The organism is Micromonospora sp. NPDC049529 (assembly GCF_055586685.1).
On the sequence record NZ_JBVJHT010000005.1, the window covers coordinates 92649 to 150319 of the forward strand.

General features: G+C 71.7%; 43 protein-coding genes and 1 pseudogene (1 of these 44 only partly in view). 28 read left to right on the plus strand and 16 right to left on the minus strand.

Annotation, left to right across the window (positions count from 1 at the left end):
- Positions 1-135: 135 nt before the first annotated feature.
- The gene (locus ACZ6QQ_RS10055; RefSeq protein ID WP_465875596.1) at positions 136-606 is read right to left on the minus strand and encodes an Hsp20/alpha crystallin family protein; all 471 of its coding nucleotides are present in this window, start codon (positions 604-606) and stop codon (positions 136-138) included.
- 519 nt (positions 607-1125) lie between these two features.
- On the opposite strand from ACZ6QQ_RS10055, the gene ACZ6QQ_RS10060 reads away from it, so the two are divergent.
- From ACZ6QQ_RS10060 to ACZ6QQ_RS10075, 4 genes are all read left to right on the plus strand, one after another.
- Complete coding sequence (locus tag ACZ6QQ_RS10060) at positions 1126-2655, plus strand: glycosyltransferase family 39 protein (RefSeq protein WP_465875597.1); 1530 nt, start codon at positions 1126-1128, stop codon at positions 2653-2655.
- Between the two features lie 148 nt (positions 2656-2803).
- Positions 2804-4828: a glycosyltransferase family 2 protein gene (locus ACZ6QQ_RS10065; protein ID WP_465875598.1), complete on the plus strand. Its 2025-nt coding sequence runs from the start codon at positions 2804-2806 to the stop codon at positions 4826-4828.
- 10 nt (positions 4829-4838) lie between these two features.
- Complete coding sequence (locus ACZ6QQ_RS10070; protein ID WP_465875599.1) at positions 4839-5978, plus strand: glycoside hydrolase family 26 protein; 1140 nt, start codon at positions 4839-4841, stop codon at positions 5976-5978.
- Between the two features lie 69 nt (positions 5979-6047).
- Positions 6048-8282 (plus strand): hypothetical protein, encoded by a 2235-nt coding sequence (locus ACZ6QQ_RS10075; protein ID WP_465875600.1) that lies wholly within the window; start codon positions 6048-6050, stop codon positions 8280-8282.
- Here the strand turns inward: ACZ6QQ_RS10075 and ACZ6QQ_RS10080 are convergent.
- The gene (locus ACZ6QQ_RS10080; protein WP_465875601.1) at positions 8256-9389 is read right to left on the minus strand and encodes a MinD/ParA family ATP-binding protein; all 1134 of its coding nucleotides are present in this window, start codon (positions 9387-9389) and stop codon (positions 8256-8258) included. The genes ACZ6QQ_RS10075 and ACZ6QQ_RS10080 overlap by 27 nt on opposite strands.
- A 275-nt stretch (positions 9390-9664) precedes the next feature.
- Here ACZ6QQ_RS10080 and ACZ6QQ_RS10085 point away from each other — a divergent pair, with 275 nt between their 5' ends.
- From ACZ6QQ_RS10085 to ACZ6QQ_RS10105, 5 genes are all read left to right on the plus strand, one after another.
- On the plus strand, positions 9665-10759 hold the full coding sequence (locus tag ACZ6QQ_RS10085) for a hypothetical protein (protein ID WP_465875602.1): 1095 nt from the start codon (positions 9665-9667) through the stop codon (positions 10757-10759).
- Between the two features lie 69 nt (positions 10760-10828).
- A complete protein-coding gene (locus ACZ6QQ_RS10090; protein ID WP_465875603.1) occupies positions 10829-11461 on the plus strand; it encodes an alpha-ketoglutarate-dependent dioxygenase AlkB in 633 nt (210 codons plus the stop codon).
- Positions 11462-11656: 195 nt separating this feature from the next.
- The gene (locus tag ACZ6QQ_RS10095) at positions 11657-13807 is read left to right on the plus strand and encodes a M14 family zinc carboxypeptidase (RefSeq protein WP_465875604.1); all 2151 of its coding nucleotides are present in this window, start codon (positions 11657-11659) and stop codon (positions 13805-13807) included.
- Positions 13808-13909: 102 nt separating this feature from the next.
- Positions 13910-14605, plus strand: a complete 696-nt coding sequence (locus tag ACZ6QQ_RS10100; RefSeq protein ID WP_465875605.1) for a fasciclin domain-containing protein — start codon at positions 13910-13912, stop codon at positions 14603-14605.
- 60 nt (positions 14606-14665) lie between these two features.
- Positions 14666-14971, plus strand: a complete 306-nt coding sequence (locus tag ACZ6QQ_RS10105) for a DUF6582 domain-containing protein (RefSeq protein ID WP_465875606.1) — start codon at positions 14666-14668, stop codon at positions 14969-14971.
- Between the two features lie 85 nt (positions 14972-15056).
- Here ACZ6QQ_RS10105 and ACZ6QQ_RS10110 read toward each other — a convergent pair whose 3' ends face one another.
- Together ACZ6QQ_RS10110 and ACZ6QQ_RS10115 are read right to left on the minus strand one after the other, a co-directional pair.
- Positions 15057-15845: a CbtA family protein gene (locus tag ACZ6QQ_RS10110; protein WP_465875607.1), complete on the minus strand. Its 789-nt coding sequence runs from the start codon at positions 15843-15845 to the stop codon at positions 15057-15059.
- A gap of 18 nt (positions 15846-15863) precedes the next feature.
- Positions 15864-16085 (minus strand): CbtB domain-containing protein, encoded by a 222-nt coding sequence (locus ACZ6QQ_RS10115; RefSeq protein WP_465875608.1) that lies wholly within the window; start codon positions 16083-16085, stop codon positions 15864-15866.
- A gap of 247 nt (positions 16086-16332) precedes the next feature.
- On the opposite strand from ACZ6QQ_RS10115, the gene ACZ6QQ_RS10120 reads away from it, so the two are divergent.
- Positions 16333-16914 (plus strand): histidine phosphatase family protein, encoded by a 582-nt coding sequence (locus ACZ6QQ_RS10120; protein WP_465875609.1) that lies wholly within the window; start codon positions 16333-16335, stop codon positions 16912-16914.
- A 9-nt stretch (positions 16915-16923) separates the two neighbouring features.
- Here the strand turns inward: ACZ6QQ_RS10120 and recQ are convergent, their stop codons facing one another.
- A complete protein-coding gene (gene recQ / locus ACZ6QQ_RS10125) occupies positions 16924-18759 on the minus strand; it encodes a DNA helicase RecQ (protein WP_465875610.1) in 1836 nt (611 codons plus the stop codon).
- A gap of 9 nt (positions 18760-18768) precedes the next feature.
- Entirely contained in the window at positions 18769-20418 is a 1650-nt protein-coding gene (locus tag ACZ6QQ_RS10130) for a RecQ family ATP-dependent DNA helicase (RefSeq protein ID WP_465875611.1), read from the minus strand.
- 305 nt (positions 20419-20723) lie between these two features.
- On the opposite strand from ACZ6QQ_RS10130, the gene ACZ6QQ_RS10135 reads away from it, so the two are divergent.
- Entirely contained in the window at positions 20724-21299 is a 576-nt protein-coding gene (locus ACZ6QQ_RS10135; protein ID WP_465875612.1) for a LemA family protein, read from the plus strand.
- Positions 21300-21318: 19 nt separating this feature from the next.
- Positions 21319-22218, plus strand: a complete 900-nt coding sequence (locus ACZ6QQ_RS10140) for a DUF2207 family protein (RefSeq protein ID WP_465875613.1) — start codon at positions 21319-21321, stop codon at positions 22216-22218.
- 30 nt (positions 22219-22248) lie between these two features.
- On the opposite strand, the gene ACZ6QQ_RS10145 is transcribed toward ACZ6QQ_RS10140, so the two are convergent.
- The 3 genes from ACZ6QQ_RS10145 to ACZ6QQ_RS10155 form a co-directional block, all read right to left on the minus strand.
- Complete coding sequence (locus tag ACZ6QQ_RS10145; RefSeq protein ID WP_465875614.1) at positions 22249-23499, minus strand: hypothetical protein; 1251 nt, start codon at positions 23497-23499, stop codon at positions 22249-22251.
- Positions 23500-23516: 17 nt separating this feature from the next.
- Positions 23517-25043 carry an alkaline phosphatase D family protein gene (locus ACZ6QQ_RS10150; protein WP_465875615.1) on the minus strand — a complete coding sequence of 509 codons (1527 nt, stop codon included), beginning with the start codon at positions 25041-25043 and terminating at the stop codon, positions 23517-23519.
- A gap of 123 nt (positions 25044-25166) precedes the next feature.
- Positions 25167-25292, minus strand: coding sequence for a hypothetical protein (locus ACZ6QQ_RS10155; RefSeq protein ID WP_465875616.1), 126 nt, complete (start codon positions 25290-25292; stop codon positions 25167-25169).
- A 101-nt stretch (positions 25293-25393) separates the two neighbouring features.
- On the opposite strand from ACZ6QQ_RS10155, the gene ACZ6QQ_RS10160 reads away from it, so the two are divergent.
- The gene (locus tag ACZ6QQ_RS10160) at positions 25394-25555 is read left to right on the plus strand and encodes a hypothetical protein (protein WP_465875617.1); all 162 of its coding nucleotides are present in this window, start codon (positions 25394-25396) and stop codon (positions 25553-25555) included.
- A gap of 34 nt (positions 25556-25589) precedes the next feature.
- Here the strand turns inward: ACZ6QQ_RS10160 and ACZ6QQ_RS10165 are convergent, their stop codons facing one another.
- Positions 25590-26735, minus strand: coding sequence for an FAD-dependent oxidoreductase (locus ACZ6QQ_RS10165; RefSeq protein ID WP_465875618.1), 1146 nt, complete (start codon positions 26733-26735; stop codon positions 25590-25592).
- 108 nt (positions 26736-26843) lie between these two features.
- Between ACZ6QQ_RS10165 and ACZ6QQ_RS10170 the strand changes: the two genes are divergently transcribed.
- Positions 26844-27515, plus strand: a complete 672-nt coding sequence (locus ACZ6QQ_RS10170) for a TetR/AcrR family transcriptional regulator (RefSeq protein WP_465875619.1) — start codon at positions 26844-26846, stop codon at positions 27513-27515.
- A 174-nt stretch (positions 27516-27689) separates the two neighbouring features.
- Here the strand turns inward: ACZ6QQ_RS10170 and ACZ6QQ_RS10175 are convergent.
- Positions 27690-28841: pseudogene (locus tag ACZ6QQ_RS10175) on the minus strand (GMC oxidoreductase); the annotation flags it as partial.
- 128 nt (positions 28842-28969) lie between these two features.
- Between ACZ6QQ_RS10175 and ACZ6QQ_RS10180 the strand changes: the two are divergent.
- Positions 28970-30067, plus strand: coding sequence for a DNA alkylation repair protein (locus tag ACZ6QQ_RS10180; RefSeq protein WP_465875620.1), 1098 nt, complete (start codon positions 28970-28972; stop codon positions 30065-30067).
- 16 nt (positions 30068-30083) lie between these two features.
- Here the strand turns inward: ACZ6QQ_RS10180 and ACZ6QQ_RS10185 are convergent, their stop codons facing one another.
- Both ACZ6QQ_RS10185 and ACZ6QQ_RS10190 read right to left on the minus strand, forming a co-directional pair.
- Positions 30084-31412: a hemolysin family protein gene (locus ACZ6QQ_RS10185; protein WP_465875621.1), complete on the minus strand. Its 1329-nt coding sequence runs from the start codon at positions 31410-31412 to the stop codon at positions 30084-30086.
- Positions 31413-31695: 283 nt separating this feature from the next.
- Positions 31696-33033 (minus strand): FAD-dependent oxidoreductase, encoded by a 1338-nt coding sequence (locus ACZ6QQ_RS10190; protein ID WP_465875622.1) that lies wholly within the window; start codon positions 33031-33033, stop codon positions 31696-31698.
- Between the two features lie 409 nt (positions 33034-33442).
- On the opposite strand from ACZ6QQ_RS10190, the gene ACZ6QQ_RS10195 reads away from it, so the two are divergent.
- The 3 genes from ACZ6QQ_RS10195 to ACZ6QQ_RS10205 all read left to right on the plus strand — a co-directional run bounded on the left by ACZ6QQ_RS10195 (position 33443) and on the right by ACZ6QQ_RS10205 (position 37236).
- Positions 33443-34744: a D-alanyl-D-alanine carboxypeptidase family protein gene (locus ACZ6QQ_RS10195; RefSeq protein WP_465875623.1), complete on the plus strand. Its 1302-nt coding sequence runs from the start codon at positions 33443-33445 to the stop codon at positions 34742-34744.
- A 114-nt stretch (positions 34745-34858) separates the two neighbouring features.
- Positions 34859-36157 (plus strand): cytochrome P450, encoded by a 1299-nt coding sequence (locus ACZ6QQ_RS10200; protein ID WP_465875624.1) that lies wholly within the window; start codon positions 34859-34861, stop codon positions 36155-36157.
- 161 nt (positions 36158-36318) lie between these two features.
- A complete protein-coding gene (locus tag ACZ6QQ_RS10205; protein WP_465875625.1) occupies positions 36319-37236 on the plus strand; it encodes a pentapeptide repeat-containing protein in 918 nt (305 codons plus the stop codon).
- An 82-nt stretch (positions 37237-37318) separates the two neighbouring features.
- Here the strand turns inward: ACZ6QQ_RS10205 and fmdA are convergent, their stop codons facing one another.
- Complete coding sequence (gene fmdA / locus ACZ6QQ_RS10210; RefSeq protein ID WP_465875626.1) at positions 37319-38572, minus strand: formamidase; 1254 nt, start codon at positions 38570-38572, stop codon at positions 37319-37321.
- A gap of 555 nt (positions 38573-39127) precedes the next feature.
- On the opposite strand from fmdA, the gene ACZ6QQ_RS10215 reads away from it, so the two are divergent.
- Both ACZ6QQ_RS10215 and ACZ6QQ_RS10220 read left to right on the plus strand, forming a co-directional pair.
- Complete coding sequence (locus ACZ6QQ_RS10215; RefSeq protein WP_465875627.1) at positions 39128-39454, plus strand: hypothetical protein; 327 nt, start codon at positions 39128-39130, stop codon at positions 39452-39454.
- Between the two features lie 345 nt (positions 39455-39799).
- Complete coding sequence (locus ACZ6QQ_RS10220; protein ID WP_465875628.1) at positions 39800-45787, plus strand: ThuA domain-containing protein; 5988 nt, start codon at positions 39800-39802, stop codon at positions 45785-45787.
- 123 nt (positions 45788-45910) lie between these two features.
- Here ACZ6QQ_RS10220 and ACZ6QQ_RS10225 read toward each other — a convergent pair whose 3' ends face one another.
- The gene (locus ACZ6QQ_RS10225) at positions 45911-46438 is read right to left on the minus strand and encodes a MarR family winged helix-turn-helix transcriptional regulator (protein ID WP_465875629.1); all 528 of its coding nucleotides are present in this window, start codon (positions 46436-46438) and stop codon (positions 45911-45913) included.
- 75 nt (positions 46439-46513) lie between these two features.
- Between ACZ6QQ_RS10225 and ACZ6QQ_RS10230 the strand changes: the two genes are divergently transcribed.
- The 5 genes from ACZ6QQ_RS10230 to ACZ6QQ_RS10250 all read left to right on the plus strand — a co-directional run bounded on the left by ACZ6QQ_RS10230 (position 46514) and on the right by ACZ6QQ_RS10250 (position 50406).
- Positions 46514-47152 (plus strand): NAD(P)-dependent oxidoreductase, encoded by a 639-nt coding sequence (locus ACZ6QQ_RS10230; protein WP_465875630.1) that lies wholly within the window; start codon positions 46514-46516, stop codon positions 47150-47152.
- A 34-nt stretch (positions 47153-47186) separates the two neighbouring features.
- The gene (locus ACZ6QQ_RS10235; RefSeq protein ID WP_465875631.1) at positions 47187-47900 is read left to right on the plus strand and encodes a hypothetical protein; all 714 of its coding nucleotides are present in this window, start codon (positions 47187-47189) and stop codon (positions 47898-47900) included.
- A 30-nt stretch (positions 47901-47930) separates the two neighbouring features.
- Positions 47931-48644 (plus strand): hypothetical protein, encoded by a 714-nt coding sequence (locus ACZ6QQ_RS10240; protein ID WP_465875632.1) that lies wholly within the window; start codon positions 47931-47933, stop codon positions 48642-48644.
- A gap of 213 nt (positions 48645-48857) precedes the next feature.
- On the plus strand, positions 48858-49217 hold the full coding sequence (locus ACZ6QQ_RS10245; protein ID WP_465875633.1) for a MerR family transcriptional regulator: 360 nt from the start codon (positions 48858-48860) through the stop codon (positions 49215-49217).
- 64 nt (positions 49218-49281) lie between these two features.
- A complete protein-coding gene (locus ACZ6QQ_RS10250; protein WP_465875634.1) occupies positions 49282-50406 on the plus strand; it encodes a serine hydrolase domain-containing protein in 1125 nt (374 codons plus the stop codon).
- 51 nt (positions 50407-50457) lie between these two features.
- Here the strand turns inward: ACZ6QQ_RS10250 and ACZ6QQ_RS10255 are convergent, their stop codons facing one another.
- A complete protein-coding gene (locus ACZ6QQ_RS10255; RefSeq protein WP_465875635.1) occupies positions 50458-53241 on the minus strand; it encodes an alpha-amylase family glycosyl hydrolase in 2784 nt (927 codons plus the stop codon).
- Between the two features lie 185 nt (positions 53242-53426).
- Here ACZ6QQ_RS10255 and ACZ6QQ_RS10260 point away from each other — a divergent pair, with 185 nt between their 5' ends.
- From ACZ6QQ_RS10260 to ACZ6QQ_RS10270, 3 genes are all read left to right on the plus strand, one after another.
- Positions 53427-53732, plus strand: coding sequence for a hypothetical protein (locus tag ACZ6QQ_RS10260; protein WP_465875637.1), 306 nt, complete (start codon positions 53427-53429; stop codon positions 53730-53732).
- A gap of 70 nt (positions 53733-53802) precedes the next feature.
- The gene (fdh, locus tag ACZ6QQ_RS10265) at positions 53803-57057 is read left to right on the plus strand and encodes a formate dehydrogenase (protein ID WP_465875638.1); all 3255 of its coding nucleotides are present in this window, start codon (positions 53803-53805) and stop codon (positions 57055-57057) included.
- A 3-nt stretch (positions 57058-57060) separates the two neighbouring features.
- Positions 57061-57671 carry the 5' portion of a 4Fe-4S dicluster domain-containing protein gene (locus tag ACZ6QQ_RS10270; protein WP_465875640.1) on the plus strand. 379 nt of this gene lie beyond the right edge of the window, so the window shows 611 of its 990 coding nt (coding positions 1-611); the start codon lies at positions 57061-57063; its stop codon lies beyond the right edge, outside the window.

Sequence of the window (57671 nt, forward strand, 5' to 3'; positions counted from 1 at the left end):
CCCCCCCACACCACCCCCCCCCCCCCCGCCCCCCACCCCCCCCCCCCCCTCCGCCCCCCCCCCCCCCCCCCCCCCCCCCCCCCCCGACTGTCGTGCCGTCGCGGCACGTGAGGCCTGTCTGTCCGTCCGGTCGGATCAGGACCGGTCGAGGGCGACCGTGTCCGTCTCCGTGGCGGACCCCGTCACCGCCTGGCTGCTGCCGGCCGTGCCGATCGGAATCCGGCGGGGCCTGGCCTGCTCGGCGACCGGAATGGTCAGGGTCAGCACCCCGTCCTGCCAGGTCGCGCTGATCCGGTCGAGATCGAGGCCGTCGCCCAGGGTGAGCCGCCGTTCGAACGTACCGGTGGCGCGCTCCCGCCGGACCCACTGCACGTCGGCGTCGGTGCGGGCGCTGCGCTCGGCCCGGATGGCCAGGTTGCGGCCGTCGACGTTCACCTCGACCGAGCCGGGGTCGATTCCGGCGAGATCGCAGTGCAGCACGAAATGGTCACCGGACCGGTACAGGTCCATCGGCATCGCCATGGTCGCGGCACCGCCACCGGCGGTGCCGAACACCTGACCGGCCAGACGGTCGAAATCACGGAAGGGATCGAAAGTCAGCACCACGCCAACCACCTCCTCAGGACTGCCCACCGGCGGATCCGGTGGGCGTGTGGCGCTCGGATTCCGAGGTCGCTCCTGCCCTGCCATGCGGTGGTCGGTCACCGCACTGGTCAGGTGCGACACTTCATTTTTTAGCACTCCCCACCGGTGAGTGCCAAGTGTTTCGGTCAAGCTTTTCCGGCCGTCCGACGCGAGTTGTCGCAGCCGTCGTCGGCGGGGCCGGCGGTGACCGGTACGGCCACCATGGACGGTCGGTCCGGGTCGGTCGGCCCCGTTCCGGCGTCACCCGTTCGTGCGAAAGCGTGCCGGCAACGCCCGTACGGTCCTGGTAAGCCAGCATTCATGGTGTTTCGCCGTACCCGTCTCACTAGCATCCAGGTGACAGCCAGGGCCGGACCCGCACCGCCCGGTGTGGGGCGTCCGCCCCGGCCCGACACGTTCGCAAACCCTGTCCCGGCACCGCTTCGCCGGCGGCCTCGCCGTGGCCTTGACCGCCCGATCCGTAGGGAAGCGTGAGGCACGATGAAGGATGCGGAAACCGTGGTGATGCCCCGGCTCGGGGCCACGAACGGCATCGAGGATCCCTGGGGCGAGGACCGCGACGAGCGGGCCGACCGGAACGGGCCCGGCCGCGCGACCCGGCTCAGGCTCGCCCGGCGGGTCACGCCCTGGCTCGTACCGGCGTTGCTGATGGGCACGCTCGGGGTACGCGGGGCCGCCGCACCCGGCCTCTGGCGGGACGAACTCGCCACCTGGGGCATGGCCACGTCGACCTGGCGGGAGAACTGGTCCCCGCAGCGCTGGGTCGATGTCACCGACACCCCGTACCACCTGCTCATGCGGGCCTGGGCGGAGTACGCCGGCACCTCCGACCTGGCCCTGCGGGCGCCCTCGATCCTGGCCATGACCCTCACCGCGGCCCTCGTCGGGGCGCTGGGCAGCCGGCTGTTCACCCCTCGGGTCGGCCTGTTCGCCGGTGTGATCTTCGCGCTGCTGCCCACCTCGACCAGGTACGCACAGGAGGCCCGCCCGCACGCGTTCGCGCTGCTCGCCGCCGTACTCGCCACGCTGTTCCTGGTGCTCGGTATCGACCGGCCGAAGCGCTGGCGGTTCGTCGCGTACGCGGTCGCGGTCGCGCTGCTCGGGCTCTCCCATGTCGTCGCGCTGGTCCTGCTCGCCGGGCACGGGTGGGCCGTGATCGCCTTCGGGCGCAACGTCGTTCGCCGGTGGCTGGTGGCCGCGTCCGCCGGTGTGCTCCCGGTGGTCGGGCTGTTCTGGCTCGGCTCCCGGTACACGACCGGGATCGGTCGGTTCGCCGACCCCGGCGGTCAGTTGTTCGCCGCGACCCCGAGGGAGCTGTTCGGCGCCACCGCCCTGGGCCTGGTGCTGCTCGGGTTGGCCCTGTTCAGCCTCCCGCTGCGGCGCCGCGCGGCGATCTACACCGCGTGGGCGCTCGTGCCGCTGCTCGTCCTGCTGCTCGTCGGGCTGGTGACCCCGTTGGGGCTGTCGCAGAGCCTGCTCTTCACCCTGCCGGCCTGGGCGACGCTCGGCGCGGCAGCCCTGGGCCGGGTACCCGCCCGGTGGGGCGTGGCGGTGCTGGTCGCGATCGGGTTGATCGGCCTGCCGGTGCACACGGCCCTCCGGGCCTCCGACGGTCACCGGCAGGCCACCCGTCACCTCGCGGTGATCGTCGAGTCCGGGATGCGTACCGGCGACGGAGTCGTCTACGGCCCGGTCGGCGGCGCCGGCGGGTGGGACGGCCGGGGCGTGCTCGCGCGTTACCTGCCGGACGACCGCCAACCGGCGGACCTGCTCGCCGCCCGCCCGGTACGCGTCGGGCAGCCGGTGACCGGGGAGTGCGCCGACGTCGCCCGGTGTCTCGGTAACGCCCACCGGCTCTGGGTGATCCGGCCCGGCACCCAGACCGACCCGATCCACGGCCTCGGTGAGCGCAAGGAGCAGGTGCTGCGTACGCGCTACGAGATCGCGCAGGTGTGGCGGCTGACCGGGTTCACGCTGGCCCTGCTGGTCGACGAGCGCACGGGCGTCTGACGGTTCGAGCCCTGTGCCGGGCGGGATTTCGCCTGGTAGCCAGGCTTTCGGGTGACTGATTCGCATCACCCGGTATGTCAGCCCCAGGCGCTTAGGATCTGGTCTAGCAGGGTTTGTCGCGAGCAGAGTTCAGGTTCTTGGGGGGATTGTGAGCGTCTCCGGCAAGACATACCCGTCCCACCCCGCCACCTCACCGGCATCCGGGCTTCCCGCACCATCCCGGTCCGGTGCGGCGGACCGGCACCCCGGTCGCCGGCAGCGCAACATCGACGCCCGGGTCGCGTACGCGGGCTGCGGGGCCACCACCGGCCCGCTGCACGCGCCCGGCCGGGCGCACCCCTCGGTCGAGTTCCGCCACGTCGCCTCACCCGCGTCGCGAGCGGTGCTGACCATCCTGGTGCTCGTCAACGCCGCCGCCGGGCTGGTCTTCGTCGGCTGGCTGCTGCTGCCCGCACACGTACCCGGTGCGGGGGTCTTCGGACCGGGAAACTGGCAGACGGTGCTGGCCCGGATCGGCTTCTGCGTGGTCGTCGCCGTCGAACTGATCCGCATCGCGCAGAACGTGTCCGTCTGGGTCTTCGCCTTCAACGCCAAGGACCCGGTCCCGGTCGACCCGCCGATCGGCCTGCGGGTCGCCTTGCTCACCACCATCGTGCCCAGCAAGGAACCGATCGAGGTCGCCGAGCGGACCCTGCGCCGGATGCGCCAGATCGTCTACTGCGGGCCGGTCGACGTCTGGATCCTCGACGAGGGCGACGACCCTGCCGTACGGGAGATGGCCGCGCGGCTCGGCGTACGCCACTTCAGCCGCCGGGGTCGGCCGGAGTACAACCAGCCCGGCGGCGAGTTCCGGGCCAGGACCAAGTCCGGCAACCACAACGCCTGGCGGGCCGAGCACGAGCACCGCTACGACGTGGTCGCGAACGTCGACCCGGACCACGTGCCGCTGCCCGGCTTCCTCGAACGGACCCTCGGCTACTTCCGTGACCCGGACGTCGCCTTCGTGGTCACACCGCAGGTCTACGGCAACATGCACGAGAACTGGGTCGCCCACGGCGCCTCGGTCCAGCAGTACCTCTACAACGGACTGATCGCGCGCGGCGGCAACGGGCTGGACGCGCCGCTGCTCACCGGCACCGGTCACCTCTACCGGCCGTCGGCCTGGGCGACCATCGGCGGCTACCAGGACTCGATCATCGAGGACCACCTGACCAGCATCCGGATCCACGCCGCCACCAACCCGGCGACCGAAAACCGGTGGAAGGGCGTCTACACCCCGGACGTGGTGGCGATCGGGGAGGGCCCCACCTCCTGGGCGGACTACATGAACCAGCAGAAGCGCTGGGCCGCCGGCATCTGGGAGATCCTGGTCCGCCCCGACCTGCGTGCCCCGCGCGCCCTCGGCTCGCGGCGGCGCTGGCAGTACCGGCTGCTCCAGTTCTACTACCCGAGCGTGGCGGTGAGCCTGTTGCTGGGCAACCTGGCCACCGCCCTCTACATGCTCACCGGCGTGACCACGGTCCAACTCGACACCAGGGTCTGGGCGGTGCTGTGGGGCTCGACCATCGTCACCTGGTTCATGCTCTGGCTCTGGCTGCGTCGCTACAACATCGCCGCGCACGAGCGCGAGGAGATTGGCGTGGTGGGGATGGCGCTGGCCCTGTTCGTCGGGCCGGTCTACGTGGCCGCCGGCATCGCCGCGCTCCTGCGCCGCCGGCTCGCCTTCGTGGTGACCGCCAAGGGAAAGATGCGGACCACCGAGTCGCTCGCCACCTTCCGGCTGCACTTCCTGTGGGCCGGCTTCGCCGCCGCCATGCTCGCGGTGAGCTACCTCCTCGACCACGGCTATCCGCTGCTGCGGGTGTGGCCGGCGCTGACGCTGGCGGCGAGCCTGGCCCCGCCCGTGATCGCGATCGTGACGGGTCTGCTGGCCCGCACCGGGCAACGGCACCGGGTCGGCACGACCGCCGCCGCCGACCCCGTGCCGCCCGCCGACCGCGACACCGCCCGCTGGGCCGTCTACCGGGTCGACGGCGACCGCCCGCACGAATGGGCCCCGCCGGCAGCGGTACGGGTCGAGGCCGGCGTCCACGACCGGCCGGATCCGGGCGGGTTCGCACACCTGGAGGCGGGCGCGTACGCCCGACCGGCGCACACACCACGGAACGGTTGAGGGGCGGGCCATGCTGAGGTTGACGCTGCCGCGCGTACTGGTCGCGGCGGTTGCCGTACTCCTGCTGACGTACGCGTTCGCGCTCGCGCCGCGTACCGCGCAGCGGCCCGGTGCTGCGCCCGGCTCCGGGGTCGCGGCGACGACCGGGCCGAGCGCGCGGGCGCTCCCGCCGAAGGAGCCGGAGGTGTTCCCACCCGCCGGCAAGGCGTTCATCGGCGTCACCACCCACGAGGGCGCGTACGACTTCACCGCCGTGGACGCGTTCACCAGGGCCGCCGGGCGCCAGCCGCAGGTGATGCTCTTCAGCGCGGACTGGGCCTCCGGCCGGTTCGACCGGTCGCTGTTCGACCGGGTCAGCGATCGCGGCATGATGCCGATGCTGGCCTGGGAGCCGTGGGACTACCGGATCGACGAGAAGGCCCGCGAGCAGGGCCTCCGGTTGCGGGAAATCGACGAGATCCGGTCCGACCAGCCCGGCTACCGGTTGGCCCGGATCGCCTCCGGCGACCTCGACGACTACGTGCTCTCCTGGGCCGAGGGAATCAAATCTCTCGGTTACCCGGTGGCCATCCGCTTCGGGCACGAGATGAACGGCGACTGGTACCCGTGGTCGGAGGCGACCAACGGCAACCGGGCGGGCGACTACGTCCGGGCCTGGCGGCACGTGCACGACCTGTTCCGCACGGCCGGGGCCACCAACGTGACCTGGGTGTGGAGTCCGAACGTGCAGTGGGACGACTCGACGACCCCGCTGGAGTCGCTCTATCCCGGTGACGCCTATGTGGACTGGCTGGGGCTGTCCGGTTACTACGGCACCGGCTACTTCTCCGACTACCGTTCCTTCGACGAGATCTTCGGCGAGACCATCGACGAGATGCGTACCTTCACCGAGCGGCCGCTGGTCATCACCGAGACGGCGGCGGCCGACGACAACGGCCGCAAGGTCGAATGGATCGAGGAGACGTTCCGGCAACTGCCCCGGCACAGGGACATCATCGGCGTCATCTGGTTCGAGGTGGACAAGGAACTGGACTGGCGGATCGTCAGCTCGCGGGCGTCGGCCGAGGCGTTCGCCCGGGCCGTCGCCGCACCCCGGTACGACCTGCGCTGGTCGCCGGAGATGGTGCCGCGCAGCAGGGTCGAGGACTGACCGGTTCCGCCGGCCCGTCCGGGCCGCCCCACCCGGAGCCGGCGGTGCGGGGTGGGTGAGGATGGCGCCATGACCATCCCGATCGACCATCCGCGGGTGCACGGGTACGACCGGACCATCGTCATCGTGCGCGGCGACACCCTGCCGCCCGAGTTGGCCCCGGCGCGGCTGCCGAGGGAGCCCGACCGGCACACCGTGATCGTGGCCGCCGACCCGCCGGTCGAGCTGGCCGGCCTGATCGAGTTGCTCGGCCGGCACCTCCCGGTGCGCTGCGAGTCGATCCGGCTGGTGCTCTCCGATGCCGGACAGCCCGGTGTCGCCCAGGTCGTCGCGGACCAGTTGCGGATCGAGGTGCTCGCGCCGACCGGCCCGGTGATGCTGCTCCGTACCGGCATGCTGTTCGTGGTCGAGGGGACGTGGTGGTGTTTCCGGCCCGGTGAGCCGGCGCAGCGGGAGGGCGCCCGGCACCCGGCACCCGACTGGCAGCGACTGCTGCCGCCGGCCCTGCGGTCCGTGCCGTCCGGACTGCGGGTCACCGCCATTCCCGCCGGCCTCTGGGTGGACCACGCGGACCCGTCCGCGCCGGAGCTGACCGGGGCGATCCTGTCCGTGTTCGTGGACAACGAGCAGCCGACCGTGGTGATCGGCCGTCCGGACACCCCGGCACTGCCCCCGGAATCCGTGTACGACCTGCTGGAGTCGCTGCCCCGGCAGCTGCGGCGGCGGCTGGTCCTGGTCCCGTACGGGTCGGAGAGCGCGACCGCCGACACGGTCGGTGAATGGTTGGCGGCGCGTACCGGCGGCACCGTCGAGGTGATGAGCGGGGTGGTCGACACCGACTCCGACGGGGCCACGGTCCGGACCACGATCGACGCGAACGGCGAGCGGGGCTGGCGCCCGTTCGTGCAGCGGCTGGTGTATCGGGCCGGAGCGCCGCCGCAGGTGACGGAGTGGCGCCGGCCGCTGCCGGACGTCGCGGGCACCGGTGGGATCCAGCGGATCGACGAGCGCTGGGCGATCGAGGTGGTCCGGTGCGGGCTGTGGCTGCGTTCGGCGCAACCGGATCCGGAGCAGGACCTGGTCCGGCGCCTGCCGATCGACGCCAACCACCCGCTGCTGGTGCTCGGTGCCGGTGCGGTCGCGGCGCCGACGCGGGCGCTGCCGGCCATCGACACGGTGGTCCGGGCGCTGCCGCCGACGGCCGCCGGCACGCTGCGGCTGGCCGTGACGCGTCCGCCGGACACCGGTACGCCGACCTGGACCTCGTTGGTCGCCCGCTTCGGCCCGCTGCTGGCGGTGGTGGGACCGGGTCACCTGGTCGAACTGCCCGCCCCGGACGCCGTGGCGCCCGTGGACCAGCAGCCGCAGCCGGCGTCGGACGCACCGGAACCGGCCCACGAGCAGCCCGAGCCGGGCCCGCGACCCGCCCCGAAAACGGACCCGGAGCCGGAGGCGAAGCCGGCACCGGAGCCCGAGCCGGAGCGGGAAGGGAAGCCGGCATTGGCGGGTGCGGGACCCGGCCCGTGGTCGGGGCAGCTGGTGGCGGCGGACGAGGCCGGACCGTCGCCGGTGCCGGACCACCGGAGCGATCCGTGGGAGCGGCAGGCACTGCGGGAACAGTTCGGTGACCGCTACCCGGGCTACGCCGCGATGGTGACCCGCTCGGCCGGGGGCCGGGCGGACGGCCGGGACGGTGACGCCGTACTGACCGACCTGGCCTCGGTGGTCGCCTTCGTGGCCGGCGACGAGGTGTTCGACGCCGACGCAGGCACCGACCGTGACAGGGCCACCGGCACCGGCACAGGCGGATCGGCGCACCGGGCGGCGGCGTCCTGCCTGGCGAGCGGTCTGCTGCGGCTGCCCGTACATCCCGGACCGGTCTTCGCGTCGTGGGCGGTGCGGTCGGGGGCGGTCGAGGGCGGGGTGCTCGGCGCCGCCGACGTACTCGCCGCCGAGGTGTCGCCGTACCGGTGGGAGCCGGACCGTCCGGTGCTCGCGGTCTGGTCGACCACCGGGCGGCAGACGGCCGGGGTGACGCCGGCCGGGCGTGAGTGCGTGCTGTTTCCGGCCGGCACCCGGTTCCGGGTGGTCGGGACCGATCATCTCGGCCGCCCGGAGCCCGCGCTGGTGCTGCTGCGCGAGCTGGGTGCCGGGTCCGACGAACCGGCCGAGGGGACGGGTACGCCGGACGTCGCGGCGGCGGACCGGCGGGCCCGCGAAGGGCTCCGGCGGGCGGTCGAGGCGGTACGCCGGTCCGGTGCGGGTGCGGGGTGGCCGTCAGCTCTGGTCGCGGATGGCGAGTGAGTCGACGATCGAGCTGCACGCCATCAGCCAGGCCCGACGGGTGGGGATGGCGAGCGCGTCGAACTCGATCCGCCCGCCGGACCGGATGAGCCGGTCGTACGGGATCACGACGACGTCCCGGACCACCTTGCGGTACCGCTCGACGATCTCGTCGAGCAGTTCGGTGTCCGGTTTGGGGTCGGCGCAGGAAACCACGGCCACGGCGTTCTCGGCCAGGTCCGCCCGGCCGGTCCGGATCAGGTGGTCGAGCATCCACAGTCCACTGTCGGCGACGTCGCGCTGCACCGTGGTGGGCACGATCAGGCAGTCCGCGACGGCGGTGGCGGACTGCCAGTTGGCCGAGCGGATGTTGTTCCCGGTGTCGACCACGATCAGCCGGTAGAACCGGCACAGCGCGGTCCAGAGCTTGGTGAACGCCTCGTCGTCGATGATCTCCATGCTGCCGGCGGCGTCGTCCGAGGCGAGCACGTCGAACCGGGCACTCTGCGGCCGCAGGTACGCCGACAGCCGACCGACGCTCGCCGTGGTGGCGAGGAACTCGTCGATGTTGTGCAGCAGGTTGATCACGGTCTGTTCGTGGGTGGCGGACTCGGCCCGCATCCCGAGGGTGCCCCGGGTCTCGTTGTTGTCCCAGGCCAGCGTGTAACCGCCACGGTGGAAGCCGAGGGTGGCGGCGGCGAGCAGCGCGGTCGGCGTCTTCGCCGCCCCGCCCTTCGGGTTGGCCACCACGATCGACATGGTCCGGCTGAACGGGCGGAGCAACCGGCGGCGGGCGGCCCGGTGTACCAGTTCGTCCTTTGTCGCCACCAGGTTCAGGGTTCCGCCGGTGAACCGGTTCGCCCGCCCGCGCCAGCCCCATTCCGCGCGCGGCTGTGCCGGTTGACCGACCGCGATGCCCTCCACCGGGGCGGCCGGTGTGCCGGCGCCGTCCGGCGCGGTGCGGGGTTGGCGGGGCGCCTGCCAGGCGAGGCCGGCCGTTGCGGCCGCCGGCTGTGCCGGACCTGCTGCGGTCGGACCGGGCGGGGTCGGACCGGCCGGGTCCGTCGGGGCACCGGCGGCGGGAGCGGGCTCCGGGGTGCCGGGCTTGTGCGCTGCGGACGCGGTCATCGCGGATCTCCCTGTCGATCAGCCGGCGCACGGTGCTGCCGCCGTCCGAGAAGCGGTCGAATGGCGGGACTGTACGTGAGCCGGGCGGCAGATCCTACGGTGCGAAAAACGATCCGACCGGCTCCGGCGGTCATCCCGCAGGTGGCCGGGGGCGGCCGGCTCGACTTGGGAAATCTCACCTGAACCGGAGGGGCCCGCGCCGCGTAGTCGCTTCGTACGTTCGCCCGGCGCGGGCATGGCGAGGGTGGGGGACGGTCGTGGCAGCAGGTTCGGACGTGGGCACGCGGATTCCGGTACGGATCGACGAACTGCACGCACTGCTGCTCCGGCTGGCCGGTCGGCTGCCCAACGGACTGGTCGCGCGGGCCCGGCAGTGGCTGGCCGAGGGACGCTCGGTCGAGGTGGCGCAGGCGGTGGTGTTCGGCGCGACCGCCGGTCGGGTGGCGGTCGCCGAGGCGGACGCCGCCCTGCTCGCCCGGGTGCTCGCCGAGGCCGGGGAGGAGACCGACGCGGTCGACGACCTGCCACGGGGCGGGCCGGTGCCGGTGCCGTACTTCCGGCTGGCGCCGTCGCACCCGGCGGCGCCGGCCGAGCCGGGGGACCGGGTGCCGTACCCGCCGGACCTGACCGGGCGGTACGACGGCCCCGGCGGGCCCGACCGGGTGGACCTCGCGCTCACCGGCGCCGTACCCGGCCGGGTGGCCGGGCTGTGCGCGCTCTGGCGGGTCTGGTCGTTCCCGGACCGGGCCACCCGGTGGCCGCCGCCGCGCCGGATGTACCTGGTGCAGGTGCTCGGGGAGCCGGGGGCCGACCCGCCGACGGTGGCCGCCGAGGTGCAGGGGGTGCTGCTCGCGGCGGGTGAGCGCGACCCGCGCGTCGAGGTCTTCGTCGAGCCGGGTGAGCTGCCCGAGCACCAGCGCGCGGCACTGGGTCGGGCCGCGCTGCTCTGGGCCGCCGCACCGGCCCGGCCGATCCGGTTCGCCCGCGACCCGCACACCGGCACCGGCCCGGATCCGGCCGAGGGTCGGGGGCGGCTCGACCCGGCCGAGCGGGACCGGGTGCTGGCCTATCTCGACGCGGGTACGCCGCTGCTGCTCACCCCGACCCGGACCGCCGACGTCCTCGACCCGGACCGGGGCGCGGTGGTGCCGACGAACGTGCGTACGGACGGGGCGTGGATCTGGTCCGACGGGGTCTCGTACCGGTTGCGCGAGCACGGCCTGGCACCCGAGCCGGACCTGCTCGACCACGTCCGGCGCAACGCGCACGTGGCGCCCGAGGTCGGTGCCGTGCACCTGCACCGGGCGCTGACCGCGCTCGACGCGTTTCTCGCCGGGCATCCGACACCGGACGGCGACGACGCCGGGTGACCGATCGGCTACCGTCGATCGTGGCGGGGCAGGTTAGTACGCCTGTTCGATCAGGCGTACGCTGACGGCATGGCGCACGGCGTTTACCAGCCATCGATGCTGGACACGGCACCCGAGCCGAGCCTCGGCCGGCTGACCGGCGCGCTCCGGCGGCACGAGTTGGGCCGGGGCGCCTGGGTCGACCACCTGCCCGGCTGGGTGCACGGGTCCGACCTGGTGCTCGGCACACTGTTGGACGACGTCGACTGGCGGGCCGAGCGCCGCCGGATGTACGACGGGCAGGTCGACGTTCCCCGTCTGCTGCGCTGGTACGCCGGCCACGAGACGCTGCCGCACCCGCTGCTGACGCAGGCGCGTCACCGGCTCACCGCGCACTACGCCCCGGAGTTGGGGGAGCCGTTCGTCACCGCCGGCATGTGCCTCTACCGGGACGGTCGGGACAGCGTGGCGTGGCACGGCGACACCACCGGGCGCTCGTCGCACCTCGACACCATGGTCGCGATCGTCTCGTTCGGCACGCCCCGCCCGCTGCTGCTGCGACCGAGGGGTGGCGGGGCCAGCCTGCGCTTCCCGCTGGGGCACGGCGACCTGGTGGTGATGGGTGGTTCCTGCCAGCGGACCTGGGAGCACGCGATCCCGAAGACCGCCCGTCCGGTCGGGCCGAGGGTGAGTGTGCAGTTCCGCCCCGAGGGCGTCGCCTGATCCGTTGTGGACGTCCGCGAACGGCTCGGCGGTGCGACGCCGGGTCACGGACGCCGCCGGGTGCGCGTGGCGGTCCGGTCAGGGACGATCGAACCTCAAGAATTGCTCAAGATCTTGCTTCACCCAGTGAAGTCGATCATGATGACCTGCACTGATGTCCCTGATCAACTGCGCCTTCAACACCCTGGAGGTTCTATGCGATACAGACGACCAACGGTAGCCGTCCTGTCCGGCCTGCTCGTCGCCACCCTCGGAACGGTCACCGCCCCGAGCGCCGCGCTTGCCTCGCCGAACTCGACCCGGCTCACCGCCCTCGCCGCCCAGCAGGCGGCCGAACCGAACCAGGTACAGGGCCTCGCCGTCAGCCAGGCCGACGGGTTCGCCACGCTGACCTGGACCCCGGTCGCCGGTGCGACCGACTACCAGATCGAGCGCACCCTGGTCGACGGCGGCGACACCGCCACCGGCCCGTCCACCGTGGTCGGGGTCTGGCGCCCCAACCGTCAGATCAACAACGAGAAGCCGACCTTCGCCGACGCCGGCTTCAACCCCGGCGACCGGTTCCAGTGGCGGGTACGGGCCCGGTTCGGCACCACCGAACAGCCGTACTCGCTGCCGGTCTCCGGCACCACCACCGCGCCCTGGGGCGACCCCGGCGTACCGGGCGAGAACCTGCGTACGCAGTGGGAGACCACCAAGGCCGCGCAGTACACCAGCGACGTCAACGAGTACGCCTACACCGCGGCCGTCGACGAGCTGAGCGAGCGGGTCCGGACGGTCGAGATCGGGCGTACCGTGCTCGGCCGACCGATCAACATGCTGGTCATCGGTTACCCGACCCCGCCGGCCACCGCCGCCGCCGTGGCGGCGACCTCGCCCCTGTCGATCAACTGCAACGTGCACGGCGGCGAGCCGGGCGACCGCGAAGCCTGCCTGATCATGGCGCGCAAGCTCGCCTTCGGCAAGGACGCCCGCACGCTCGACCTGCTGTCGCACACCACCGTGCTGATCGTCCCCACGATCAACGGCGACGGCCGGGCGGCCAACACCCGGGGCAACTCCACCGGGCAGGACCTCAACCGCGACTACTCGCTGGTCCGCCAGCCGGAGACCTTCGCCTTCGTGCAGATGCTGCGCGAGTACCGGCCGGTGGCCGGATACGACGGTCACGAGTTCGGCAACTCCAGCGCGGGTGACCTGCCGATGCTGCCGCCACGGCACCAGAACGTGGCGACCTCGATCTTCGACGAGTCGCAGCGCATGATCGAGGGCCACATGTACGAACAGGGCGCCAAGGACGGCTGGTGGGCCTGCCCGTACGGGTGCGCCAACGGCGGCAACGTGGGCCTGGGCGAGGAGACCATCCTGCGCAACACCCTGGGCCTGAAGAACGTGGTGAACTCGCTGCTCGAACTGCGCAGCTCTGGTGGCGCCACCCGGCCCGACGAGGGCAACTCGGCGAACAACCGGCGACGCAAGTCGTACTCGGCGATGTGGACGTTCAACCAGTTCCTCGACTACCACCGGGCCAACCTGCCGGCGATCAAGCAGGCGCGGACCGAGGCGATCAAGTTCCAGACCTCGAACAGCAGCCGGATCGTGTTCCGGGGATCGCACCTGATCCCGGCGCACCCGGCACCGCACCCGGGGGAGAGCCCGCCGCCGGCGGACGCGCCCGCCCCGGAGCAGATCCTGGACAACGCGCCGTGTGCGTACAAGCTCACCGAGGAGCAGTACAACGGTGCCCGTACCGACGGTCCGGGCGGGGTCGGCACCACCGTGGCCCAGCGCATCCGGGCCCACGGCTGGAAGGTCGTCAAGAGCGGTGACGCGTACTTCGTACCGCTGAACCAGCCGGAGCGGGGTCTGATCCCGCTGCTGCTCGACGCGCAGGGCACCGAGGAGTTCGTCGGCGGCGAGCGGGTCTACCCGACCGGCTCGGGCCGGCACAACGGACCCCTGGTCGTCTCGGGCTTCACCTGCCTGGCCGACGGCACGGTGAATGGCCCGGTCACGGTCCGGCCCGGTGCGACCCTCGTCGCCACCGGGACCACCATCAACGGCCCGGTCAGCGCCGCCGGTGCGGCCGGGGTGTTCCTGACCGACAGCACGGTGCGCGGTCCGGTGTCGATCTCGGGCACCAGCGCCGCGGTGGCCGTGGTCAACGTCAAGGTCTCCGGCCCGGTCGACCTGTCGGTCAACCGCACCGGCGTCGACGTGCCGCTGCTCGCCGGTAACACCGTGAACGGTCCGTTGAGCTGCGCCGGCAACACCCCGGCGCCGATCAACCTGAACATCGCGAACACCGTGCAGGGGCCCCGGTCGGGTCAGTGCGCGGGGCTGTGACCGAGCACCCGGTAGCAAGCTGAACCGGTGATACTCGTGCCGGCGGGTCGGGACCCACGCCCGGCCCGCCGGCACGACCGGTCCGAGAGGCAGGAGATCAGCGTGTCCGAGCCAACCATCCCGTCGCGTACCCGTGGCCGTGCCGCCCGGCGTACCGCCGGTCCGCGCCCGGCCGCCGTCGCCGGCCTGGTCCTGCTGCTGGCGCTCGCCACCGCCGGCTGCACGAGCGCCGACCCCGGCACCGGCGGGGACGCAGCGGCCGGCACCGACGGTACCGCGGTCGCCGTGACCGGGCCGCTCTGCGACGTGCTGCCCGCCGGCAGCGATCCGGGTAACCCCACCTCGCTGGTCGGTGAGCCGGTCGACGTGGCACTGACGTGGATCCCGGTGCTCACCACGTTCGAGTCCGCGCTGCGGGCGTCGGGACTGGCCCCGGAACTGCGTGGCATGACCGGTCTGACCATCCTCGCGCCGACCGACGACGCGTTCATCGCCAAGTTCAACGAGGACACGCTCGACGCCCTGTTCCTCGACCGCAAGGACGACCTGCGGGCACTGCTCAAGGCGCACATCGTCGACGGCTCCCGCTCGCTGTCGGAGCTGCTGGCCGCCGGCACGGTGACCACACTCGACGGCGCGTCGGTCGAGGTCAGCGCGTCCGGGACGATGGCCCGCGTCGCCGGCCAGGCGGACACCCTCTGCACCGACTACCGGGCCGGCAACGCCCGGATCCACATCGTCAACCAGGTCCTCGGCAAGCTGCCCACGGACACCGGCGGTCGGGGACATCGGGGCTGACCAGGGGTTTTGTCCGGCCCCGACCGGTGTAGTCGCACTCCCGGCGGGTAGGGGGAGAGCATGAAAACCACCTGGAAGCCGCACGAGGAGCACGGCACGCTGTCCAGCAAGACGAAGCGGGAGCTACCGGACTCGGTCTTCGCGTTTCCCGGCAAGCGCAAGGAGCCGCTGGTCGACGCCGGTCACGTGCGCAACGCGATAGCCCGGTTCGACCAGGTCCAGGGCGTCACCGACGCCGAGCGGGAACAGGCGTTCGAAAACATCCGGTCGGCCGCGAAACACTACGGTGTCGAGATGGCCGAGACCGAATGGCGCCAGCTCGGGAAGTTGCCGCACACCCCGAACCCGGTCCACAGCCGGCGCTGACCACCCGGTACGGCCCGTGCACCGCCGTACCGGTCTCCGCTCGACGGGCCGAAGCCCGCCGAGCGGAGACGAGCGTGTTACCGGTTCAGACCGTGACCGGCTCGGCCGCGCCGCGCCGGGCGGCGCCGGCGCGGACCCGACGTTCGGTCAGGGCGCCGAAGAGCAGGCCGAGCGTGGCCCAGGTGACGAACTGGGTGCCGAGCGAGGCGAGCCGGAACTCCCACAGCACCAGGGCGGGGAAGCCGTCGGGCACCTCGTTGATCGACGGCAGGGCGAGCTGCACGACGGTGATGAACACCGCGTACGCGCCGACGGCCAGCAGGGTCGCGTTCCAGGCCCCGTAGCGTGGGTGCAGCCATCGGCCGAGGTAGAGGGCGAGCAGCCCGGTGGCGACCGCGATCACGATCATGAGGAAGTACAGGACGGTCCGTTGGCCGAGGGTGTCCGGGTTACCGGTGGCCGGCGGGTTCGCCGGGTACTTGAGGAACGGCACCAGCGCCACCGTCACGAAGCCGGCGAGACCGACCAGGGCGGCGGTGGCCCGGGGCGAGAACCGTCCGATCCGGCCGTACGCGACCGCGAAGGCGAGCGCGAACAGGCCGCCCAGCGCCACCCCGTACACCAGAGCGGCGGTGGCCAGCCCGATCGTGCTCTGCACGGTCCGGCTGACCAGTTCGGGTTCGGCCGCGTCGGTGTGCGCGGCATCGGCGGCGCCGTGCGACGCCGCGTGGGCGGCGGCACCGGCGGCGGACTCGAAGTCGATGGCCTGCCCGACCGGACCCTCACCGAACAGGGTGGCGAACAGGTACGCGGCGACACCGGCGGCCAGGCCGACCAGCATCCCCCGGATCAGTAGCGAGCGAGCGGAGAGCACCTGGTTGTCCCGGCCGGCTCAGTGGCAGGGGAAACCGAGCAGATGCCGCCCGTCGTGGACGAACTCGTGCACCGTCTCACCGGAGATGAGCGAGGTCACACCCTGTTCGGCGCCGACGAAGTAGAGCAGCACGACGGCCAGCACCGCGCCGAAGATCGCCCAGGGCAGGATCTGACGCAGCGGGATCGGTGCCGGCACCGGCACGGCGGTCGGCGTCGGCAGTGCGGAAACGTTTGCCATGGCAAACCTCCTCGGGATCACGCGTCCCATAGTGGTATCCGTGACGGTGGAGGGTCTGACTTCCGGACTGCCGCAGGGCGGAGAACGGTTACAGTGGCGCGACCGTGCCGGGATCTCACCGGCTTCCTCCCACCATCACGCTGTGGACCGGACGCTACGGGCGGCGGCGCCGGGGTGTCAACCTGCACCCGATGCGGCGACGACGCACGTGGGGCGCCCTTTTGTCGTTTGGAGGTCGAGCCCGGCGGTGACGAACCGACTGATCCTCCTGTCGCACGCGCCGACGGCGGCGGTGCGGCGGGCCGCGTTCCCGCTCGACGAGTCACTGGATCCGCATGGGCTGGCCGACGCCACCCGGGCCGCCGGCCGGCTGCCCCGCCACGACGTGGTGCTCTGCGCCCCGTCCCGGCGGTGTGTCGAGACGGCCGTCGCGTTGGGCCTCACCCCGACCGTCGACGAGGGACTGCGCGACGGTGACCTGGGGCGTTGGGCCGGGCTCACGCTCGACCGGGTCGCCGCCGACGAGCCGGACGCGGTGGCCGCGTGGCTGACCGACCCGGCCGCCGCCCCGCACGGCGGGGAGAGCCTGCACGACCTGCTCGCCCGGACCGGTAGCTGGCTGCGGGATCTGCCGACGGCCACCCGTACGGTGCTCGCGGTCACCCATCCGATGGTGATCCGCGCGCTCGTGGTCAACGCGATCGTGGCCACTCCCGCCTCGTTCTGGCGGATCGACATTCCCCCGCTGACCCGGACCGTGCTGCGCGGCGGGGCCGACCGGTGGACGTTGCGCGGTTCGTCGGAGTCGTTGGACACCGCCGGGGACTGACCCCGGCCGTTATCCGGCGAGGGTGTCGAGGATCTGCTGGCCGTACTTCGCCAGCTTGTTCTCCCCGACGCCGCTGACCCGGCCGAGGTCGGCCAGGGTGGCCGGGACCTCGGTGGCGATCTGGCGCAGCGTCGCGTCGTGGAAGATGACGTACGCCGGCACGCCCTGCTCCTTGGCGGTCGCCCCGCGCCAGGCCCGGAGCCGTTCGAACAGTCCGGCGGCCTCCGGCGACAGGTCGGCGGCCGCAGCGGCGGCACCGCGCGGCTTCGAACCGCGCGAGGCGGCGGCCCGTTCCGGCTCGCGGCGCATCATCACCGTACGTCGCCGACCCAGCACCTCCGCGCTGGCCTCGGTGAGCACCAGCGTGCCGTACTCGCCCTCGACCGCCAGCAGGCCCTGGGCCAGCAGGGCGCGGACCACCCCGCGCCACTCGGCCTCGCGCAACTCCTCACCGATGCCGAACACGGTCAGCGTGTCGTGGCCGTGCTGGGCGACCTTCTCGGTCTTGCGGCCGAGCAGGATGTCGATCGACTGGCCGGCACCGAACTTCTGGTTCCGTTCGCGGTGCAGCCGCAGCACGGTGGAGAGCAGCTTCTGGGCCGGGATGGTGGCGTCCCAGGACTGCGGCGGGGTCAGACAGGTGTCGCAGTTGCCGCACGGCTCACTGGACTGGCCGAAGTAGGCGAGAATCCGGACCCGCCGGCACTCCACCGTCTCGCAGAGGGCGAGCATGGCGTCGAGGTGCCCGGCGAGCATCCGTCGGTGGGCGAGGTCCCCCTCGGAGCCGTCGATCATCTTGCGCTGCTGCACCACGTCCTGGAGCCCGTACGCGAGCCAGGCGGTCGACGGCAGGCCGTCCCGGCCGGCGCGGCCGGTCTCCTGGTAGTAGCCCTCGACCGACTTCGGCAGGTCGAGGTGGGCGACGAAGCGGACGTCGGGCTTGTCGATGCCCATGCCGAAGGCGATCGTGGCGACCATGACCAGCCCGTCCTCGCGCAGGAAGCGCTTCTGGTTCGCGGCCCTGGTCGAGGCGTCCAGCCCGGCGTGGTACGGCAGCGCGGCGATGCCGTTGGCGACCAGGAAGTCGGCGGTCTTCTCTACCGAGGCCCGGGAGAGGCAGTAGACGATGCCGGCGTCGCCGGGGTGTTCGGTGCGGAGCAGGTCGAGCAGCTGCTTGCGCGGCTCCTGCTTGGCCACGATCCGGTACTGGATGTTCGGCCGGTCGAAGCTCGCCACGAAGTGGCGGGCGTCGACCAGGTTCAGCCGGGTCGCGATCTCGGCGTGGGTCGCCGGGGTGGCGGTCGCGGTCAGTGCGATCCGGGGTACGTCCGGCCACCGCTCGTGCAGCATCGACAGCGCGAGGTAGTCGGGCCGGAAGTCGTGGCCCCACTGGGCCACGCAGTGCGCCTCGTCGATGGCGAACAGGGCGATCGTGCCCCGCTCCAGCAGCCCGATGGTGCCCCCGGAGCCGAGCGCCTCGGGCGCCAGGTAGAGCAGGTCGATCTCGCCGGCGAGGAAGGCCGACTCGACCCGGCGACGGGCGGCGAAGTCCTGGGTCGAGTTGAGGAAGCCGGCCCGTACGCCGAGGTTGGTCAGCGCGTCGACCTGGTCCTGCATCAGCGCGATCAGGGGTGAGATGACCACCGCGACCCCGTCCCGGACCAGGGCCGGGATCTGGTAGCAGAGGGACTTGCCGCCGCCGGTCGGCATCAGCACGAGCGCGTCGCCGCCGTTGACCACCTGGTCGATGATCTCCTGCTGGTTGCCCCGGAAGGCGTCGTAGCCGAAGACCCGCCGGAGCACCTGCAACGGGTCCGTGGTCCGCACATCGGTCGGGGAAGCCATCCGGGGAGTCTACGAGTCACCGCCGACATCGGCGGTGAGCAACCCCTGCTCGCTCACCACGCGTACGGAAAGCGTCTTGTATCCGACATTTTCGAACAGGACGGTCATCCGGTCGTCCTCGTAGCTGAGCACCAGTCCCGGCCCCCACCCGGCGTGCCGGACCGTGCTGTGCACCGGGAACGGCCCGCTGGCCCCGTCGGCGGGAGTGCTGGTGCCGGCATGGCAGCTGTCACAGTGACCACACGTCGTCCTCAACTGCTCACCGAAGTAGGCCAGCAGTGCCTGGCTCCGGCAGCCGGTGGTCTCGGCGAACGCCCGCATCATGTCCGTACGGCTGTGCTGCACCGCCTGCTGCCGCTCCGCCTCGGCCACCGCCGCCCGGCCGGCGTCGGCCGGCGACGGCGCGTACCGGGGGCTGCTGACCCGTTGGCTGGTGCCGGCCGTACGGGCCGCACCGACCCGCTCCAGCAGGCCGAGCAGTTGGCCGAGCTTGCGTGCTCCCAACCCGGTCCGCTCCCGCAGCGCGGTCCGGGTGGCCGGCCCGTCGCGCAGGGTGGCGGCGAGTTCGGCCAGCTCCCCGGCGTCCGGGGTGCCGCCGGTGAAGAAGCGTTGCAGGCCGACGTCCTCGGCCCGCCACAGCAGCAGCGCGTGCGCCTGCTCCCCGTCCCGCCCGGCCCGGCCGATCTCCTGGAGGTAACTGTCCGGCGAGTCGGGCAGGGCCAGGTGCGCCACCCAGCGGATGTTGGGCTTGTCGATGCCCATGCCGAACGCCGACGTCGCCACCATGATCGGCACCTGGTCGGCGAGGAACCGCTCGTACAACTCGGTACGGGCGCCGGCCGCCATCCCACCGTGGTAACACGCGGCCTCGTGGCCGGCCTCGGTCAGCCGGTCGGCGAGCTCCTCGGCGGCGCGGCGGGTCGGCACGTAGACGATGCCCGGCCACTGGCCCCCGTCGAGCAGGCCGAGCAGGCGTCGCCACCGGTAGTCCTCGGTGGGGCAGTGCGCGACCTCCAGGAAGAGGTTGGGCCGGTCCAACCCGGCGACCACCGTACGCGGCTCGGTAAGCCCCAGCCGGGCGACGATGTCCTCGCGTACGGGCGGCGAGGCGGTGGCGGTCAGCGCGACCACCGGCGGGCGGCCCAGTCCCCGGATCAGGTGCCCGAGCGCCAGGTAGTCGGGGCGGAAGTCGTTGCCCCAGGCCGAGATGCAGTGCGCCTCGTCGACCGCGACCAGGGCCGGACGCAGGGCGCGTACCCGGGCCAGCAGCTCCGGGTTGCCGAGCTGCTCGGGGGTGGTGAACAGGAACCTGGCCCGGCCGTCCTCGATCTCGTGCAGCGCCTCCGCCCGCTGGTTGGCGGTCTCGGCCGAGCTGACCCGGACCGCGCGCAGCCGGGGGTCGCCCCGCTCGTTGAGCGCGCGGATCTGGTCCTGTTGCAGGGCGAGCAGCGGTGAGATCACCACCGTCGGGCCGGGCAGCAGCGCCGCCGGCACCTGGTAGATCGCCGACTTGCCGGCGCCGGTGGGTAACACGACGAGGGCGTCGCGTCCCTTCATCACCGCCCGCATCGCGGCGAACTGGCCGGGGCGCAGCGAACGCCAGCCGAAGTGGTGCCGTGCGGCGCGGCGCAGGCGGGTCGAGTGCAGTGGCAGCTTCATCGGGGGCCGGAGGTACCCGCGCCCACCGAACGTGAAACGGCGACCTGTTCGGGTGCCGGGCGGGCGGCGGCGCTGTCACCGTCCGCAAGGGACCGTCGGTCCGCCGGGAGCCGCCGAGCGAAGGGCGCGACGCGACCGGCACGAGCAGCCGGCGCGCCCGCCGCGCAGGTTGCGCGGCGTCGACCGACACATGCACATTCGGGTGCCCGGCGGCGTGGCGCGGGCCCGGTACGGTGATTTCGATCATGGTGGGTGAGGCTGCCGTCGGCCGCCGTTTCGGTGACGTCTCGAAGAGGTGGATTCGAGTGGATACGGGCATGGTGCTGGTGCTGGTGACAGGGGCGCTGGTGCTGCTGGCGGTCTTCCTGGCGGTCCGCGCGGTCGCCGCCTACAACCGGCTCGTCCGGCTGCGGGACCAGGTACGGGCCTCGTGGGCCCAGGTCGACGTCGCACTCGGGCGCCGGCACTCGCTGATCCCGAACCTGGTGGAGACCGTGCGCGGCTACGCCGGACACGAGTGGACCACCCTGGACGCGCTGACCGCCGCGCGTACCGCCGCTCTCGCCGCGGCCGGTGCCGCGCCGGCCAGGGACGGTGCCGAGGCGGCGGTGACCTCGGCACTCGGTCGGGTGTACGCGGTCGCGGAGGCGTACCCGCGGTTGCTGGCCAACGCGAACTTCGCCGAGTTGCAGCGTGAACTCGCCGCCACCGAAGACAGGATCGCGTACGCCCGGCAGGTCTACAACACGGCCGTCCAGGCGCTGAACACCGCCGTCGGGTCGCTGCCGACCAGCATCGTCGCCGGGCTCGGCGGGTTCCGCGCGCAGCCGTACCTCGAAGCCGGCGGCGACCAGCGCGACGACGTACCCGTCCGGTTCTGAACCCGACCGGGCAGCGACCATGAACCTCACCGACCTGCTGATCGAGGCCGGCCTGCCGGCCGCCGGCATCGCCCTGTTCGTGGCCGGACGCGCCGCCGTCCGGCTGCGCAGCCGTCCCGCCCCGGTCAGCGCGGGGGCGGCGACGATGAACCTGCCCGGCCCGGAGTCACCGGCGGTGGTCAGCCTGCTGGCCAACCAGTGGCGGATCACGCCCGACGCGGCCGAGTCGACCCTGCTCGACCTCGCCGCCCGTGACCACGTCGAACTGCGCCGGACCGGTCCCGACCCGCGTCATGCCACCGTCCACCCGACCGGCCGCGACCCGGCCGGACTCAACGACTACGAGCGGCAGGTCCTCGACCGGGTGGTCGAACGCGCCGTCGCCGGTGTGGTCCCGCTGACCGCGCTCGGCTTCTCCGACTCCGACCGCTCCGCCACCTGGACCGGACGGCTGGGCGACGCCGTGATCGCCGACGCCCGGCGCCTCGGCCTGTCCCGCCCGAGGTACACCCCCGCCGCCCTCGACGGCCTGCGGGTGCTCGGTCTGCTCGCCTCGGTCGGGATCACCGTCGGCGCCGCCCACTACATGGCCCGCACGACGGACGGGTATCACCTGGCCTTCGGTGTGCTCCTGATCAGCGCGTTGATCTTCTGGAACATCGCCGGTGGCCTGCGCGGCGAACGGGACACCGCCGCCGGCCGCGTCGCCGCCGCCCGCTGGCTCGGCGTACGGGACTGGCTCGCCGGGCACGAGTCCTTCGCCGACCTGCCCCCGTCGGCGGTCGCGGTGTGGGACCGGTACCTCGCGTACGGGGCCGCGCTCGGCGTCACCCGAACCACCTCCGGGGTGACCGCCCACCGCCAGGCCACCGCCCCGGAACCGGAGGTACGCACACAGGGCGCCGCCCCGGACCGGTGATCGACCGATCCGGGGCGGCGCCGGGCGTGGCTACCAGTTCGAGTTCGTCACCCCGGTACCCCACAGGATCTGGTCGAACGTGTTGCCGTCGTTGTCGTCGGTGTAGCAGACCGCCACCTCGCCCCAGGGCGAACTGGTGACCGCCATCTGCTCCTGCCGACCGACGGTCACCTGGCTGAGCACCTGGGCACCGAGCCGGCCGGTGTCCGTACCGTCCGGGTTGAGCCCGCGCACCCGCACGTCCGCGTCGGCCGCCTGCACCGTCCAGCCGACCACCGCGTTGGCCTGGTCGTCGATGCCCACCGTGGGCGCGGCCGCACCCGCACCGGCGGAGGTCTCGACCTCGGCGTGCCGGGCGGTTCCGGTCGCGGTGAAGGAACGGGTCCACACCCCACGGGTGCCGGTGTGGTCGGACTCCCAGGCGACGGCGAAGTCACCGTTGAAGTTCGCCGCCACGGCCGGACGCACCTGCTGGCCGCCGCTGTTCGCGTTGGCGGTCCGGCGGGACAGGGCCACCGCCCCGTTCGTCCGGGCCAGCCGGACGAGGCCGACGTTGTAGGAGCCGTTCGCGTCGCCGTCCTCGTCCCAGACCACGGTCGCCTCACCGGACGCCGACACCGCCACGTCCGGCCGGTGGTGCGCACCGGTGGTCTGGCTGGCCGTCACCTCGTACGCCTTGGTGGTGATGTTGGTGTAGCCGGCGGCCCGGACCGTCGACGGGTTGGTGCCCTGGGTGTCCTCCCAGACCACGGAGAACGCCACCGCGGCGGCGTTGTTGGCCACACCGTCCGGGTCGACCGCGACCCGGGGCCAGGTCTGCTGGCCGTCGGCGCTGGCGTTGGCCCGGCCCGAGGCGAGCACCGTCCCGGTCGGCGAGACCACCCGGTACGGCACGTTGTAGTAGCCGTTGCCGTCCGGGTCGTCGGACCAGACCACCACGGCGTTGCCCTTGTCGTCCAGGCCCACGTCGGGGTTGACGTGCCGCCAGGCGGCGCCGCTGGTGCCACCGGCGGAGAGCTTGAGCTCGTACACGGCCGTGCCGTTGTCGAACACCCGCAGGTAGATCTCCGAGTGCAGGTTGTCGCCGGGCAACGTGTCGTCGCGGTCGTCCTCCCAGACGATCGCGACCCGCCCGTTGCGGTTGGCCGCGATGGCCGGGGTGTCCTGGTCACCGGTGGCGACGCTGTTCGCCGTCGACCAGGTGGCCGCGGCGGCGGCGACGTCCGCCGGAACGGGTGCCGCGAGCAGCGACGCGAGGAGCAGGGAGGTGATGGCTGACATCGGGTTGGGTTCTCCTCTTACGCGGGACGCAGGCCGGGCTGGCCGTCAACGATGACGAACGAGCCGACGGTGGAGACCGGGGCGCCGTGCTCGGTGACCGTGGCCACCGCGCGGAAGTCGGCCCGGACCTGGGCGCGGCTGATCGTCGTACGGACGTAGCCCCGCCGGTCGGAGTGGAACTTCAGGTGCGGGTTGTTCGACACGTTCGGGATGGTCGTGCTCCCGCTGCCGTTGCCGCCCGAGGTGATCGAGGTGCACACCAGTTCGGTGCCGATCGTGGCCGACGACGAGCTCGCGTAGTCCGCCTTGAGATCGTTGGCCCAGGCCCGGTGCACGTCACCGGTGAGCACCAACGGGTTGCGTACGCCCCGCTGCAACCAGCCCTGCTGGATCCGGGAGCGGGAGGCGCGGTAGCCGTCCCAGGCGTCCATGTTGGCCGCCCCGGCGGCGTCGAGCTGGCGGGCGAAGAAGACCTGCTGGCCCAGGATGTCCCAGGTGCCGTAGTGCTGGGCCAGGCCGTCGAGCAGCCACGTCTCCTGGGCGGCACCGGTGAGGCTGCGCGAGGCCAGGTCGGCCTCGGTCGACACCTTCCACCCGTCACCACTGGCCTGGTCGTCGCGGAACTGGCGGGTGTCGAGCATGTGGAAGGTCGCCAGTTGTCCCCAGCGGACCCGGCGGAACAGCGAGATGGCGTTGCCGGTCGGCGCGGAACTCGGCCGCAGCGGCATGTTCTCGTAGTACGCCCGGTAGGCGGCGGTCCGCCGGGCGGTCCACTGGGCGGCGGTCAGCGCCGGACTGTTGTTGGCCCGGACCATGTTGGCGTAGTTGTTCTCCACCTCGTGGTCGTCCGGCACCACCAGCCACGGTGCGGCGGCGTGCGCGGCCTGCAGGTCCGGGTCGGACTTGTACTGGGCGTACCGGCGACGGTAGTCGGCCAGCGAGACGATCTCGGCGCCCGCGTGTTCGCGTACCGAGCCGGCGGCCGTTCCGCCCTCGTAGATGTAGTCGCCCAGGTGCAGGATCAGACCGGGGTTGTCCTCGGCGATCCGCCGGTACGCCGTGAAGTAGCCGGCCTCGTAGTGCGAGCAGGACGCGAACGCCATCACCAGGTCCCGGCCGAACGTGCCGACCGCCGGGGCGGTACGGGTCCGCCCGACCGGCGAGATGTGCCCCTGGGCGCGGAACCGGTAGTAGTAGTCGGCGTCGGGGGCGAGGCCACCGGCCACCACGTGCACCGAGTGCGCGTCGGCGTACCGGGCGACGACCGAACCGGACGCGACCAGCGAGGTGAACCGGTCGTTGCCCGACACCTGCCACTCGACGGTCACGTCGGCGTTGGCCATGCCGCCCTGCCCGTCGGCGTTGAGCGGCGACGGGGCCAGCCGGGTCCAGAGCACGACACTGTCGGACGCGGGTTCGCCGGAGGCGATTCCCAGCTTGAACGGAAACGGTACGGCGGCCTGGGCGATACGCCAGGGGGCTACCACGGCTCCCGCGGTGGCCAATCCACCCAGGACGATGGTGCGGCGACTGAGCCTTGTCATGGTCAATAACCCTGGAGGCCGTGTGTTAACACGATGGGCCCGGCTGGCGAAACCCATGTGACGCGAAGGTGGTCGCATCGAGGACAACGGATGTACGGGTCACCCGGCGGTGACCAACGGTGGTCAGTCCGGATCGGCTGCCGCCGGTTCGCCCGGACCCTCCGGTGCGGCGGCCAGTGCCTCGGTGAGCTCGCCGCGCGAGCTGATGCCGATCTCCTCACTGCGGTCGGCGGCGCCGGTCCTGGGCAACCCGGCGAACCGGCACCGTGCCGTTCAGCTCACCTACGACCAGTTCCGGTTCGCGTTCGCCAACGCGGTGACCGATCGTCGCCGGCGAGCGGGACCACGCGGTGCCGAGGGCGATCTCGGAGGCGACGTACGACAAGCAGAAGCGCAACGAGGGCGTGACCGAGCTCGTGGAGATCCCGAACCGGGGCCACGCGCCGACGATCGACAGCGGCTGGCGCGAGGTCGCCGGCACCGCTCTCACCTTCGTCAAGCGTTTCGTCTAGCACCGCTTGCCGGGCTGGCCGACCGCGGCTCTCGTCAGCGATCGGCCAGCCCGGCGAGCCGTCCGGCCAGTTGGCGCCGGGCGGCCGGGGCGGTGGAGAGCAGCCGGAGCGCCGTGTTGCGCAGCGGGCGCAGCGGGGCCGCGGCGGTGCCCACCCGGGTGAGTCGGCCGGCGAAGCCGACCACCTCGCGGGCGACCGACCGGCGGGCCGCCGCGTACGCGTCGAGCACCGTCTCGGGTACGCCGGACAGTACGTCGGCCAGCGCGGTGCCGAGCGCCGCCCCGTCGCGCAGGCCGAGGTTCATGCCCTGGCCACCGGCTGGACTGTGCACGTGACCGGCGTCGCCGGCGAGCAGCACCGGCCCGGCCCGGAACGATTCCGCCACCCGATGGTGCACCCGGAAGCGTGAACCCCAGAGCACCTCGGTCACGGTGCTGCGTCGCCCGGTCGGGCCGCGTGCGTCGAGCAGCGCCTGTGCGTACGCGACGTCGGGGTGCTCGGGCGGGTCGGCCACCTCGGCGACGATCCGGACACTGCCGTCGGGCAGCGGTGCCCAGACCAGCAGTCCGGTGCGGGAGAAGAAGAGGATCACCTCGTCGCGGGGGAGCGCGGTGTCGATCCGTACGTCGGCGAGGACGAAGGAGTCCTCGCTGTCCGTACCGTGGAAGCCGATGCCGGCGAGTCGCCGGACGGTGCTGTGCATGCCGTCGGCGCCCACCACGAAGCGGGCCCGGACGGTTTCCCCGTCGGCGAAGGCGACCCGGCTGCCGGTTCCGTCCGGGCTCAGGCCGACCACCGGGTACGGCCGGAGCACCCGGCCGCCGAGCGCGGTCAACCGGTCCAGTAGTACCTCCTCGGTCACCGACTGCGGCACCAGCAGGACGTATGGGAACGGGGTCGGCAGGCCGTCGAAGCGCATCGTCAGCAGGGTCCGGTCGCCGTCCCGGAGGGTGACCCGGGCGGCGGGGACGCCCCGTCGCACCAGCGGTCCGGCGGCACCGACGCCGTCCAGCACCTCCAGGGTCCGGGCGTGTACGGCGGCGGCGCGAGAGGTGTTGTGGCCCTGTGCGCCCCGGTCCACCACGGCCACGTCGACGCCGCGCCCGGCGAGCTGCACAGCGGTGACGAGCCCGGCCGGTCCGGCGCCGACGACGAGTACGTCGCAGTTGGTGGGCAACATCGCTACCTCCGGTAAGGAAAGTGCCAACACTTGTTTGCCAACGTATGTTGACAACGGTAGATGTGCGTCCGTGTCGATGTCAACGGACATTGGCCTACACTCGTTGGCGTGTCTCCGCATGATCATGGAAGTGCCCCGCACACGGCGGTCGGCGTACCGTCCGGGCCCGAGCCGACGGCGGCGCCGGAGCCGGCCGCGCCACCACGCCGGTCCGACGCCACCCGGGCCGCGATCCTTCGGGCGGCGCGCGAACGGTTCGCCGCCGACGGTTACGAGCGCGCCACCATCCGGGCCATCGCCACGGACGCGGCGATCGACCCGTCGATGGTCATGCGCTACTACGGCAGCAAGGAACTGCTCTTCGCCGCCGCCGCCGAGTTCGACCTGCGCCTGCCGGACTTCAGCGACCTGCCGGTGGACCGGGTCGGGTCGGCGATGGTCGCGCATTTCCTCGACCGGTGGGAGCAGGACGAGACGATGGTCGCCCTGTTGCGGGCGGCCGCGACCAACCCGGCGGCCGCAGCGCGGATGCGGCAGATCTTCGCGGACGAGGTCGGCCCGGCGGTCCGTGCCTTTGCCGAGCGTGCCGGGGCACCGCCTTCCACACCGAGCGCGGCGCTGCCGGCCGATCAGCGGGCCGGCCTGATCTCCAGCCAGGTACTCGGTCTGGCCCTCACCCGATACGTGCTGCTGTTACCACCGGTGGTGGGATTGGATCGGGCGGCGCTGGTCGACTGGCTCGGACCCACCATCCAGCGCTACCTGCTGGGTAACCCGTAGGCGCAGAGCCGGCCGGCCCCGCGGGCCGGGTGAAGTTGGGAATCTGTAGACCGAGTCTCACGGCTACCACGCCTTCTCCCGACCCTGGCCGCTGTCGATTTTCCCATCGATCACCGGCTCGTGGTCTCCCGGATCAAACCAGCGCAGCGCGGCCGGGGCGTCGCCGGGCACCGCCGGATACTCCGGTGGCACCGGTGCGACCACCCGGTACGGTTCGCCGAGGGCGGGCTGGGGGTCGTGACCGCCCCGGTTCGGCCAGAGTGACAGGGCCGTTCCGCCTGCGCGGTGATGGTCAGCGCCGGGTTCACCCCGAGGTTCGCCGACACAGCGGCGCCGTCGACGACGTGCAGACCGGAATGGCCGAAGACCCGGTGGTACGCGTCGACCACTCCGTCGGCCGCCGAGCCGCCGATGACCGCCCCGCCGAGGATGTGCGCCGTCATCGGCATGTCGAACGGCTCGGTCACCGCCCCGCCGGGTACTCCGCCGATCTGCTCGGCGAGCAGCCGGACGGCCCGGTTGCCGGCCGGGATCCAGGTCGGGTTGGCCGCGCCGTGCCCGGGACCGGTGGCCAGCCGGCGACGGCCGAGCCGGGTGCGCCCGTACTGCACCGTCAGCGAGTTGTCCAGTGACGGCATGACCAGCGCGATCACCGTACGGCGGGACCACCCTCGGAAGTTCTTCACCAGGCTGTTTTTCGCCCCGTGCCGGCAGAGTCGGTCATGCACTCGCCGCGGTGCAGGCACCCGGTCCGCTCGGGCCCGACGCCGCCGAAATAGGGGCGGGCGACCCGCTCGTTGGGCGGCCGAGGTGCACCCCGACCGGCGCCCGGCGGAAGGCGTGACCCACCCCTACCCGGTCGACGTCCGCGCGCATCGCGGCGTCCGCGGCCGTCTCCCTCGGGTACGCGGTCACGCCCAGCATCCGTTTCGCCTGGTCGTAGTGGGCGGCGAGTTCGGTGCGCCAGTCGGCGAGGTGTCGCCACTGCGGGGCGTCGTAGAACGCGGGAGCCGGCTCGTAGAGGGTGTTGGCGTAGACCAGCGAGCCGCCGCCGACCCCGGCACCGGAGAGCACCAGCACCTTCGCCGCCCCGTTCCCGGTCCGGCGTCCGGCCGGGCGCAGCAGGGTGATCCGCTGGATGCCGTAGCAGCCGAGCCGGGGCGCCCACAGGAACCGGTGGGTACGCCACGAGGTCCGGGGCAGTTCGTCGTCGGCGAACCGTCGCCCCGCCTCCAGTACGGCCACCGAGTAGGCCTTCTCGGCCAGCCGCAGGGCCGCCACGCTGCCGCCGAAACCGGACCCGATGACGACCGCGTCGTAGCCTATGCCCGTCATGGTCGTCGATTCGGGCCGATCCCGCACCGGGTCATCGGCCAGGAAATGTCCCAGCCCCGTGCCATGCTGACTCGCGCCCCGACCGGGGCGGCACCGACCGCACCGGCCCGAGGACGGGTATGCCCACCGCTGACGAACTCATCGGTACGACGACGGTGACCGACCTCGTACGCGTCCTGCGCTCACGGTCGCCCCGCAACCGCTGGTCGACCGTTGCGGCCAGCGGCGCGACGCTGACCGGTCTCGCCCTCGGCCAGCGGGCGCAGGCGATCCGGGACGCCCTGCTGGCGGACCTGCCGGAGACCTACCGGCCGTCGGCGGCGATCCTGCGCGACGCCCTGGCCGACCCGGCCTTCACCGGCTGGATGATCTGGCCGGTCACCGAGGCCGTCGCGGTACGGGCACTCGCCTCACCCGAGGCCGGTGACTTCGAGGCCGGGCTCGGCCTGCTCGCCGAGTTGACCGGCCGGCTCACCGGCGAGTTCGCGCTGCGGGCCTTCCTCAACGCCGACCTCGACCGCACGCTGGCCACCGTGCTCGGCTGGACCGGGCACCCGGACGAGCACGTACGCCGGCTGGCCAGCGAGGGCACCCGGCCCCGGCTGCCGTGGGCCAAGGGGGTTCCGGAGCTGACCCGGCGCCCCGGCGCCACCGTCGCGATCCTCGACGCGCTCTACCGCGACGACGTCGAGTACGTGCGCCGTTCGGTGGCGAACCACCTCAACGACCTCAGCCGGCTCGACCCGGACCTGGTCGTCGCCACCGCCGCCCGCTGGCTGGAACAACCGGGGCCGAGCACCGCCCGCCTGGTCCGCCACGCGATGCGTACCCTGGTCAAGGCCGCCGATCCGGGCGCCATGGCGTTGCTGGGTTTCCCGCCCCCGGTCGACGTCTCGGTCACCGGCCCGCACCTGACCCGCACGGCCGTACCGCTCGGTGGTGAACTGGCCTTCGAGGTCGTGGTGGGAAACGACGGCGACCGGGACGCGAACCTCGTCATCGACTACGTGGTCCACTTCCGCAAGGCGAACGGAAGCCGGGCGCCGAAGGTCTTCAAACTGACCAACCGGGTGCTCGCACCCGGCGAGCGGCTGACGCTGGCGCGTCGGCACTCGTTCAGACCGATCACCACCCGCCGGTACCACCCCGGCCCGCACGCGATCGAGGTCCAGGTCAACGGGGTCCGGTCGGGGATGGCCGAGTTCGACCTCGGCTGAATCCGGCGGCCTCCGGCTACCGGCTGCTGGACACCCCGTCCGACGGCTGCCGGGCCTCGTCGTCGTCACCGGTCGACCCGCCCGACCGGGGACGGACCCGGACCTTCGTGATCGCCCGGCCGGTCACCTCGACCACGGCCGCGCTGAACGCCGGCACCTCGACCGTCTCACCGGGCCCGGTCGGGATGTGTCCGAGGCGGGCCAGCAGCAGCCCGGCGATGGTGGTGTAGTCGCCGTCGTCGGCCTCGTCCAGGTCGAGGCCCAGGTCCGGCAGGTCATGGATGGGGAAGGTGCCGGAGAGCAGCAGCGTCCCGCCCGGCTCGCGGACCACCGCCTGCACGTCCCGGTCGGTTTCGTCGTAGATCTCCCCGACGATCTCCTCGATCAGGTCCTCCATCGTCACGATGCCGTCGATCGAGCCGCGTTCGTCCACGACCAGGGCGAACTGCTGACGTTGCTGACGCATCTGCCGGATCGCGTCGGTCACGCCCAGGGTCTCCGGCATGAACAGCGCCTCGGACGCGTGGTCGGCGACCGTGCCGGTGCCGTCGAGCAGGTCTCGCAGGTGCACCACCCCGACGACGTTGTCCAGCCCGGCCCGGGTGACCACCGGCGCACGGGACTGTCCCGACTTGGCCAGCAGCCGGAGTCCCTCGGTGGTGGGCAGGTCCGCGCGCAGGCTGGTCACCTCGCCGCGCGGCACCAGGATCTCCCGCAGGATCCGGTCGGCCACCTCGAAGGCGCCACTGATGATCGTGCGGTGTTCGGCGGTCAGGCTCGGCTGCGCGGCGACCATGTCCCGCAACTCCTCGGCGCTGACCTCCTCCCGACCGCCGTCCGGGTCGGCGCCGGTCAGCCGTACGACCGCGTTCGTCGCCCGGCTGAGCAGCCACACGGCCGGCCGGGAGAAGGTGGAGAGCATGTCCAGCGGTCGGGCGACCACCAGGGCCCAGCCCTCGGTGCGTTGCATCGCGACCCGTTTCGGGGCCAGCTCGCCGAAGACCAGGGTGACGAAGGTCAGCACGATGGTCACCAGCACGATCGACACCGGCTCGGCCGCCGAGCCGAGGAAGCCCAGCGGCCCGACCAGCGGCGCGGACAGGGAGACCGCGGCCGCTGCCGAGGCGAGGAACCCGGCCAGGGTGATCCCGATCTGGATGGTGGCCAGGAACCGGTTCGGGTCCCGGGCCAGCCGGGCCAGCACCCGCCCCGTACGCGACCCGCGCTCCAGCCGTTGTAGCTGGCTCTCCCGCAGCGACACCAGCGCCATCTCGCTGCCCGAAAAGACCGCGTTGACCAGCACCAATACCGCTACCAGCGCCACCTGAAACCCGTAGCCACCCACGCCGCGACGCCTTCCTCACCTGACTGGTCGAAGCACAAACCTAACCGGCCCGGTCGGGATGCCCAATCGATCCGGGGACCGGGCCCACGAACACGCCCATCGTACGCATCGACGGGTCTCGACTCCGGGTTCGACAGCCGGTTCACCCTGGGATTGAGCTGGTCCGTCGGTTGGGTGGAAGCCGGCGGCGGCATCGAAGGGAAGGAACCGACATGGAGATCAGCCGCCGCGGGCGCCTGCGGTCGACGTACGCCGTGAGCGCGGCGGCCGGCGGTGAACCTCGCTACCGTGCGCCGGTCCGGGGCAGGAAACGCAGGCGCAGCGCGCGCCACAGGGTGCCCGGCCGGGCCAGCGCGGACGGGTGCTCGACCATGGTGGTGACCCGGGTCAGCCGATCGTTGATCACCTCGTCGGTCATCGAGACCCGGAACAGCAGGTTGCTGAACCACCTGGTGAGTCGGTAACCACGGGGGTACGGTCCGTCGACGTGCGGCAGGTCGAGGTCGGCGAAGGTGGAGATCTGCCAGGCGGCGTCCACGATCACCCGGACCCGCTCGAAGTAGGCCCGCGCCGGCTCGTCGCGCAGCGCCGGGTCCGAGCGCAGGTACGCCGACAGGCAGGAGGCGTGCAGTGCCGCCGAGGTCATGCCCTGCCCGTAGATCGGGTTGAACGAGGCGACCGCGTCCCCGGCGGCGACCAACCCGGCGGGGAACCGGTCCACCTCGTGGAAGTCCCGCCGCCGGCTGTCGGCCTGGTGGTACGTCACCACGTCGCCGATCATCTGGCCGCGCTCGGCGATGTCCCGGAACTCCTGCGGGAAGTGGTCCCGGCAGCGGGTGGTGAAGTCGTCGACGTCGCGGCTGGGCCGATCGGTGTCGTAGCCCGCGACCAGCATGATCCACCGGTCGTTCTCGACCGAGTTGATGCCGCCGATGCGGGCGACCCGCCCGTCGCCCGGCGTGGTCTGCGCGACCGCCACCCAGGCGTCGCTCACCTGTTCGTCGCGCTTGTAGAGCGCGGTGGCGTAGTTCAGCTTGATCGGCATCCGGCGCATCGGCGGTCGGGACCAGCCGGCGCCCTCCAACCAGTCGCCGAGCCGGCTGGAACGCCCCATCGCGTCCACCACCAGGTCCGTGTCGACGGTGACCGGCTCGGCCCCGTCGTGCGGCACGTACCGGGCACCGGCGACCCGGCCACCGTCGAAGACCAGCCCGTCGGCCCGGCCGGACACCAGGGTGATGTTCCCGACGGCGAGCGTCCGTTTCCGTACCAGCGCCTCGAGGAACGGCCGGGTGGTGATCAGCCCCGGCATCTGCGGCCGGGACATCGGTGCCGTACGCAGCACCCCGTTGATGAAGACCTTCGCGATTCCGCCGGTCGCCCGTGGTGCGCCCGCAGCGAACGCCTCGGCGGCGAAGCCGGGAAACCAGCGTTCCAACTGCGTCTGTCCCGCCGGCAGCAGGGCGTGCACCTGACTGCCCTGCGGTACGCCCGGCCGGGGACCCGCGTCCACGTCGGACGGATCCCGCTCGACGATCAGGACTTCCTCCGCATGGTCGCTGAGCACCCGGGCGGCCAACAGACCCGCCATGCTGCCGCCGAGCACCACCGCCCGCCGCATGATCACTCTGGTGTCGGTGGGCCGCTCCGACGTCGCTGTCTGCGCGAAAAGCCGTGACGCTGAGGGCGGCACTCGGCACTCCTTCTTCCGGCGGGAAACGGCCACCCGTACCGGCGCCTGCGGATCTCTCCGGTTGCCGTGGGTGATGGGTCGATTTCGCAGCGGGATCTTGCCGGAGACTATCACTGGCTGCACGTCCAGGCCGGGTACCGGCGCGGGTGACCGTCGGCCGGACCTGGCCCGACGTCGGCATGAGCGGCCGTACGAATCGGCCCGGTCATTGTGGCGACAACCGGAGAAATTTTCACTCTTGTCGGAAGTCCCGAGGTCGCTGTGCGGGGCACGGGGCTCGCGTGACCGGGCGAACCATCCCAAGTTACCCTCGTTGCCCATGAGGGGGTTGGTACTCATGAGGGCTCGGCGTCTGGTCGCCGCGCTGACCGGAGCCGTACTCGCCGTGCCGGCCGTGGCCGTACCGCCGGCAGGTGTGGCCGGCGCCGCGACGGCGTCAGCGGTAACCGCGTACCGGGCCGCCGCGCCCGTGCCCTGCCCGGTGCCGTCGCCACCCGTACCCCGGCCGGCCTCGCCGCCCCGCCCGTCGCCGCCTGCCGGCGACCCGGCGCACCGGGCCATCGGTGGCCCGGAACTCGCGACACCGGGCCTGGTCGTTCCGGCCGGCGCGCCGAAGCCGCCGCCGGTGACCGCGACCTCGTGGGTGGTCGCGGACCTGGACACCGGCGCCGTCCTCGGTGGCTGCGGCCCGCACGAGTACGGCACCCCGGCGAGCGTGCAGAAGCTCCTGCTGGCCGCCACCGCCCTGCCGAAGCTCGACCCGAAGCAGGTCATCACCGTCACGCGGGAGGATCTCGACTTCGAACCGGGCAGCTCGGCGGTGGGTCTGCTGCTGGGCGGCCGCTACCCGGTGGAGACGCTCTGGCTCGGTCTGCTGCTCAACTCCGGCAACGACGCCGCGAACGTGCTCGCCCGGCTGGCCGGCGACGGCGCCGGGGTCGCCGGCACCGTCGCGGCGATGAACGAGGAGGCGCACCGGCTGGGCGCCCTGCAGACGCACGCCGTGACGCCGTCCGGCCTCGACGGCCCGGGGCAGTTCACCAGCGCGTACGACCTGGCGTTGATCGCCCGGGTGTGTTTCGCCGACGCGGGTTTCCGTCGTTACGCGCTGACCGAGCGGACGCAGATTCCCGCCCAGGGGGCGCAGAAGGGCTTCCAGATCCAGAACGAGAACCAGCTGATCTTCCGCTATCCCGGTGCGCTCGGCGGCAAGACCGGTTACACCACCCTGGCCCGGCACACGTACGTCGGCGCCGCCGAGCGCAACGGGCGGCGGTTGGTGGTGACGCTGCTCGGCGCGGAGGCCCGTCCGCTGCGAGGCTGGCAGCAGGGCGCCGAGCTGCTCGACTGGGGTTTCTCGGTGCCGGCCGACGCCTCGGTCGGTCGGCTGGTCGATCCGGGGGAGGCGACCGCCTCCTCCCCGTCACCGGCGGCCGGTCGGGCGCCCGCCGAACGTTCGGCGGCCGTCACCGCCCGGGACCAGACCTGGTGGACCGGCCTCTCACCGACGGTGGCGCTCGCCGTTGCCGGCACCCTCGCCCTCGCGGTGGTGCTGACGATCGTGGCCCTGGTGGTGACCGCGCGCCGTCGCCCGCGTCGCCCGGTCGGGCGTCGCCGGCGGCCCGGACTGCTCGGCTAGCGGCACGCCGCAGCCGGTCCGTCACCAGGCAGCGGTCAGGTCTGTTACCCGACGTTCACGCCGGTACGGTGACGCACCGGCCATGATGGACGGACCGCCACCGCAGGAGGTTCCGTGGAAGCTGTTCGGACCGATGACGACGACGTACGACCGACCGATGACGCCGACGAGCTACGACCGAGGGCGACGATCGACCTCGACCACCATTCTTCCGACTACCAGCGCCGCTGGCGCGAGATCTCCGACGACAACGTGAGCCGGTGTCCGGTCGCGTACACCCCCGCGCACGGCGGGACGTGGGTGGTCTCCGGCTACGAGCCGCTGGTCGAGGCGCTGCGCGACCATTCGACCTTCTCCTCCTTCTACGACCACAGCGATCCGGACAGCCCGATGCGCGGTACGAGCAACCCGCCGACGCCGTACCTGAACGTGCCGCAGGAACTGGATCCACCGGAGTTCTTCACCTACCGCCGGCTGCTGAATCCGGCGCTGTCACCGGAGCGGTCCCGTCAGCGGGAACCGTTCATCCGGCAGGTGACCGCCGCCTGCCTGGACCGGGTGACCCCGACCGGGCGGGCCGATCTGGTGGACGCGCTCACCAATCCGGTGCCGGCGATCGTCACCATGAGCATTCTCGGCATCCCGCTGGCCGACTTCGAGCGCTTCGCCCAGCCGATCCATCTGATGGTGTGCAGCCCGCCGGGGACTCCCGACGCGGCGCGGGCGGTGACGGCGGTCAGCGAGATGATGGGGCTCATCGCGCGGCTGGTCGGCCAACGCCGGGTCGAGCCGGCCGACGACCTGATCAGCGTGCTCGCCACGGCGACCGACGACGACGGTGCGCTGCTCCCGCTGGACCACGTCAACGCCGCCTGCGGACTGGTCATCGCCGGGGGAGTGGACACCACGACCGCGCTGGTCTCGCACGCGCTGCACTGGCTGTACCGCAACCCGGCCGAGCGGGACCGGCTGGTCGCCGACCCGGCCCTGATCCCGGCCGCGGTCGAGGAGTTCCTCCGGGTGCTCGCCCCGGTGCAGTTCATGTCGCGTACCGCGACCCGCGACGTCGAACTCGGTGGGCAGCACATCGCGGCCGGCGAGCGGGTCATGCTCGCGTTCGCCGCCGCCAACCGGGACCCGGCGGTCTTCGACTGCCCGACCGAGGTACGCCTGGACCGGACACCGAACCGGCACGTGGCGTTCGGTTCCGGCATCCACCGCTGCGTCGGCGCCCACCTGGCGAAGATCCAGGCCGTGGTGATGCTGGAGGAGGTGCTGCGCCGGATCCCGGACTATGTGGTCGACGAGGAGCGGCTGCGGCCGTACCCCTCGATCAGGGCGATCAACGGTTACGTCAACCTACCGGCGACCTTCACCCCGTCGCCCGCGGTCGGTGCCACGTTCCCCGAATGACGTCACCGGACGGGGCGCCGGTTGCCGGCGGGGACGACGAGACAATCCGGACCCTCCGCCCGCCACCAGGGGCCTCACCTGCACCGACGCGAGCGGCCCGGCGCTAGGCTCTACCGGTTGGAAGAAGATCGGCGGCCGGAGATTCGACGGGGGACTCGGACATGTCGGCGGTACGCGAGGACGCGCGGGACGTACCCGACGGGACGCGCGCGGAGCTACGGGCGGACTGCACCCGCTGCTTCGGGTTGTGCTGTGTCGCGCCGGCCTTCGCCGCCTCGGCGGACTTCGCGATCGACAAGGACGCCGGCCAGGCCTGTCCGAACCTGGACCCGGACTTCCGCTGCGGCATCCACCGGGATCTGCGGCAGCACGGCTTCTCCGGTTGCACCGTCTTCGACTGTTTCGGCGCCGGTCAGCGGGTCGCCCAGGTCACTTTCGCTGGGCGGGACTGGCGGCGGACACCGGGCACCGCGAAGCAGATGTTCGACGTGTTCACCGTCATGCGGCAGCTCCACGAACTGCTCTGGTACCTCACCGAGGCGTTGACCCTGGAGCCGGCCCGGCCGATCCACCGTGACCTCCGTACGCTGCTCGACCGGACCGAGCGGCTCACCCGGTACGCCCCCGACGCGGTCCTGGAACTGGACGTGGCGGCGCACCGGCGGGAGGTCGACGCGCTCCTGCTGCGGACCAGTGAGCTGGTCCGGGCGGGGGTGCGGGGGCGCCGGGCCGAGCATCGGGGCGCCGACCTGATCGGGGCCAGGATGCGCGGCGCCGATCTGCGGGGGGCGAACCTGCGGGGCGCCTACCTGATCGGGGCGGACCTGCGCGGTGCCGATCTCCGGCTGGCGGACCTGATCGGCGCCGACCTGCGCGGTGCCGACCTGGCCGGGGCGAACCTCACCGACAGTATTTTCCTCACCCAGTTCCAGGTAAACGCGGCCAGGGGTGACGGGCAGACCCGGTTGCCGGCCGTGCTGGACCGCCCGCCCCACTGGACGGCGGTGGGTCCGCCGGCGGGGCGGGGACTGCTGCCGATCTCCCCGCGCCGTCGAGGACCACGGGCCCGGCGACGCTGAGTCTCGCGCTGCCGGGCATCAACCTGCTGGGCTGGGACGCCGCCGGCTGGCCGTACGTCTACCGAGGACGCACCGACACCGGTCAGAAGCTCGCCTTCGGAGCACCCTTGCCCGGCTTGATCCCGGTCGGTCCACCGGCCGACGGCCGGACGTCGAAGTCGAAGATGGCGGTCGGGAGGTAGACCGTGGCGCAGGAGTTCGGGATGTCCACCACGCCGGAGAAGCGTCCCTCGATCGGCGCGGCACCCAGGATCAGGTACGCCTGCTCCGGGCTGTACCCGAACTTCGTCAGGTAGTCGATCGCGTGCAGGCAGGCGCGCTGGTACGCCAGCTGCGAGTCCAGATAGCGCTGCTCCCCGTCCAACGTCACCGAGGTACCGGAGAAGGCCAGCCACTGGCTGTACTGCGGGCTGACGTTGCCGGGCATGAAGATCGCGTTCTCGGCCACGCCGTACTTCTCCATCCCGCCCTTGATCAGATCGACGTGCAGGTCGAGGATCCCACCCATCTCGATCGCGCCGCAGAACGTGATCTCGCCGTCGCCCTGGGAGAAGTGCAGGTCGCCCACGGAGAGGTTGGCGCCCGGAACGAACACCGGGTAGAAGACCCGGCTCCCCTTGGTCAGGTTCTTGATGTCCTGGTTCCCGCCGTTCTCGCGTGGCGGTGCCGTACGCGCCGCCTCGGCCGCCACCCGGTCGAAGTCGGCGCCGGTCAGCGAGCCGAGGATCGCGTCCTGCGGCTCCGGCGGCAGGGCCAGCGGTGGCACCCGGTTCGGATCCGTGGCCCGCAGCGCGCCTTCGCGCGCGTTCCACCGGGCCAGCAGGTCGGCGGAGGGAGCGGTGCCCATCATGCCCGGGTGGGTGATGCCGACGAAGGAAACCCCCGGGATGTGCCGGGAGGTCGCCCGCTGCCCGGTGAAGTCCCAGATCGCCTTGTACGCGTCCGGGAACTGGTCGGTGAGGAAGCCGCCGCCGTTCTGCTTGGCGAAGACGCCGGTGTAGCCCCAGCCCTGACCGGCCAGCGGTCCGGAGTCCTCCTGCGGCAGCGGGGCGACGTCCAGGATGTCGACGATGAGCAGGTCACCCGGCTCGGCGCCCTGCACCGAGAACGGCCCACTGAGCGCGTGCACGGTGGTCAGCGGAGCGTCCCGGATGTCCTCGGCCGAATCGTCGTTGTGGATGGCGCCGTCGAACCACTCCCGGCAGTAGACCCGGAAGATCTGACCCGGCCGTACGGTGGCGACCGGCGGAATGTCGGGATGCCACCTGTTGTGGCCGACCTTTTCCTGATCGGTGAACTTCTTTGTTGAATCCAACGGAAAGATGACTTCGGGCATCGTGGTTTCCCTTCACCGGAACGGCGGTCACGGTCGGGGCAGGCGGAGTTGAGCCGGATTGACAGAGCGGGTACGCGGCCGCCGTGTCCCGGATCCCCGGTCGTCTCCCGGAGACCGGCGATCGGGGATCCGGGACACCACCTCGGGTGCCTCGGCGCTTCGCCCGGCCCGGTCGATGGCGGCGGTCAACGGGCGTGACATGGCGTTGACCAGCGGCGCCGTGAAAATTCTGGGGGACTCGCCTCGGCAGGCGGCACAGGAGACGGTCGCGGTGGCGGTGCCGATCGGGAACCGTACCTCGAAGTCGCCGTCGCGCGGGCACCGATACTCGTACGTCGCCAACCGGCTCTCCCCTCGCGGCCACCGGAGTCCCTCCAGGCCCCCAGCATCGGCCGCCTGGATCCGACCGCGCAGCACAACACCACAACTCGTGAACCCCGGTACGGAAGTGGTCCGTGTTGCGCCGCCCGCTCGATTCCATTGTTCAGTAAAGCTTCCTAATGGATAATCGGGTCGGCGACGTCATCGCCGATCGTCGAGGCTGGGAGAGCGCTGATGCGCCGACGTTTCCGTACGCTCGCCACCGCTTCGCTCCTGGCCTTCGTCGGCGTCCTGGCCGTCGCCGCACCCGCGCGGGCGGCTGTCGTGGAGGTCTCGTTCGGCCCGCTCTCGATCGGTGGCTACTGCCAGTCGACGTTCCCCGCCGCCTGGATCGGCTTCTACGAGAGCGCCGGACTGCGCTGCTACGCCAGCTCCGCCACCGGCCTGCAGTACGTCGGCTCCGCTGACCCGTACCTCGCCTGCAAGCACCTCACCCACGACGTCGTGATGAGCGGCACCCGAGGCCCCCACGACGCCCTGATCTGCCACGTAATCCGCTAACCCCTCCCTCCCCTCCCTCCCCTCCCTCCCCTCTCTCTCTGCGCCGATCTAGGGCGAATACAGGTGAGTCGATCTCCGCTCACCTGTATTCGCCCTAGATCGCGTGGTCTGGCGGGGGGTGGGGGTGGGGGAGTCGAGAAATTTCTAGGATCCGGTGGATTCTTGCAAGCATCGGCGCTAATCTATCGCTCAACACACCGCCGAAACATGACCGCAACACCCGCGCAGCGGGGGTGGTCGCGGTCCTCGCCGAACACCCGATGCGGGCACCGCCATGGCACCACGGTCCTAGCCGAGCCGATGGCGCCTGTCCCGGTGCCGCCACCGGGAAAGGAGACCCCCCGAATGTTCCGGTCCCACCACCGCTCACCACGCCCGTCCCGGCACCGAAGACTCGTACGACTGCTCACCGGTCTCGCCGCCGCCGCGACCGCCACGGTCACCGCGCTCGGCGCCGCCGCCCCACCCGCCGCCGCGTCGCCGCAGGCACGAGCCGCCCAGAACACCACGCCGGCCCAGAACACCGCACCCGCGCAGGACACCGCACCCGCGCGGAAGACCGGGAACAGCACCGCAGCCGGGCAGGAGCGGGTCGCCGCCGCTGCGGCGTACTCGGTGCTGGTGTTCTCGAAGACGGCCGGGTTCCGCCACGACTCGATCCCCGCCGGGATCACCGCGATCCAGCAACTCGGCGCGGCGAACGACTTCACCGTCGACGCGACCGAGGACGCGACCGCGTTCACGGACGCGAACCTGGCCCGCTACCGGGCCGTCATCTGGCTCTCCACCACCGGCGACGTGCTCGACCCGACTCAGCAGGCGGCGTTCGAGCGGTTCATCCGGGCCGGTGGCGGCTACGTCGGCATCCACGCCGCGGCCGACACCGAGTACGACTGGTCCTGGTACGGCAACCTGGTCGGCGCGTACTTCACCAGCCACCCCGCCAACCAGCAGGCGACGGTCAAGGTGGAGGACCCGGCCCACCCGTCCACGGCGACGTTGCCGTCCCGGTGGAGCCGGTTCGACGAGTGGTACAACTTCCGCACCAACCCGCGCAGTACGGCGCACGTCCTGGCCAGCCTCGACGAGTCGACCTACACCCCGGGTACGGGGGCGATGGGTGCCGACCACCCGACCGCGTGGTGCAAGAACTACGACGGTGGCCGGTCCTGGTACACCGGCGGCGGCCACACCAACGAGTCGTACGCGGACACGCAGTTCCGGGCACACCTGCTCGGCGGCATCCAGACGGCGGCCGGGGTGGTCGCCGCCGACTGCGGCGCGTCCCAGACCGGCAGCTTCGAGAAGGTGACGCTCGACAGCAACACGAGCAACCCGATGGAGCTGGACATCGCGCCGGACGGTCGGGTCTTCTACCTGGAACGTGACGGCCGGCTGCGGATCATCAAGCCGGACACCCGGACCACGGTCACCGCCGCCACGCTGAACGTCTTCACCGGTAACGAGGACGGGCTGCTCGGTCTCACCCTCGACCCGAACTTCGCCACCAACGGCTGGGTCTACCTCTACTACGCGCCCAACGGTGGGGCGGCGCGCAACGTGCTGTCCCGGTTCACCCTGACCGGGGACACCCTCGACCTGGCCAGCGAGCGGATCCTGCTCACGGTCAACACGCAGCGCAACACCTGCTGTCACGCCGGCGGCACGATGACCTTCGACAGCGCCGGCAACCTGTACCTCGCCACCGGCGACAACACGAACCCGTTCGAGTCCGGCGGCTACACGCCGATCGACGAGCGGTCCGGCCGGCAGGACTTCGACGCGCAGCGCAGCTCCGGCAACACCAACGACCTGCGCGGCAAGGTGATCCGGATCCGTCCGGAGCCCAACGGCACCTACACCGTGCCGGCCGGTAACCTCTTCGCGCCGGGTACCGCGCTGACCCGCCCCGAGATCTACGCGATGGGCTTCCGCAACCCGTTCCGGATCGGTGTCGACCCGCGGACGAACGTGCTCTACGTGGCCGACTACGGCCCGGACGCCGGGCAGGCCAACGCCGACCGGGGACCCGGCAACACGGTGGAGTGGAACATCGTCGGCCAGGCCGGCAACTACGGCTGGCCGTACTGCGTGGGGCGTAACGCCGCCTACCGGGACTACACGTTCCCGAGCGGTCCGAGCGGCCCGGCGTTCAACTGTGCCGCGCCGGTGAACAACTCGCCGAACAACACCGGACTGACCACCCTGCCGCCGGTGGTCGCGGCGACGGTCGACTACGACTACGACGCCAACCCGCTCTTCCCCGAACTGGGTGGCGGCGGTGCCCCGATGGCCGGGCCGGTCTACCGGTACGACCCGAGCCTCGCCTCGACCCGCAAGTGGCCGGCGTACTACGACGGCAAGGCGATCTTCGGCGAGTGGAACCAGAACAAGATGTACGCCATGCAGGTCGGTGCCGACGGCCGGTCGCTGGTGGACATCAACCAGCTGCTGCCCGGCATGTCGACGGTCCGGCCGATGGACTTCGACTTCGGCCCGGACGGCGCGCTCTACCTGATCGAGTGGGGGAGCGGGTTCGGCGGCAACAACGACGACTCCGGCATCTACCGGATCGACTACCGCAACGTCGACCCCGCACCGATCGCGGCCGCGAGCGCGACACCGGTCAGCGGGCGGGCACCGCTCACCGTCCAGTTCAGCAGTGCCGGGTCGCGTGACCCGGAGGGGCAGCCGATCACGTACGCGTGGCGGTTCGGCGACGGTGGCACCTCGACCTCGGCGAACCCGAGCTACACCTACACCACCAACGGCAACTTCACCGCCCAGTTGACGGTGACCGACCCCGGTGGCCGCAGCGCGGTGGCGAACGTGCCGATCACGGTCGGCAACAGCGCTCCGGTGGTGACGTTGACCGCGCCGCCGAACGGTGGGTTCTTCGACTGGGGCGCCCAGGTGAACTACTCGGTGACCGTCACCGACCCCGACGGCGGCACCATCGACTGCTCCCGGGTGACCCTGCAGTACCTGCTCGGGCACGACGAGCACGCCCACCCGTTGCAGCAGAAGACCGGCTGCTCCGGCACCATCCAGACCTCGCTGGACAGTGGACACGGCGGTGACGCGAACATCTTCGCCGTACTGGAGGCGACCTACACCGACCTCGGCGGGCCCGGCGGTGCCGCCCCGCTGACCGGCAGGTCGTTGGTCCAGTTGCAGCCCAAGCGCAAGCAGGCCGAGTACTTCAGCGCCACCGGCCGGATTCCCGGCGCACCCAGCGGCGGTACGGCGGGTGTGCAGCGGGAGACCACCAGCGACCCGCAGGGCGGCTTCCAGAACATCGCCTTCGTCGAGAACGGCGACTTCTGGTCGTTCACCCCGACCAACCTCACCGGCATCCAGTCGCTGCGACTGCGGGCGAGTTCCGGCAGCACCGGCGGCACGGTCGAGGTGCGTACCGGGTCGGTCACCGGCACCCTGCTCGGCACGGTCACCGTGCCGAACACCGGCGGGTGGCAGAACTTCACCGACCTGACCGTGCCGTTGGCGGCGAGTACCACCACCGGGCCGCTCTTCTTCGTCGCGAAGGCGGCGGCGGGAACTCCGGCGGGAACCGCCCTGTTCAACGTCAACTGGGTGGACTTCGTCGGGCCGGGGCTGGGTGGCAACACCCCGCCGCAGGTGACCGCGGCGGCGACGCCGACCTCGGGGGCGGCACCGCTTGCGGTGACGTTCACCGGCAGCGCCACCGACGCCGAGGGCGACACCCCGCTGACGTACGCCTGGAACTTCGGCGACGGCGGTACGGCGAACACCGCCAACACCACCCACACGTACGCCAGCGCCGGCACCTTCACCGCCACGCTGACCGTGACCGACGCCCGGGGTGCCCGGAGCACCGCCAACGTCGTGATCACCGTGACCGGCGGCCCGGCACCGACCGGCTCGTCGAACGTGCACCTGTTCTACTACCCGTGGTACGGCAGCCCGACCGGTCCCAACGGCGGCTGGCGGCACTGGCAGCAGGGCGGGCGCACCCCGCCGAACGACGTCGGGGCGGACTTCTACCCGACCCTGGGCGCGTACGACTCGGGTGACCCGGCGGTGCTCGCGCAGCACATGACCTGGGTGAAGCAGTCCGGTGCGAACGTGCTCGTCTACTCCTGGTGGGGGCAGGGCTCGTACGAGGACAACCTGGTCACCACCGTGATGAACGCGGCGGCCCAGCAGGGCATCAAGATCGCCTGGCACCTGGAGCCGTACAGCGGTCGTACCGGTGCCTCGACCGTCGCCGACATCAACTACATCAACACCCGCTACGGCAGCCACCCGGCCTTCTACCGGGCGGCGGACCAGGGCAACCGGCCGGCGTTCTACGTCTTCGAGAGCCTGAACGTCCCGGACTGGTCGGCGCTGAGCCAGGTCAACGCGAACAACATCATCCTGGCCCAGACCACCGACACCTCCAAGATCGCCGGCTTCTCCGGCATGTACACCTACGACGCGATCGCCGCGACGACCGCACCGGGCTGGGCCAACGCCAGCGCCTACGCGAGGGCGAACAACCTGATCTGGGCCCCGTCGATCGGCCCCGGCTACATCGACGACAAGGCCGTGCCCGGCAACACCACCCCCACCCTGGCCCGCAACGACGGCGCCACCTACGACCAGGTGTGGAACAACGCCCTGGGTACGGCAACCGGTGGGCTGCCCACCTGGGTGTCGATCACCTCGTTCAACGAGTGGCACGAGGGCTCGACCATCGAGCCGGCCCGGAGCACGCCCCCGTCCGGGTTCAACTACCAGACCTACTCCGGCGCGTACGGGCGCACCGGGGCGTCGGCGGAGACGGCGTACCTCGACCGGACCGCGTACTGGGCGGCCGAGTTCGAGCGGCGGCGCGGCGGCACCGGCGGTGGACTGGTCGCGCAGCCGACCAGCCTCACCTTCGGAGCGCAGAACGTCAACACCAGCAGCGCCGCCCAGGCCGTGACGGTACGCAACACCGGCACCGCCGCGGTGACGCTGACCGGGGTGGTCACCGGCGGTGACTTCAGCCAGACCAACACCTGCGGTTCCTCCCTGGCCCCGGGCGCCACCTGCACCGTCAACGTCACGTTCCGGCCGACCGCCGCCGGGGCCCGCAGCGGCTCGCTGACGGTCACCCCGTCGACCGGGACCGCGCTGACCGTGCCGCTGTCCGGCACCGGCGTCACCCCGAGCGGCAACCTGGCCGCCGGCCGCCCGGTCACCGCCACCAGCGCCAACCAGGGGTACGGTCCGGGCAGCACGGTCGACGGCAACGCGTCGAGTTACTGGGAGAGCGCCAACAACGCGTTCCCGCAGTCGCTGACGGTCGACCTCGGTGCGGCGGTGACGGTCGACCGGGCGGTGCTCAAGCTGCCGCCGGGCTGGGAGACCCGTAACCAGACGTTGTCCGTACTCGGCTCCACGGACGGCACGTCGTACTCGACCGTGCTCGGTTCGGCCGGCTACACCTTCAGCCCGGCCAGCGCCAACACGGTCACCCTCAACCTGCCGGCCGGGGCCCGCCGCTACCTGCGGCTGACCTTCACCGGCAACACCGGTTGGCCGGCGGCCCAGCTGTCGGAGTTCGAGGTGTACGCCGGCGGCGGCACGCCGGGACCGGCGCTGTCGGTCTCGCCCGGCACCCTGTCGTTCGGCAGCCGTACGGTCGGATCGCCCAGTCCGGCCAGCGCGGTGACGGTGTCCAACACCGGTACGGCGGCGGCGAGCCTCACCGGTGTCACCGCCACCGGGGACTTCGCCCAGTCGAACACCTGCGGAACGTCCCTGGCGGCCGGGGCGTCCTGCACGGTCAACGTGACGTTCACCCCCACCGCGACCGGGGCCCGTACGGGCACCCTGTCGGTGGCCTCGAACGCGCCGGGCAGCCCGCTCACGGTGGCGCTCTCCGGCACCGGAACCGCCACCAACGCCAACCTGGCGGCGGGTCGGCCGGTCACCGCGACCAGTACCAGCCAGAACTACGTGGCCGGCAACACGGTCGACGGCAACGCGTCGAGTTACTGGGAGAGCGCGAACAACGCGTTCCCGCAGTCGCTGACGGTCGACCTCGGTTCGGCGGTGACGGTGTCCCGGGTGGTGCTCAAGCTGCCACCGGCGACGGCCTGGGGAACCCGTACCCAGACCCTGTCGGTGCTCGGCTCGACCAACGGGTCGACGTACTCGACGGTGGTCGGCTCGGCCGGCTACACCTTCAACCCGGCCACCGGTAACACCGTGACGATCACCTTCCAGGGCACGTCACAGCGTTACCTGCGGCTGACCTTCACCGGCAACACGGGTTGGCCCGCCGGCCAGCTCTCCGAGTTCGAGGTGTACGCCTCCTGACGTACCACCATCCCACCGCTGTGGCGGTCCACTGCCCCTCCACGGGTGGTGGGCCGCCACAGCCCTGGTGCTGGCACGGTCGGCCCGTGAGCGGGTGAACGGTTCCGCCGGATCGGGCGTGCGCTACGCACCGCCGGCCGGTGCGGCGGGGGGGCGGGACCGGGCGGCCGGGTGAAGCAGACCGGGATGGACGCCCGGCAGGTTCCCGGCATGGTCGGCGAGCCGTTGCAGTACGGCGATGAGCTGGGCACGCTCGTCCGCGTCGAGCCCGGCGAGGACCTCCTCCTCGTGCTGGTCGGCGATGCCGCGTGCCCGGGGGAGCAGCTCCCGCGCGGCGGCGGTCAGGTAGATGGCGTGGGCTCGGCGGTCGCCGGGATGCTGCCGGCGTTCCGCCAGGCCGCGCTGTTCGAGGTCGTCGAGCAGGCCGACCATCACCTTGCGGTGGATGCCCAGTGCGTCGGCGAGCTGTTGCTGGGAGCGTCCTTCGCCGCGATCGAGATGCATGAGCAGCCCGAAGTGATTCGGCGCGATGCCCAGCGGCAACAGCCGCGTGGCGAACGTCTGCGCGATCTGGAATCCGAGCTGGGACAGCAGGAAGTTGGCCCGGCCGGCCAGCGGCCGGCCCGCGCCTGGAGCAGAGTCGTCGGACACCCGGATATTGTACGTCCATGTGATTGTCCGCTACGGTAACAATCACTTGGGTGCCATATCTATGGGGAGGCGACAGTGCGGGTGACCGTCTTCGGCGCGACCGGCGGTATCGGTGGTCACGTCGTGCGCCAGGCTCTGGACCACGGGTATGCCGTCAGCGCGGTGGTCCGCGACCCGGCCCGCCTCGACGTCCGTCATTCGAGTCTGGAGGTGAAGGTCGTACCGGAGTTGGACGACGCCGACGTGTTGCGTCCGCTCCTGTACGGCAGCGACGCCGTACTGTCCGGAGTGGGCCCACGCGGACGCAACGACGGTCCCGTCGCCGCCCCCGCCACGCGCACGATCCTGCGTGCCATGCACGCCGAAGGCGTACGCCGTCTCGTCACGGTCAGCGCGGCCCCGGTCGGCGCCGTTCCCGACGGGGACAGTTTTCTCAACCGCCGCCTCGTCCTGCCCGCCATCGGTGCCATCCTCAGGGACCTCTACGCGGACCTGCGCGCCATGGAGCACACCATGGCGGACAGCGCTGCGGAGTGGACCGCCATGCGGCCGCCCAAACTCGTGAACAAGCCGCTGAGCGGTCGGTATCGCACCGTCATCGGCGGCAACGTTCCCCGTGGCTACACGATCTCGCGGGCCGACGTGGCCCACGCGATGCTCGCCGCCGTCGACGACCCCGCGACGGTCCGTCGACCGATCGGCATCGCGTACTGACCATTCGCTGCTCTTCGCTGATTCCGGAGGGTTCATGACACCCCACCCGCCACCCCCGTTCACCGACCGGGAGCCGTACGGATTCATCTATCTGGGCTTCCAGGCCGAGCCCGCGCAACGGCTGCCCCTCCACACCCGTACGCCGCGTCGGCGCCGCGAGGCGGCGCGGCTCGTGCAGGCGGTTGCCGAGCTCGCACGCCGCCCGGACGTCGCCGCTGTCAACGTGTTCCGGGCGGTGTTCATCCCGCCGCTGCCGGGTGCACCCCGATACGACCTCGTCATGCTCGTCCGCACCGTGGGAGTGGACCAACTCGACACCGTGCGCACCTGTGCCGAGGTCTCAGCCCTCGACGGTGAGCAGATCCTCGCGGGCGTCAACGTGGCCCGGATCGGCGACACCGAGGCCCGAGCCGACGGCACCTTCCTGTTCAACCACTTCACCGCCGGAGCCGACACCGACGCCGAGGCCGCCTGGCGTTCCCTCACCGGCTGGTACACGGTGAAGACCGGAGTCGACAACTCCACCGCCCTGCGACCGACCCGACCGTCACCATTCGCACTCGTCAACTACGCGAGACTGCCCGCCGGGCCGATCCGTTTTCTGGCCGGACAGCTCGTACGGCCGAGCTTCCACCGCTTCGTGCGAGGCACGCTCGCCGCTCACGGAATGCGCGCCCTGCCCGCTTTCCATCGGCTCGTACACGCGTCACGGAACAGGGACGGGGCGGAAAACGAGGCGACCGCCTGACGGTGGGGCGCCGAATCGGAAGGGACCACCATGCGCTTCGGCCGCCTCGCCGGCACCGCCGGGATCGGCTTCGTCGTCATCCTGATAGTGGCCAACCTGATCCTGACCACGGCGGGTTTCCCCACCCCGTCCGAGGTCGCCTCGGTCGAGGAGATCACCACGGTCTTCGCCGCCGGATCCGGGTCCCTGCGCCTGGCGTCGGCGCTCCTGCCGACGGCCTGGTTGCTCGCCACGATCTTCGCCGTCGGGGTGTGCGTTCACCTCTGGCACCACGAGCGGGCCCGGACCGACCCGTGGTCTCTGGTCGGGCTCGCCGGAGTCCTCATGCAGTCGGTGGTGTTCGCCAGCGTCGAGGCAACCCGGCTCGCCCTGACGTCCGCCGCCCACCACGACGCCAGCGGCGTCGCCGGACTCTGGGGGCTGCACAACGCGCTGTTCGGCTTCAACCAGGTGTTCCTGGCGACCGCACTCGTCGGACTGTCGATGTCCGGCATCCGAACGCAGACGATCGCCCGATGGCACGCCGGCACGGGTTTCCTCGCCGCCACCCTGCTGTTCCTCGCCGCGACGACAAGTCCGTACGGCACCGGCGGCACCAACCCACTGACCCTGCTCGGTCTCGTCGGCTGGCTGCTCTGGCTGGTCTGGATCACGGCCTACGGCATCATCCTGATCCGAAGCCTGCCCGAGCTCCCCGGTCGACGCGGCGACGCCGACCCCTCCCTCGCACCGGCCGGCACGTAGCAACGCCATCTCGTACGGATCGCGCGACGACGATCCGAGATCAAGGACTCAGGGTTGCGCGATCCACGGGTCACCCGGCGGGGGAAGGCGTCACCTTCTTCGTTCGTCGTGGATGCCCGTCGAGTGGCCCGACGCCGGGACCGGCACCTCGGAATCCGCGACGGCGGTCCAGGACGAGTTCCCGGTCGAAGCGCGGCGAGGCATCATCGGAAGATGAAGATCGGCGAGATGACCGCTCGGACAGGTGTCCCGCAGCGACTGCTCCGCTACTACGAGGAGCAGGACCTGATCACGCCCGGCCGGGACGTGAACGGCTACCGGGTCTACTGCGACGTGGGGGTGGAACGCATCACCCAGATCCGCGCCCTGCTCGCCGCCGGACTGCCCACCCGGATGATCCGGGACCTGCTGCCCTGCCTGCGCGGGCCGGATCCGACCGCGCTAGACGGCGTCGACGCGGAGTTCCTGGCCGCCCTGCGCCGCGAGGCAGCCTCGCTGGGGACCCGGATCGACGACCTGACGGCCCGACGTACCGCGATCCTCGGGTTCATCGACGTGATCGCCGCCACTTGACCTTCTCACTGGTGTGAGGGGTGGACGCTTCTCCTCCCGCAATCGGAAGAAGGAGAACACCACCATGAACACGGAGCAGTTCGCCGAGGTCCGCGCCTCGCTGGACCGGAACCTGCGCTCCGGCGCTGAACTCGGCGGGTCCATCACGATCGACGTCGACGGCGAGACGGTCGTTGACGTGTGGGGCGGATACCGGGACGAGGCCCGCACCCGGCTCTGGGAAGCCGACACCATCACCAACGTGTGGTCGATCACCAAGCAGGTCGTCGCCGTGGCGGTCCTCATCCTGGTCGACCGTGGCCAGTTGGACCTCGACGCACCAGTGGCGGTCTACTGGCCCGAGTTCGGTGCGAACGGCAAGGACGGGGTCCGGGTACGACATCTGCTGGCGCACGCCTCGGGCGTCTCGGGTCTGGACGCGCCGAGCAGGGTCGAGGACCTGTACGACGCGCCGGCCGTCGCCGCCCGAATGGCCTCCCAGGCGCCCTGGTGGGAGCCGGGCACCGCCTCGGGCTACCACCTGTTCAGCCAGGGACACCTGATCGGTGCGCTGATCCACCGGGTGACCGGCCGTACGCTGCGTCAGTTCGTGGCGGAGGAGATCACCGGCCCACTCGGCGCCGACTTCCAGTTCGGTGTCGCCGACCGGGATCTGCACCGGGTCGCGGACATCGTCCCGCCGCCACCCGCGCCGTTCGACCTGGAGACGCTCGACCGGGACAGCCCGGCGTACCGCACCTTCACCGGGCCGGCCGTCGCGCCCGGTGACGCCAACACGGCGGGCTGGCGGGCCGCCGAAATCGGTGCCGCCAACGGCCACGGCAACGCCCGCTCCGTTGCCCGCATCCTGTCCGTGCTGGCCCTCGGCGGGGTGGTCGGCGGCGTACGCCTGCTCACCGAGCGCACCGCCCAGCTGGTGCTCGCCGAGCAGACTGCCGGCACCGATCTGGTCAATGGCCTGTACCTGCGGTGGGGGCTCGGTTTCGCGTTGAGCGACCCGCGGACGCTGCCGTGGGTCCCGGCCGGCCGGATCGGCTACTGGGGTGGCTGGGGCGGCTCGATGGCGATCGTGGACCTGGACCGGCGCATGACCATCAGCTACGTGATGAACAGGATGGGCGGCGGCATCCTCGGATCCGACCGGGCGCAGGAGTACGTCACCGCCGCCTACCGGGCCGTCGGGGCCTGAGGACGCGTACCGCCGGGGCCGACGACGTGGTCAGCCCCGGCGGAACGAAGCTCAGCGCCCGGCGGGCGGGCTGGAGTGGACGGCCGGGTCGCCCTGGACGATCCAGACCTCGGGGCGGTCGATCGGCAGGAACGAGCGGTCGCCACCGGGTTCACGAGTCGACGGCACGCTGTCCCCGTTCGGCAGGTGCATGATGAAGTTGACCGGTCGGGTGTCGTCGACCAGCGGGATGTCGTACTCGGCCCAGCCGTTCTCGGTCCGGGTCGGTGGCAGCGGGCGGTCCCAGCCGATCGTGGCCAGGGTCGCCGGGTCGACCGCGTCGCCCCACAGGTGCAGGCCCCACTGGCCGTAGTCGCCGGCCGGACGCAGGTAGTGCAGGGTGGCGGTGGTGATCGGCGGGCCGGCCGCGCGTACCCGCCGGGTGGGACTGGTGACCCGCGTCCCGTTCGGCTCGCTGAGGATCGCCCGGTACTCGACCACCGTGTCGGCGGCCAGGTTCAGCGGGGTCAGGTCGTCGAAGACGGTGTAGACCGGTGCCGACGCGTCGGTGCCGATCCGCTGCCACGCACCGCCGGAGACCCGGCGTTCGACCGCCACCACGTGCGTCGCCCGGTCCGGGTCGGCGGTGGTACGCACCTCCACCCGTCCCCGTACGCCGCTGCCCTCGGCCGGGGCGGCGATCGTCAGTGCCGGCGCGGGAACGGTGGCGGAGCGTACGCCGGTCTGCGCGGTGTGCCGGTTGTTGTCGAGCACCACCGCCCGGTACTGCACGGGTGTCCCCGGAGCCAGCCCGGAGACGTCGTGGAACACCCGGTACGGGGCGGTGTCGTCGGTGCCGATCGACTCCCACCGGCCGTGGTTGCCGATCCGGGCCTGGAAGGTGACCTCGTTGAACGAGGATCCGGCCACGTCGGCGGCGACCCGGATCCGGCCCGGCGTCTCGGCGGTGGGGACCGGTGCGGCGAGCGAGATCGCCGGTGCCGCCGTGGACCGGGGGAGTTGCCCGGTCGACCGGTAGACCACGGTGCTCAGCGGCGGCACGGTCAGGGTCAGCTTCCGGTCCGTGCCGGTGCGTACCCGCTGCGGGCCGTCGCCGTACACCGGGGTGAAGGTGTGCCCGGCGAGGTAGGTCGGGATGGCGGCGGTCTGCGGCTGTTCGCTGTTGTTCGTCGCCACCACGTATTCGCGCTGGTCGGTCCGGTCGAGCCGGGAGAAGGCGTAGACGCCCGGACCGTCGGTGGCGTAGCGGTGCTGGTGGGCGCCGTCGCGCAGGGCCGGGTGGGTACGGGTGAGCGCGGCGAGCCGGCTGATCGACCGGTACAGCGGGTGACCGGGGACGAAGTTGTCCTGCCCGTGGGTGGCGTCGGTGCCGATCAGGTCGTCGTCGAGGTACGCCGGCACCCGGCTGGCGAACATCGTCTGCCGGGCGGCCTGGTCCCCGCCGGGACCGGTGAAGCCCTGCTCGTCGCCGTAGTAGATCACCGGGTTGCCCCGCGACAGGTACATCAGCTCGTGCGCCAGCCGGTCGCGGGCCAGCAACTCGGTGTCGTCGGCGCCGGGGTTGTCGGCGGCGACGAAGCCGCCGATCCGGCCCATGTCGTGGTTACCGAGGAAGGTCGGCAGCTGGTAGACGTTGGAATCCCGGTCGGTGTACCAGTCGTCGTCGGTGAAAAACGTGGCGAGCTGGCTGGTCGGTTGGCCGCGCGAGGCGAAGTTGCGGGCCGCCTCCTGGAACGGGAAGTCGAGCACCGCCTGCATCCGGTCGCGGGTGGTGAACTGCGAGGTGAAGGCGCGGGTGGTGTCGAACACCTCGCCGAACATGAAGAACTCGGACTTGCCCTGGCGGTGGGCGTAGCGCAGCACCTCCGGGCCGAACTTCTGCCAGAACTCGTCGTTGACGTGCTTCATCGTGTCGATCCGGAAGCCGTCGATGCCGAAGTCGCGGATCCACCGCTGGTAGATGTCGATCATCCCGTCGACCACCCGGGGATTCTCGGTGAACAGGTCGTCCAGCCCGAAGAAGTCGCCGTAGTACGAGTCCTCACCGGTGAACGTGGTGTCGCCCCGGTTGTGGTAGAGCGTGACGTCGTTGAGCCAGGCCGGCACCTTCAGGTCCCGCTCCGCCGGATCCAGCACCGGCGTGTACGGGAACGACGTGGTCGCGCTCAACGCGGGAAAACTCGCCTGGCCGGCGCTGTCCCGGTCGTCGAACGGCACCCCGGTCGCGGTGCGGTACGGCACCGCGTCCTTGCCGGTGTACGCCATCCGGGCGCCCTGCTGGTAGCCGATCACGTCGGCGGTGTGGTTGGTGATGATGTCGAAGTAGACCTTCATGCCCCGGCTGTGCGCGGCGTCGACCAGTGCCCGCAGGTCCGCGTTGCTGCCCAGGTGCGGGTCGATCTGGGTGAAGTCGGTGATCCAGTAGCCGTGGTAGCCGGCGGACGGGCCGTCCTCCAACTGCACCGCCTTGTTCTTGAAGCTGGGCGTCAGCCAGATCGCGCTGGTGCCCAGGCCCCGGATGTAGTCGATCCGGTCGCGCAGCCCCTTGAGGTCGCCGCCGTTGTAGAAGCCGGTCCGGGTCGGGTCGAAGCCCGACACCAGCGGGTCGTCGCCGAGGCCGCCCCGGTCGTTGGCCGGGTCACCGTTGGCGAACCGGTCGGCCATCACGAAGTAGAACGTCTCGTCGGTGACCGGCGCGCGCAGCGAGTGCAGGGCCTGCGGGTCGGGTCCGGAGCCCCTTCCGTCCGCGCTGGCGGGGACGGCCGGTAACACCATCGCCAGCAGCACGGACAGCAGCACGGACAGCAGCGCGGCGGTACGGGAACGGATCGCCATGTTCGACTCCTCCTGGGCGGCGGTCGCGGGTGGTGATCGCGGTGGTGGTGAACGCCCAGTACAGGTTGCCGTACGTCATCGATGGACGCCAGACGATGCCCCGTGGCCCCCTCGGTGGTGGCTTTCCGCGTTTCCGGACCACGGGTGGGGCGAAATGCGAAACTTGTCGGCAAGTGGAGGTTCGCATGCCCAGCAAGCAACAGGTACTGCGTCTGGTCGACCTCGGCCACGGCTACCCCGAAATCGGCCGGCTGCTCGACATCCCGGCCGGTCAGGCGTACCTCGTCGCGACCGGGATCCCGGCCGACGGGGGAGACACCGTCACCGGGCGGCAGCGGGAACGACCGGGCATGCTGCCGTCGCACTCGCAACGGCTGGTGAACCCACGGGAGGTCAACCCGAGCCACTCCGATCGGGTGCACGAGTGGGTACGGGCCCGCGCCCGGCAGGAGCGGTCGGCCACCCGACGACCGGCCGGCGGGTTCGGCTGACCGCGTACGCGTAGTCCGGGCGGCACCGCCTGCGGGCCGGAGCCGCCACCGAGCAGGCGAAGGAGGGCCGGTGCGACAGCCCATCTCCATCGGATCATGGCCGGTCTGGCGCCAGCTGACCGGGCCGGACGGGTTCGGCCGGGCGGCCGCCGTCAAGTCCCGGCAGAGCGCGTCGTTGCCGGCCCGGACCGCCGACGCCGACCGGGTGGTCAAGTCGATCTGCCCGTACTGCGCCGTGGGTTGCGGGCAGAACGTGTACGTGCGCGACGAGCGGGTGGTGCAGATCGAGGGCGATCCGGACTCGCCGGTCAGCCGTGGTCGGCTCTGCCCCAAGGGCGCCGCGACGCTGCAACTCACCACCGGATCCGGCCGGCTGGACAAGGTCCTCTACCGGCCGCCGTACGGGCGGGACTGGCAGGAACTCGACCTGGACACGGCGATGGACATGATCGCCGAGCGGGTGCTGCGTACCCGGCGGGAGACCTGGCAGTGGGAGATCGACGGGATGCGGGTGGCCCGGACCATGGGCATCGCCAGCCTGGGCGGCGCGACGCTGGACAACGAGGAGAACTACCTGATCAAGAAGTTGTTCACCGCGCTCGGTGTGGTGCAGGTCGAGAACCAGGCCCGGGTCTGCCACAGCTCCACCGTGATCGGGCTCGGCACCTCCTTCGGCCGGGGTGGGGCGACCACCTTCATGCAGGACCTCCAGCACGCCGACTGCATCGTCATCGAGGGCTCGAACTTCGCCGAGGCACACCCGGTCGGGTTCCAGTGGGTGATGGAGGCGAAGGCGCGCGGCGCCACGGTGATCCACGTCGACCCCCGGTTCACCCGTACCAGTGCCCTGGCCGACCTGCACGTACCGCTGCGCGCCGGGACCGACGTCGCGTTCCTCGGCGGGATCATCAACCATGTCCTGACCGAGGAGAAGGACTTCCGCGAGTACGTGCTGGCGTACACGAACGCGTCGACGATCATCAACGACCAGTTCCGCGACACCGAGGACCTCGACGGCCTCTTCTCCGGCTTCGACCCCGACGTGCACCAGTACTCGGCCGAGACCTGGCAGTACGAGGGCACCCAGGAGGCGACCGCCTCCGGTGACCGCGACGAGGCGTACGAGCGGCGGCTGGCGACCCGGCACGCGAAGCACGGTGCCGGATCGGGCGAGAAACACGGTTCCGGCGGAGCCGCGCTGGACGGCGACCCCCACCAGGATCCGACCCTGCGGCACCCGCGCTGCGTCTACCAGATCCTCAAGCGGCACTTCTCCCGTTACACCCCGGAGATGGTCGAGCGGGTCTGCGGGATCCCCCAGGACGTGTTCGCCCGGATCTGCGGGCACCTGGTCGACGCGTCCGGGCCCGAGCGGACCAGCGCGTTCGTCTACGCGGTCGGCTGGACCCAGCACACCGACGGGTCGCAGTTCATCCGGACCGCGAGCATCCTGCAACTGCTGCTGGGCAACATCGGCCGGCCCGGCGGTGGCATCCAGGCGTTGCGCGGCCACGCCAGCATCCAGGGCTCGACCGACATCCCCACCCTGTTCAACCTGCTGCCCGGCTACCTTCCGATGCCGCACGCGCACCGGCACGAGAACCTCGACGACTTCATCGACGGCGACGCCGCCCGCAAGGGCTTCTGGGCGAACATGCGGTCCTACACCGTCAGCCTGCTCAAGGCCTACTGGGGCGCCAAGGCGCAGCCGGAGAACGACTTCTGCTTCGACTACCTGCCCCGGATCACCGGCAGCCACTCCGCCTACGACACCACGCTCGAACAGCTCGCGGGCAACTGCAAGGGCTACTTCCTGCTCGGGGAGAACCCGGCGGTCGGTTCGGCGAACGCCAGGATGCAGCGACTCGGCATGGCGAAACTGGACTGGCTGGTGGTCCGGGACTTCAGCCTGATCGAGAGCGCCACCTGGTGGAAGGACGGACCCGAGATCGAGTCGGGCGAGCTGACCACCGAGCGGATCCCGACCGAGGTCTTCTTCCTGCCGGCCGCCACCCACACCGAGAAGTCCGGCAGCTTCACCAACACCAACCGGATGCTGCAATGGCACCACCAGGCCGTCGAACCAGCCGGCGACCAGCGCAGCGAACTCTGGTTCATGTACCACCTGGGCCGGCTCATCCGCCGCCGGCTGGCCAACTCGACCGACGCCATGGACCGGCCGATCCTCGACCTGACCTGGGACTACCCGACCGAGGGCGAGACCGGCGAGCCGATGGCCGAGGCGGTGCTCGCCGAGATCAACGGCTGGGACGCTGACGGGAAACCGCTGTCGGCGTACACCGCGCTGCGCGACGACGGCTCCACCACCTGCGGCTGCTGGATCTACTGCGGCGTCTACGCCGACGGGATCAACCAGGCCGCCCGGCGCAAGCCCGGCGAGGAACAGAACTGGGTCGGCGCCGAGTGGGCCTGGGCCTGGCCGGCGAACCGGCGCATGCTCTACAACCGGGCCTCGGCCCGACCCGACGGCCAGCCGTGGAGCGAACGCAAACGGATGGTCTGGTGGGACGAGGACACCGGCCGGTGGACCGGGTACGACGTACCGGACTTCGAACCGACCAAGCGCCCGGACTACCAGCCACCGGACGGGGCCAGCGGGGTGGCCGCCCTGCGCGGCACCGACGCGTTCATCATGCAGGCCGACGGTCTCGGCTGGCTGTACGTGCCCAGTGGTGTCCTCGACGGCCCGCTGCCGACGCACTACGAGCCGCAGGACTCCCCGGTGCAGAATCCGCTCTACCGCCAGCAACGCAACCCGGCCCGACTGCTGCGACCGCACCCGGAGAACCGGTACCACCCGAGCGGCTCCGAGCCCGGCGCGCACGTCTTCCCGTACGTGGTGACGACCTACCGGTTGACCGAACACTTCACCGCCGGGGCGATGAGCCGCAACGTGCCGTACCTGGCGGAGTTGCAGCCGGAGTTCTTCTGCGAGGTGTCGCCGGAACTGGCGACCGAACGCGGGCTGGAACACGCCGGCTGGGCCACCATCGTCACCGCCCGCAACGCCATCGAGGCCCGGGTGCTGGTGACCGCGCGGATGGCGCCGCTGCGCGTCGACGGTCGGGTGATCCACCAGATCGGGCTGCCGTTCCACTGGGGACCCAACGGGTACAGCCGGGGCGACGCGGCGAACGAACTCTCCGCGATCTCGCTCGACCCGAACTCGCACATCCAGGAGGTCAAGGCGTTCAGCGCGGACATCCGACCGGGCCGGCGCCCACGGGGACCGGCCCGCCCCGCCCTGGTCCGGGACTATCACCGCCGGGCCGGCGTGACCGGCAGCACCGGAATGGAGGCGTAGGCAATGAGCTTCGACCTGCGCGAGGCGGCCACCGACGGCGCCGACCCGGCGACCGCCGGAGGGTACGGCGCCCACCCGGAACGGGTCGGCTTCTTCACCGACACCAGCGTCTGCATCGGCTGCAAGGCGTGCGAGGTGGCGTGCAAGGAGTGGAACACCATCGCCGAGGACGGCCTCACCTTCACCGGCATGTCGTACGACAACAGCATCGGGCTCGGCGCCGACACCTGGCGCCACGTGGCGTTCGTCGAGCAGCCCCGCCAACTGGGCCGGCAGGAGACCTACCTGGCCCCGACCGAGCTGCCGGGGGAGCTGAAGCGGGCGGCGGCCGGGCGTACCCCGGTCTCGCTGGGCCTGCCGGCGTCGGCCCCGCCGGACGGGGCGGTCGGCAGCGTGGCCCAGATGGACTTCCGCTGGCTGATGTCCTCGGACGTGTGCAAGCACTGCACCCACGCCGCCTGCCTGGACGTCTGCCCGACGGGCTCGCTGTTCCGGACCGAGTTCGGCACGGTCGTGGTGCAGGAGGACATCTGCAACGGCTGCGGCTACTGCGTGCCGGCGTGCCCGTACGGGGTGATCGACAAACGGCCGACGGACGGCCGGGTGGCGAAGTG

Coding starts and splice junctions, on each gene's coding strand:
- ACZ6QQ_RS10060 (WP_465875597.1), top strand. CDS start 1,126: ATGAAGGATGCGGAAACCGTGGTGATGCCCCGGCTCGGGGCCACGAAC.
- ACZ6QQ_RS10070 (WP_465875599.1), top strand. CDS start 4,839: ATGCTGAGGTTGACGCTGCCGCGCGTACTGGTCGCGGCGGTTGCCGTA.
- ACZ6QQ_RS10075 (WP_465875600.1), top strand. CDS start 6,048: ATGACCATCCCGATCGACCATCCGCGGGTGCACGGGTACGACCGGACC.
- ACZ6QQ_RS10080 (WP_465875601.1), bottom strand. CDS start 9,389: ATGACCGCGTCCGCAGCGCACAAGCCCGGCACCCCGGAGCCCGCTCCC.
- ACZ6QQ_RS10090 (WP_465875603.1), top strand. CDS start 10,829: ATGGCGCACGGCGTTTACCAGCCATCGATGCTGGACACGGCACCCGAG.
- ACZ6QQ_RS10095 (WP_465875604.1), top strand. CDS start 11,657: ATGCGATACAGACGACCAACGGTAGCCGTCCTGTCCGGCCTGCTCGTC.
- ACZ6QQ_RS10105 (WP_465875606.1), top strand. CDS start 14,666: ATGAAAACCACCTGGAAGCCGCACGAGGAGCACGGCACGCTGTCCAGC.
- ACZ6QQ_RS10115 (WP_465875608.1), bottom strand. CDS start 16,085: ATGGCAAACGTTTCCGCACTGCCGACGCCGACCGCCGTGCCGGTGCCG.
- recQ (WP_465875610.1), bottom strand. CDS start 18,759: ATGGCTTCCCCGACCGATGTGCGGACCACGGACCCGTTGCAGGTGCTC.
- ACZ6QQ_RS10130 (WP_465875611.1), bottom strand. CDS start 20,418: ATGAAGCTGCCACTGCACTCGACCCGCCTGCGCCGCGCCGCACGGCAC.
- ACZ6QQ_RS10140 (WP_465875613.1), top strand. CDS start 21,319: ATGAACCTCACCGACCTGCTGATCGAGGCCGGCCTGCCGGCCGCCGGC.
- ACZ6QQ_RS10145 (WP_465875614.1), bottom strand. CDS start 23,499: ATGTCAGCCATCACCTCCCTGCTCCTCGCGTCGCTGCTCGCGGCACCC.
- ACZ6QQ_RS10150 (WP_465875615.1), bottom strand. CDS start 25,043: ATGACAAGGCTCAGTCGCCGCACCATCGTCCTGGGTGGATTGGCCACC.
- ACZ6QQ_RS10165 (WP_465875618.1), bottom strand. CDS start 26,735: ATGTTGCCCACCAACTGCGACGTACTCGTCGTCGGCGCCGGACCGGCC.
- ACZ6QQ_RS10180 (WP_465875620.1), top strand. CDS start 28,970: ATGCCCACCGCTGACGAACTCATCGGTACGACGACGGTGACCGACCTC.
- ACZ6QQ_RS10190 (WP_465875622.1), bottom strand. CDS start 33,033: ATGCGGCGGGCGGTGGTGCTCGGCGGCAGCATGGCGGGTCTGTTGGCC.
- ACZ6QQ_RS10195 (WP_465875623.1), top strand. CDS start 33,443: ATGAGGGCTCGGCGTCTGGTCGCCGCGCTGACCGGAGCCGTACTCGCC.
- ACZ6QQ_RS10205 (WP_465875625.1), top strand. CDS start 36,319: ATGTCGGCGGTACGCGAGGACGCGCGGGACGTACCCGACGGGACGCGC.
- fmdA (WP_465875626.1), bottom strand. CDS start 38,572: ATGCCCGAAGTCATCTTTCCGTTGGATTCAACAAAGAAGTTCACCGAT.
- ACZ6QQ_RS10215 (WP_465875627.1), top strand. CDS start 39,128: ATGCGCCGACGTTTCCGTACGCTCGCCACCGCTTCGCTCCTGGCCTTC.
- ACZ6QQ_RS10220 (WP_465875628.1), top strand. CDS start 39,800: ATGTTCCGGTCCCACCACCGCTCACCACGCCCGTCCCGGCACCGAAGA.
- ACZ6QQ_RS10235 (WP_465875631.1), top strand. CDS start 47,187: ATGACACCCCACCCGCCACCCCCGTTCACCGACCGGGAGCCGTACGGA.
- ACZ6QQ_RS10240 (WP_465875632.1), top strand. CDS start 47,931: ATGCGCTTCGGCCGCCTCGCCGGCACCGCCGGGATCGGCTTCGTCGTC.
- ACZ6QQ_RS10245 (WP_465875633.1), top strand. CDS start 48,858: ATGAAGATCGGCGAGATGACCGCTCGGACAGGTGTCCCGCAGCGACTG.
- ACZ6QQ_RS10250 (WP_465875634.1), top strand. CDS start 49,282: ATGAACACGGAGCAGTTCGCCGAGGTCCGCGCCTCGCTGGACCGGAAC.
- ACZ6QQ_RS10255 (WP_465875635.1), bottom strand. CDS start 53,241: ATGGCGATCCGTTCCCGTACCGCCGCGCTGCTGTCCGTGCTGCTGTCC.
- ACZ6QQ_RS10260 (WP_465875637.1), top strand. CDS start 53,427: ATGCCCAGCAAGCAACAGGTACTGCGTCTGGTCGACCTCGGCCACGGC.